The sequence below is a fragment of the Pseudomonas sp. GW821-FHT02B10 genome (assembly GCF_059421865.1).
Genome location: NZ_JBWKVU010000020.1, coordinates 57,672 through 108,832, shown reverse-complemented (window position 1 = coordinate 108,832; position 51,161 = coordinate 57,672). Strand labels below are relative to the sequence as shown.

Here is a 51,161-nt window from a genome sequence, read left to right as displayed (position 1 = left end):
AGGCCGGCCAGGCGCGTTCGGCGGCGGCGATGGCCAGGCGGGTCTGCGCGCCCTGCAGGGCCGGGACCCGGGCCAGGCATTCGCCGTTGGCCGGGTCGAGCACCGCCAGGGTCGCGCCATCGTCGGCGGCCACCCACTGCCCGTCGATGTAGGCCAGTTCCACCAAGAGGCTGGGGTCTTTCAAACGATTCTTGAGCATGGTCGAGTCCTGTTCCGAGACAGCCCCCAGTCTAAGCAGGCACCGCAGCCCAGGATGCTGAAAGCGCCGGGCCGACAGCGTCGGATGCTGAAAAACGCGACGTCACAGCAGGCTCTACCGAGCACCTGAACACCGCCCTGTAGCCGCTGGCGCAGCCGTCGTAAAACCGCTGATCGCGGTGCATCAGACCGATCCGGGATACAGCCTTGGCGGGCTAGCGCCCGATCGCAGCCTTCGGCAGCGGCTACAGGGTTCGGTGTTCAGCAGGAAAACCGGGATCGCTGTAGCCGCTGGCGCAGCCTGCGATCGGCGGCGCAGCCGTCGTAAAACCGCTGACCCCGGTGCATCAGGCCGATCCGGGATACAGCCTTGGCGGGCTGGCGCCCGATCGCAGCCTTCGGCAGCGGCTGCAGGGGCCGGCTCAGCGTTTCAGGGAACCCAGCAAGCCTTCGAGAAAACGCTGGCCGGCGTCCATCTGGCTGACCTCGATGAACTCGTCGGGCTTGTGCGCCTGCTCGATGGAACCCGGGCCGCAGACCACCACCGGGATGTCCAGGCGCTGGTTGAACAGGCCGCCTTCGGTGCCGAAGCCGACCTTAGCGTAGCCGGTGCCGGGCGCGGCGAAGTCGTGGAGGAAACGCACCGCCTCGACACTCGGATGGGTCTCCAGCCCCGGGTAGACATTCAGGGTTTCGATCTCGATGGCCGCCACCTCGGAAAGCTGGCGCGCCTCGCGCACGATCAGCTCGGCGCGTTCGCGCATCTGGTCGAGGAACTGCTCAAGATCGTCCGCCGGCAGGTTGCGCACCTCGAAATCCAGGGTGCACAGGTTCGGCACTATGTTCAGCGCCTTGCCGCCAGCGATCTGCCCGACGTGCACGGTGCTGTAGGGAATGTCGTAGTCGGCGTCCCGCGCGCCCTGCTCGCGCAGGCGCTGCTGGCTGTCGCGCAAACCGGCGATGAAATCGCAGGCCAGGTGAATCGCGTTGGCCGCCAACGGCGCCAGGGAGGAATGCGCTTCCTGGCCACGGCAATGGGCGCGGTACGAGCCCTTGCCCTTGTGCCCGAGCACGAACTGCATATGGGTGGGTTCGCCGATCAGGCACAGGAACGGCCGCACCGGCGCCAGGTGCAGCACGTCCAGCAGCCGGCGCACGCCGACGCAGCCGATTTCCTCGTCATGGGACAGCGCCAGTTGCAGCGGCCGGCTCAAGGTGCAGTCCGCGGCATCGAGCATGGCGTCTATGGCCAGGGCGATAAACCCCTTCATGTCACAGCTGCCGCGCCCGTACAGGCGCCCGCCCTGCTCCGTGACCTGGAACGCCGGCAGGCTCCAGGCCTGGCCGGCGGCGGGCACCACGTCGGTGTGCCCGGACAGCAGAACCCCTGGCAATTCCCGGGGCCCGGTGCTGGCGAACAGGTTGGCCTTGCGCCCGCTTTCGTCCTTGACGATCAGCGACTCGATGCCCTTGCCCAGCAGCAGCTCGCGCACGTATTCGATCAGCGCCAGGTTCGACTCCGAGGACACGGTGTCGAAGGCGATCAGGCGCTTGAAGATCTCCAGTACCCGGGGTTTCATGAGGCCTTGCTCCGTTGTGCGGTGGTGCCGGCGAAGCGGCGAATCGAAAAGGCGTCGATCGAGGTGCCGGTGCTGCCGGTGGCGATCAGCTCGGCCATCACGTCGCCGACGCCCGGGCCGAGCTGGAAGCCATGGCCACAGAAACCGAAGGCGTAGTACAGACCGTCGACCTGGCCGCTCGGGCCCATGATCGGCAGCGAATCGGGCAGATACCCTTCGATGCCGCTCCACACACGGATGATATTGAGGTTGCCGACGCCCGGCAGCAGCCGGCGCATCTGCTGGATCTGGTTGAGGATGCTGCGCGGTTCGACCTGGGCGCGCCTGGTGAGCATGTCCGGTTTGCTGCGGTAGCCGCCGCCGATGATGATGTTGCCGCGGGGAATCTGGCGGAAGTAGATCACCTCCTCGGGGATCTTGGTGTAGACCCCGATCACCGTCGGCAAGGCGTAAGGCACCGGCTCGGTGACCGCCATCTGCGGGCCGTTGGTGTCCAGCGGCACCGGTTCGCCGAACTGCTCGGAGAGCTTCTGGCCCCAGGCGCCGGCGGTGATCAGCAGGCGTTCGGCGCTGAACTGGCGGCCATCGGTGGTGCCGACCAGGAACCCGCCGCCGACCTTCTGCACCTCGCTCACCTCGGTGCGTTCTTCGATCCGCGCCCCGGCGCGCACCGCCGCCCGGGCAAAGGCCGGGGCCGCCAGGCGCGGGTTGGCGTGGCCGTCATGGGGCGCGTAGGAGCCGCCCTTGACGTCCGGCCCGAGAAACGGGAAACGCTCGTGCAGCTCGCGGCCGCGGTAGATCTGCAGGTCCAGCTCACGCGCCTCGGGCGCCGCGGCATAGGCTTCCAGCTCAGCGATCTCGTCCTCGCGGTAGCACACCCGCATATGCCCGCTGGCGATGAACTCCAGGTCGTCGTCGATCAGTTCCGGCAGGCGCTTCCACAGGGCCCAGGAACGGTTGGCCAGCTCCAGCTGGCCGAGATAACGGCCCTGGCGCCGCACATTGCCGAAGTTCACCCCGCTGGCGTACTGGCCGATCTGGTCGCGCTCCAGCAGGGTCACCGACTGGCCGCGCCGGCGCAGGAAAAACGCCGCCGCCGAGCCCATCAGGCCGCCGCCGACAATCAGCACATCGGACTGTTGCACGGTCATGGCGTCACCTCCCCGGTGAGCATCGAAAGGGGCTTGACCGGGGCCTGGCCGCGCTGCCGGCCCACCTCCTGCACCGCGACCCCAGCAGCGGCGGCGATCACCTCGGCCCCGGCCTGGGAACAGTAGCGACCCTGGCAGCGGCCCATGCCGACCCGGCTGAAGGCCTTGGCGCGGTTGACCTCGCAGGCGCCCTTCTCGCGCACGGTGCGGCGCAGTTCGCCGGCGCTGATCATCTCGCACCGGCAGACGATGGCGGTGTCCGGCAGTACCTTGGCCTGGGCGCTCGGCCAGGGAAAGGCCTGGGCCAGGCCCAGGCGGAACTGGTCCATCACTGCCAGGGCCTGGCGCTGTTCGTCCCGTTCCGCGGCGTTGACCGGCAGTTGCAGATCCTCGAGCAGGGCCAGCGCCGAGAGGCGCCCAGCGTGTTCGGCGGCGTCGGCGCCACGGATCTTCGCCCCGTCGCCGGCGGCGTAGACCCCGTTGACGCTGGTGCGCCCGGCCTCGTCGAGTTCCAGCAGCCATTGGCTGGACGCCGGGTCGAAGGCCAGGCGGCAACCGGCGAGGTCGGCCAACTGGGTTTCCGGACGCAGGTGATAGCCCAGGGCCAGGGCATCGCACTCGACATCCAGGCTGTCGCCCTGGGCGGTCTTGACCTGCACCAGGCTGACCCCGCCCTGGGCATCGCCCAATACCCGGATCGGCTGGATGCCCAGGTGCACCGGGACCCGGGCCAGGCACAGCCGCGCCAGCAGCTTCATGCCGGTCCAGAGCAATCCCGGGCGCGCCAGCAGCTTCGGCAAGGCGCCGATGCGCTTGCCCAGCGGCGAGGTGTCGAGCACCGCCGCGACCTGCGCCCCGGCCTTGAGGTACTGGCTGGCCACCAGGTACAGCAGCGGCCCGCTGCCCATGAACACCACGCGGTGGCCGATGGACACCGACTGCGCCTTGAGGGCGATCTGCGCGCCGCCCAGGCTATAAGTGCCCGCCAGTTGCCAGCCTTCGAGCGGCATCAGGCGGTCGGTGGCGCCGGTGCAGAGGATCAGCGCGTCGTAGTCCAGGGTGAACTGCCGGCCCTGGCTGACGCAGCACAGCTGCCCCGGGGTCAGGTTCCACGCCAGGGTGTCCGGGCGATAGTCGATGCGCGAGCGCAGGCGCTCGAAGCTGTCGTGCAGGGCCCGGGCCTTGTGCGCTTCGCTGCCGTACAGGGTGGCGTAGTCGCGGCGAAAACCTTCGGGCTGGCGACGGTAGATCTGCCCGCCGTCGCGGCGGTTTTCGTCGACCAGGGTCGGCACGATGCCGGCCGCCAGCAGGGTTTCGGCGCAGCGGGTGCCGGCCGGGCCGGCGCCGACTATCACCACCCGCGGCGCGCTGCCGGACGGGATGTTCAGCCGTGCAGTGGCCATACCGCCTCCGGTTGTGTGGTGAGAATGTCCAGGCCCTCGCGGACCTCGCTGGAACAGGCGCGCAGGCGCTCGCCGGCGCGGGTCCAGACCCAGCAGTCCTGGCAGGCGCCCATCAGGCAGAAGCCGGCGCGCCGGCCGGAATCGAACTCCGACTGGCGCAGGGCCGTCCCCTGGGTCAGCAACGCCACCATCAGCGTGTCGCCCTGCAATGCCTCGATGGGCTCCCCGTCCACCCGCAGCCGTACCGGCGCCCGTTCGCGCTCGCCCAGCCGTACAAAACGCCCCTTCATGCGTAGGCTCCCTCGGTCATGCCATTGAAGTTCTGTTGGCTCTGCAGCAACTCGCCGCTGTCGCGGTGGCAGAGGATCTCGCTGCCGCCGTCGATGGCGCGGCGGTTCGGCGCGGTGCGGTTGCACAGGCCGTCGATGCGCACCGGGCAGCGATTGAGGAAGGTGCACAGCTCCGGCACATTGGCCCTGGCGCCGATCGGCGGCAGGCTGGCGCAGGTGCTGCCGCAGCTTTCCAGCCAGCCCTGGCGCAGCTCCGGCACCGAGTGGATCAGCAGGTCGGTATAGGGATGGAACGGCGCCTGGCCGAAAGCCGCGCGGCTGCCGGCCTCGACCTTGTGCCCGCTGTACATCACCACAATGTCGTCGCACAGCGCGCGCACCGTGGAAATGTCGTGGCTGATGAACAGGTAGGACACCCCCAGCTCCTGGCGCAGGTCGCGCAGCAGTTCGAGGATCGCCGCGCCGACCACGGTATCCAGGGCCGACGTCACCTCGTCGCAAAGGATCAGGTCGGGCTTGGCCGCCAGCGCGCGGGCCAGGTTGACCCGCTGCTTCTGCCCGCCGGACAGCTCGTTGGGCCGCCGCTGCGCGAGCGTGCGCGGCAGCCGCACCAGGTCCAGCAACTCGTCGATGCGCTGGCGCAGCGCCGCGCCCTTGAGGCCGAAATACATCTTCAGCGGCCGGCTGAGAATGGCGCTGACGCTGTGCATGGGGTTGAGCGCGGTGTCGGCGTTCTGGAACACCATCTGGATCCGCCGGAACTGCTCGTCGGTGCGGCTCGACAGGCTGCCGCCCAGGGGCTGGCCATCGAAGCTCAGGCTGCCCAGGGCCGGGGCCAGCAGGCCAGCCACCACCCGCGCCAGGGTCGACTTGCCCGAGCCGGACTCGCCGATCACGCCGATGGCCTGGCCACGGCGCACGGTCAGGTCGATGTCCTCCAGCACGCGGATCATCGGCATGCCTTGCAGGTTCTTGTTGCCGTAGCCGGCGGTCAGGCCCTTGATGGTCAGCAGCGGCTGGTCCTCGGCGATATCGCTGGGCGGGCGAATGGTCGAGTCCGGGCGCGCGGCCGCCAGCAGGCTGCGGGTGTAATCGTGGGCCGGGCCCTCGAGCAGCGGCGCGGTGGCGCTCTGTTCGAGGATCTGGCCGCCGTTGAGCACCACGATCTGATCGGCCATCTGCGCCACCACCGCCAGGTCGTGGGACACATACACCGCCGTGGCCCCACGTTCGCGCACCACCCGTTTGAAGGCGCGCAGCACGTCGATCTGGGTGGTGACGTCGAGCGCGGTGGTCGGTTCGTCGAGGATCACCAGCAGCGGGTCGCTGATCAGCGCCATGGCCGCCATCACCCGTTGCAACTGGCCGCCCGAGACCTGGTGCGGGTAACGCTGGCCGATGTGTTCCGGGTCCGGCAGGGCCAGGTCGCGGAACAGCTCGATGGCCTTGGCCTCCAGGTTGGCGCGGCTGTCCAGGCCATGGATCAGGGCGCCCTCCAGCACCTGGTCGAGCAGGCGCTTCGCCGGGTTGAAGGCCGCCGCCGCGCTCTGCGCGATGTAGGACACGCGATTGCCGCGCAGGCCCTGCAACTGCTCCTCGCCCAGGGCCAGCATGTCGTGTTCGCCGACCCGCACCACCCCGGACGCCAGGCGACAACCGCGGCGGGCATACCCCAGCAGGGCCAGGGCGATAGTGGTCTTGCCCGAGCCGGACTCGCCGATCAGCGCCAGCACCTCGCCCTGCTCCAGGGCGAAGCTCACACCCTTGACGATCTCCACTTCGCCGCCCTCGCCGCCGGCGACCACCCGCAGGTCTTGCACTCGAATCAACTGGCTCATCTCAATGACCTCCCGGACGGCGGCTGCGGCGCGACGAGATCCTGTCGATGAACAGGTTCACGCCAATGGTCAGGGTGCCGATGGCCAGCGCCGGGATGACGATGGCCGGCGCGCCCTGGTTGAGGCCGCCGATGTTCTCGCGCACCAGCGAACCGAGGTCGGCGTCCGGCGGCTGCACGCCCAGGCCAAGGAAGCTCATGCCGCTGAGCAGCAGGACGATGAAGCCGAAGCGCAGGCCCAGGTCGGTGAGCACCGGGTTGAGCATGTTCGGCAGGATCTCCACGCAGGCGATGTACAGCCGGCGCTCACCGCGGGTGCGGGCCACCTGCACGTACTCCAGGGCCTCGATATTCACCGCCAGGCTGCGGGCGATACGGAACGCCCCGGGGGTGAAGCTCAGCACCGCGGTGCACACTAGCAGCACCACCGAGGAGCCGAAGGCCGAGACCATGATCAGCGCCAGCATCTTGCTGGGGATGGAGATAAAGGCGTCCATCAGGCGGCTGATGACTTCATCCAGCCATTTCGGCGCGACCACCGAGAGCAAGGCGCAGGCCGTGCCCAGGCCGCTGGCCAGGACCGCGGAAATCAGCGCCAGGCCGACGGTGAACCGCGCACCCACCAGCACCCGGCTGAGCATGTCGCGGCCCAGGTAATCGGTGCCGAACGGATAGGCCGCGCCCATGGCGTCGAACACATTGGCGGACACCACTTCGCCCACCGGGTGCGGCGCCAGCCAGGGGCCGAACAGCGCCACCAGCAGCCACAGCACACACATCGCGGCCCCGGTCAGGCCGAGCCAGGACGGCCCGTGGGACACCTTGCCCAGCGCCAGGTCGGGCGTGGCCGGCGTCGACTTCACCATGAGATTGGTCATTGGTTTCTCAGCCTCGGATTGGAAAGAATCGCGCACAGGTCGGCAATCAGCACCAAGCCCAGGTAGGCCGTGCAGAACAGCATGGTGCAGGCCTGCACCAGCGCCATGTCGCGGTTGGTCACCGCATCGACCATCAGGCTGGCGATCCCGGGATAGTTGAAGATGGTCTCGACGATCACCACCCCGCCCAGCAGGTACGACAGGCTCAGCGCCACCGCGTTGGCGATCGGCCCGATGGCGTTGGGCAAGGCGTGGCGCAGCACGATGCGTACCGGGCTGACGCCCTTGAGCCGGGCCATTTCCACGTAGGGGCTGTCGAGCTGGTCGATCACCGCGGCGCGGGTCATGCGCGCCATCTGCGCGACGATGACGAAGCACAGGGTCATCACCGGCAAGGCGTAGGTGCGCAGGAACTGCAGCGGCGAATGGGTTTCGCTGGCGTAGGACAAGGCCGACAGCCAGCCCAGGTTCACCGCGAACACCAGCACCGCCAGGGTCGCCACCAGGAACTCCGGCACCGCCACCAGGGCCAGGGTGATGAAGCTCAGGAAGCTGTCCAGGCGCCCGCCGCGGCCCATGGCCGAGCCGATGCCCAGGGTCAGCGCCAGCGGCACCGAAACCACCGCGGTCACCGCCGCCAGCATCAGGGTGTTGGGCACCCGTCCGGCCATCAGCTCGCTGACCGGCATGGCGTTGGACACCGAGGTGCCCATGTCGCCGGCCAGCAGGCTGAGCAGCCAGTGCAGGTAACGCACCACACCGGGCTGGTCCAGGCCCAGCTTCAGGCGCAGCGCCGCCACCTGTTCCGGCGTGGCGAACTGCCCCAGGGCCTGTTGCGCCGCGTCCCCCGGCAGCACCGCGGTGATGGCGAACACCACCATGGACACGATCAACAAGGTCACGACCGCGGCGCCCATGCGCCGCGCGATCAACCACAGTGTGTTGCTATTCATCGCCCTTCCCTCCTGCCTTGCAGCCCCGACGGAACCTGCTTTCGCCCCTCACGCGTCCAGCCACACCTGCTCGGCGAACATGTAGCCCATGAAGCCGCCCAGGGGGTTGCTGCCATAGCCCTTGATGCGCTGGTCGACCCCGTCGATGTTGCTGATGAACACCGGGATGCCAATGCCACAGTGGTCATGCACCAGGGTCTGCATGTCGGCGTACATCGTGCTGCGCTTGGCGTCGTCGGTTTCGCCGCGGGCCAGCATCAGCAACTGGTCGAACTGCTCGTTCTTCCAGCCCGATTCGTTCCATGGCGCGCTGGACTGGAAGAACTGCGAGAAGATCACGTCGGCGTTCGGCCGCGGGTTGATGTTGCCGAAGCTCAGCGGGTGCTTCATCCAGTGGTTGGACCAGTAGCCGTCGCTGGGCAGGCGGTTGACGTTGAGGGTCAGCCCGGCCTGCTTGGCCGACTGCTGCAAGAGCACGGCGATGTCCACCGAACCGGTGGCGGCCGGCGAGGCCACCAGCGGCATGCTGACCTTCTCCATGCCGGCCTTTTTCAGCAGGAAGCGGGCCTTTTCCGGGTCGTACGGGGTCTGCGGCAGGTCGGCGTTGTAGTAACGCGAACCCGGGGCGATCGGGTGGTCGTTGCCGACCACGGCGTAGCCACGGAACACCGCGGACTTGACCTGTTCGCGGTCCAGCAGGTGCTTCAGCGCCTGGGTGAATTCCGGGCTCTGGCCGGGCAACTGGTCCTGGCGAATGATCAGGTCGGTGTAGTTGCCCGACGGCGCGTCCACCACCCGGTGCCCGGCGCTGGCGGCGATGCGCGCGGTGGAACGCGGGTTGACCTCGTTGATCAGGTTCACGTCCCCGGAGAGCAAGGCGTTGACCCGCGACGGCTCGTCGGCGATGGCGATGAACTCGATCTCGTCCAGGTACGGCAGGCCCGGCTTCCAGTAGTTCGGGTTGCGCGCGGAGACCGAGCGCACGCCCGGCTTGAACTCCTTGACCTTGAACGGCCCGGTGCCGATGCCCTGGCTGAAGTCGGTGGTGCCTTCGGGCACGATCAGCAGGTGCGAGACCGCGAGGATCGACGGCAGCTCGGCGTTCGGCGCCTTGAGGCGGATCTGCACCTCATGGGTGCCGGTGGCCTTGATCTCGGCGAACTGCTCCATCAGCGGCATAACCTTGGAACCGGTGGCCGGGTCCTTGTGCCGCGACAGCGAGAACACTACGTCGGCGGCGGTCAGGCCCTTGCCGTTGTGGAAGGTCACGTCCTTGCGCAGGGTGATGATCCACAACGTGGCGTCGGTATTGTCGATGCACTCGGCCAGTTCCAGCTGCGGCACCAGGTGGCTGTCGAAGCGGGTCAGGCCGTTGTAGAACATGAAGTGCCGCACATAGTCGGTGGACAGCGCGCCCTTGGCCGGGTCGAGGGTGTCGGCGGTGGAACTGGACATCCCGGCGACGCGGATGCGCCCGCCCGGCTTGCCCTTGCCCGGCGCCGCGCTTTCGCTGGCGAGCAAGGTGCCGGCACTGCCGAACAGGCTGCCGGCGCCCGCGGCGGCGACACCAGCCACGCCGAGCATGCGCAAGGCGCTGCGGCGGGACATGCCACGGTTCAGGCCTTCGAAAACCCGCAGGCTTTCTTCGCCGGAAATCAGTTGCGGATCGACTTTGTTGTCAGTCATAGCAGTTCTACCTGTCGAATAATGAGAAGGCTCGAGTGCTCGCGGTTGACCGGAGCGTCCTGGAAACGCAAAACGACGGTGAAGCAAACTCAGTGCAGATAGTCCTGGAAGCGGTAGTAAGCCCCTACCAGCGGCAGGAACCAGGGCTTGCCGAAGTGCCCGGGGATCGCCGGCCATGCCAGGTCTTGCCAGGGGTTGAGGGATGGATTGGCGCCGTCCATGACCTCGGCCATGACCTGGCCCATGTGTACCGACATCTGCACGCCATGGCCGCTGTAGCCCATGGCGTGGTAGATGCCGTTGCGTTCGCCGGCCCGGGGCAGCCGGTCGCTGGTCATGTCCACCAGGCCGCCCCAGCAGTAGTCGATAGCGACCCCGGCCAGTTGCGGGAACATCTGCACCATGGCCGCCTGCAGCACCTTGCCGCTCTTGGCATCGGAACTCGGGCTGGACATGGCGAAGCGCGCCCGGCCGCCGAACAGCAGGCGGTTATCCGGGGTCAGGCGGAAGTAGTTGCCGATGGTGCGGCTGGTGACATAGGAGCGCTGCTGCGGCAGCAGCCGCTCGGCCAGGGCCTGCGGCAACACCTCGGTGGTCACCACGAAGCTGCCCACCGGCACGATGCGCCGCCGGTACCAGCCGAGGTCGCCATGCTGGCAGGCGCCGGTGGCCAGCAGGATCTGCCGCGCCTGCAACGAACCGCGCGCGGTGTCGAGCCGGTAGCCGCCACTGTTGCCCTGCCAGCCTTGGACCGCGCAGTCCTGATAGATCAGCGCGCCATGGCGCGCCGCGGCGTGCGCCAGGCCGATGCCGAAGCGCCCGACGTGCATCTGCACGCCGTTGCGCTGCAACAGGCCGCCGTGAAAACCGGCGGAATCGACTTCGCCGCGTACCTGCTCGGCGGACAGCAGCTCGACATCGGCATCGACCTCGCGGCGGATCAGCTCACAGGTGCGCGCCAGCCCTTCGTAATGCAGGGGCTTGGCCGCCAGCTTGAGCTTGCCGTTGCGCTTGAGGTCGCAACCGATGCCCTCCTGCTCCACCAGCGCCACCACGCTCTGCACCGCCCGCTCATAGGCCTGGTAATAGGCCCGCGCGCGTTCGGCGCCGAGGCTGGCGCTGAGGGCGGCGTAATCCTGGGCCACCCCGGTGTTGCACTGGCCGCCGTTGCGCCCGGAGGCTTCGCCGATCACCCGGCCGGCTTCCAGCACCACCACCCGGGCGCCCTTCATGGCCAGCGCGCGGGCCGCGGACAGCCCGGTGAAACCGCCACCGACGATCGCCACGTCGACACTGTCCGGCAGCGCGCCGCTCTGTGCCCCGGTGAAGGCCGGCGCACTGTCGAGCCAATAGGATTCACTGCCCATGCCTGACTCCCTGACCCTGCCTTGAAGAGCGCCCATGACCGATCAGAGCCCGACCAGCCCAGCCAGGCCGCCGATGTCCGGGATCTGCTGGTAGCCGTAGATGGCGTTGGCCGGCTGTTCGTGGCCACGGGCGACAAAAGCCTTGTGCTTGATCTTCATGTCGTGGGCCGGCATCAGGTCGTAACGGAAACTGGAGGACACATGCAGGATGTCTTGCGGGCCGCAGCCGAGGTTGTCGAGCATGAACTCGAAGGCCGCCAGGCGTGGCTTGTAGGCTTGCGCCTGTTCGGCGGTGAAGACCTTGTGGAACGGCGCGCCGAGCTTGTCGACGTTGGACATGATCTGGCTGTCGCTGGCGTTGGAGAAGATCACCAGGGGGATCTTGTCGGCGATCTTCGACAGGCCGGCCGGCACATCCGGATGGGGGCCCCAGGTCGGCACGGCGTCGTAGTACAGCTGGCCTTCGCCGCGATACTCGACGCCCCAGCGCTTGCAGGTCCGCGCCAGCGCGGTCTTGAGGATCTCGTCGTAGGGTTTCCAGTCGCCCATGACCTGGTCCAGGCGGTAGGCCGAGAAGTCCTTGACGAACTGGTCCATCTGTTCAGGGCCGACGCGGTCGGCGAACAGCTCGCGGGTCATGGTGCCCATGTGGAAGTTGGTCAGCGTACCGTAGCAGTCGAACGTAATGAATTTGGGACGAAGAAAGCTCATTGAGTGCGGTCCTGAAGTTCGTTGAGGTCATGGCGTGACACGCAAGAGCGCGGCTGCCGGAGCCCTGATGCAGCGTTGCAATCACAGCTTCATTACAACACCGTGAAATCAGCAGATGGCGTTAAAAGCGCGGGCTGCTCGATACAAACCACCGTTTTTCGGGGTGCCCTCAGCAGACTTTGCGGGGCGCGCCAGCCTTGGGCAAAGCCCGTATTCATGCGCTTTTATGGACCTTTGCCGGCCGCCGGGGCTCAAGTCCGGGCCCGGTCGCCGCAGAACCTGCGCCGGCCCCAACGAAAACGGGCGCCCCCGTCTGGAAGCGCCCGTTTCGCTGAATCGCAGAGTGTCTGCCGGTCAATCCCCAACCGGTGGCGGCCGGCCTGCGGCCGCGCCGGCAGGTTCAATGCATACTTCGTACCGCCCCACTCACTCGCCCCTGCCGATCACGGTTTTCAGCCGGCGATATCGATCAGCACGCTCTTGAAGCGCAGGTTGGCCTCGAAGGCTTCGCGCCCCAGGTCCTTGCCGATGCCGGAGCGCTTGTAGCCGCCGGTGGGCAGGATGTAGTCGTTGCTGCGCCCATAGCGGTTGACCCACACCGTGCCGGCTTCCAGGCGCCGGACCAGGCGCAGGGCGCGGTTGATGTCGGCGGTGTGTACTCCGGCGGCCAGGCCGTAGGTGGCATGCTCGGCCAGGGCCAGGGCCTCGGCTTCGTCGTCGAAGGCCTGCACCGTCAGCACCGGCCCGAAGATCTCCTCGCAGACCGCCGGGTTGCGGTTGTCCAGGCCGGTCAGCAGGGTCGGCTGGTAATAGGCGCCGCCCAGGCCGTCGAACAGCCCGCCGCCGCAGAGCACCTCGGCGCCGGCCTGGCGCGAACGCTGGACGATGCCGTCGATGCGGTTCGCCTGCTGCCGGGAAATGATCGGCGACAGCGTGCTGGCCGACGACCAGGTCGGCCCCGGGCGCAATTGTTCGAAGTACGCCCGCAGGTGCTCGACGAAGGGCTGCATGATCGAGCGCTCGATCAGCAGCCGCGAGCCGGAGACGCACACCTGCCCGGCGTTGCCGGTGATGGCCATGGCCACGGTGCGCGCGGTCTTGGCGAGGTCCGGCACATCGGCGAACACCAGTTGCGGGCTCTTGCCGCCCAGCTCCAGGGTCACCGGCTTGGGGCCGACCAGGGCGCAGGTGGACATGATGCTCGACCCCGTGGCGGTGGAGCCGGTGAAGGTCACCTTGGCCACCCGCGGATGGCGACACAGGGCATCGCCGGTGACCCGGCCGTCGCCCTGCACCACGTTGAAGATGCCTGCCGGAACCCCGGCTTGCAGCGCCAGTTCGGCGAACCGCAGGCTGGAAAACGGCGTCAGCTCCGACGGTTTGAGCACCACCGCGTTACCGGCGGCCAGGGCCGGCGCGACTTTCCACGAGGCCATACTCAGCGGGAAGTTCCACGGCGCGATGGCGGCGATCACCCCGTAGGGTTCGGCGATCTGCATGCCCAGGCGGTCGGTCTGGGTGGCGGCCAGCGAACCGCCGTGCTTGTCCGCCAGCTCGGCGAAAAAGCGGATGCCTTCGGCGACATAGGGAATGTCCCAGCCGATCACATCCTGATGCGGCCGAGTCGAACCCACCGCCTCCAGCGGCGCCAGGATCGCCGCGTCGGCTTCCACCAGGTCGGCCCAGCGCCGCATCACCCGCGCCCGCTCCCGGGGCGGACGGCTGGCCCAGTCGGAGCGGGCGAATGCCTGCCAGGCGTTGTTCACCGCCTCGTCCACCAGCCCGGCGTCGGCGATCGGCAACTGCCCGTAGGCCTGGCCGTCCGACGGTCGCGAGACCTCCAGCCCGGGCGCGGCGTCGCGGTACTGGCCGGCGATGAAATGAGCGCTGCGCACAGCGACAAGACGAGGATCGAAACTATCCATGGAGCACTCCACTTGAAGGCGGCAATAAGGTCGGCGAAGGCCGGCCCGGCCGGTAAAAACCAGGCCTCCATCCTAGGAAAAAAGCGCAAGCATTTGCTGCCGACCTTGGGCCCCTTTTAAGTAGTTACTGTGGTCTGCCGGCCGGTCTTTTAGGGATTCTGCCGAATCGCCGCGGGGCTCTTGCCAGGCGTGATCGCAGATGGGATACAGGCGCATCGCCGACGATCGCGCTTATCTTTTTCACGGAGTCTTGCCATGTCCGCCACCCCTCGCCCCGCTTATGTGTACCGCCCGATGACAGTCGCCGACTTGCCGGCGGCCCACGCCTTGTCCGTGCAATTGAAGTGGCCCCATCGCCTGGAAGACTGGGCGATGTTGCAGCGGGTCGGCCAGGGCTTCGTGGTGGAGGACGGCGAGCGCCTGATCGGCAGTGCCTTCGCCTGCCTGCAGGGGGACTACGCCACCATCGGCCTGGTGATCGTCAGCGGCGACTACCAGGGCCAGGGCATCGGCCGGGCCCTGATGGAAAAGGCCCTGCACGCCTGCGAGTCGCGCACGCCGATCCTCAACGCCACCCTGGCCGGCGCGCCACTGTATGCCAGCCAGGGCTTCGTCGAGTTCGGCGTGATCCAGCAGCATCAGGGCCAGGTGCGGGTGCCGGAGGTGGGCACCCTGCCCGCCGGTGAAAACTGCCGGCCGCTGCGCAAGGCCGACCGCCTGCGCCAGTTGAGCCTGGCCAACGCCGGCAGCGGCCTGGACCGCCAGCAGGTGCTGGAAGACCTGTTCGCGGTGGTCGAGCACGGCGTCGGCATCGAACGCGACGGCCAGTTGCGCGCCTTTGCCCTGCTGCGGCCGTTCGGCCGTGGCCGCTGCATCGGCCCGGTGGTCGCGGAAACCGCCGAGCAGGCCCGGCAGATGATCGCCAGCCTGCTGAGCAAGGTTCCCGATACCTTCGTGCGCATCGATATTCCGGCCGACTGCGGCCTGGCCGAATGGCTGGAAAGCGCCGGCCTGAAACAGGTCGACCAGGTCGCGCAGATGGCCCGCGGCACCCCGCCCCGGGCGCTCGGCAACGTACGCCAGTTCGCCCTGGTGACCCAGGCCATCGGTTGACCCGCAACGCCGCGAGCCCCTGGGTCGCGGCGCCTTTTTCCAACACTCCAGAGAGTCCTTTACATGTCCACACCCGCCGCTTTGCTGCTGGCAGGCGCCGACGGCCGCTACGACGCCAGCCTGTTCACCCCCGCTGCCCTGGGCAGTGACGACCCCTTCGGCGCCGATCGGCTGGTTGCCTATAACGGCAACGACGGCATTGCCGCCGGTGTCGTGCGCACCAGCGGACGTTTTGCCAGCGAGGATTTCCCCCACATCGAAATGCTCGTGGTACACGCCGGCAAGGTGTTGCTCGACAGCGCCGAGTCGTCTGGGGAACCAGCCCTGGAACTGGCCCCGGGCGCCAGCGTGGTGATCGGCCGCGGCAGCGCCTTCAAGCTCGAAGCCGAGCCCGGCACGCTCTGGGCCTTCTGCGCGGTGAACCGTGCCGCGGCGGGCGCCGAACCGGGCCTGACGTTGCTCGACCCGCGGGCCATGCTCTCGCCCTCGGCGGCTCCCGAACCACAGATCCTGATCGGCCCGGAACCGCAATGCCGCTCGCGCAACGCCTTCGAGGACGACGCCAGCGACCTGCGGATCGGGGTCTGGGATTCCACGCCATACCGCCGCCACGGCCGGCCGCACAAGCTCAATGAATTGATGCACCTGGTGGAAGGCAGCGTGACCCTCGAGGGCGCGGACGGCAGCCGCCTGAGCGCCGGCCCCGGCGCTACGCTGTTCGTTGCCCAGGGCACGCCCTGCGCGTGGCACAGCACGGCCTATGTGCGCAAGTTCTATGCGGTGAAGTAACGCCCGGCACACACGACAACGGCGCCCTCGGGCGCCGTTGTCAGGTCGGGCGAAAAGCGCCCGGCGACTCAATCATCATCGTCGTCATCGTCACGGTCGCGACGATAGCGCCCGTCCTTGTCCCGCCGGTCGTAGTGGCGGTCGTAACGGTCGTCGTCACGATCGCGGTCGCGGTAGTAGTCGCGGTCATAACGGCTGTGGTCGCGCCAACCGTCATGGTCGCGATCGTAGCGTCGGCCGTCGTCCCAATGGGGGTAGCAGCCACCCAGCAGCAGCGTGGAGCAAAGGGTCAGGGTGAGTGTCGCGAGTCGCTTCATGGAAGTGTCCTAGAACCTGGGTCAGAACGATGGGTTGGCAAAGCAGCCCGGCAACGCAACGTGCCCTGTGCGAACCGGCGGCGCCGGCGCCTGCAACCCCCCATGTGACTGTAAAACCAGCGTTTTATTCGATCCTGGCGAGGCACTGGCGGACCGACGGTCATGTCGTGTCCAATGCGAACGGTCACGCCTGCTCAATGGGAATTCCTGTCCCACAGCCAGTTCCACAGCCCCGGCAAGCGCACCGGCTGTTCGCTGTTGGTGACGGTACGGGCCATGACCGCCCGTTGCAGCGCCGCGGTATCGTCGTAGAACGGCTTGGGCGCGGTCGCAAGGCCAGTGGCCTGGGCGCTGTCGAGCAGGATCTGCAGGTATTCCCGGGTGTGACGGGCGGTGTAGCGATTGAGGTCGTGGAAGGTCACCACCACCGGGATCACTCCGTCCACCGTCGGCAACTGGCCCAGGGCAATGCGTTCGCGAACTTCCGACAGCTGGCGCAGCATGTTGGCCCGGCGCCGTGGGCTGGCGTTGAAACCCCAGACCTTGCCGTCGTTGGCGCTGAGGTCGGTGAGCAACACATGCAGGCCATGCCGTTGGTAGGCGGCGAAGGTGCGCTTGTCGTAGTTCCAGAATGGCGGGCGCACCAGGCTCGGCGGCACGCCGGTGATCAGCACGATATCGGCGCTGCCGTCGTTCAGGGACGCCTCCAGTTCCGGTGGGTCGAGCGAGCGATGGTTGGTGTGCCTCGGCGTGGCGGTATGAAAGCCCAGCACATGGCCCTCGGCATGCTCGCGGGCCATTATCCGCCGCCCTATGTCGCTGCCGCCGGCCCGCGAGGCGCGGGTCTGGACGAAGAACACCGCCTTGATCGCCGGTTGCAGTGGATTGTCGAGCAGGTCGTCGAGCACCCGTTCGGTCGGGTTGTAGAAACTGGAAGCGCTGGGGCCATCGTCGAAGGTCAACAGAAAGCGGATCGGCGCCTGGGCGCGCAGGCGTTGCTCGGTCTGCGCGGTCATTTCGATGGGGGCAGCGATGCAACCACCCAGACCAGCGGCGAGCAACACTGCGCAGAGAAGCTTGAAGCCTTGTTTCATGTTTTGCCCTGTGCCGGACCGTTGCGGTCGTCACCTCAATGGCAAAAATCCCTCGCCCATGGATCCCTCGCCCGGCCTGCACGCAGCGCCGGGCACAGCTTGGAGGGGCAACAGCGGTTTTGGTTCCAGAGCGCCCGCTTTCAGGCAGCCCGGGCCTTCATGCCGAACCGCCTTCGCAGGGCCGCTGCCAGGCGCGCTGCAACAGGTCGATCACCTCCTCGTCCGAGGTCTGGGCAAAGTCCGCGTAACCATTGCCGATCGACACGAACCACAGGGGCGTGATCGGGCAGATCAGCTCGTCGACCTCGAAACTCAGGGTGTCGACGGTTTCCTGCGGCCCCAGGGGCACGGCCACCACGATCCGCGCCGGGTGCTGCAGGCGCGCCGCCTGTACCGCGGCGTGCATCGAGGCGCCGGTGGCCAGCCCGTCGTCCACCAGGATCACCACCTGGTCACGCAGGTCGGGCGCGGCCCGGTCGCCACGGTAGACCCGTTCGCGGCGCTGCAACTCCTGGGTTTCCCGTATGGTCACCGCTTGCAGCGCGGCATCACCGAGGTGATGGCTGCTCAGGACGTCCTGATTGAGGATGCGGATACCACCGCTGGCGATGGCGCCCATCGCCAGTTCTTCATGGCCGGGCACGCCAAGCTTGCGCACCAGCATCAGGTCCAGCCGCACCTCCAGGGCCCGGGCGATTTCCCAGGCCACCGGCACCCCGCCCCGGGGCAACGCCAGCACGATCACCTCGGGGCAGCGGCTGTATTTCTGCAACGGCGCGACCAGCCCTTGCCCGGCGGCCTGACGGTTGCGCAGGGTCATCTGCAATGACGGATATTCGCTCATGTCTCACCTCCCAAGGCGCCCGGCTACAGCGCCAGCAGGCTGCAGGGCACCTGATACAGCGCGTGCTCGGTCGTGCTGCCCACCAGTTTCTCCAGGCCCTGGCGATGCACGCGGCCCATGACCAGCACATCGGCCTGGTTCTCGGTGACGAAGTTGGCCAGCACGGTGACCGGTTGTCCGAGGATGAAATGCCGGCGTTCCTCGGGCACGCCATAACGCTCGGCCAGTTCCAGGAAGGCTTTTTCCAGGGTCACCCGCAGTTCCCGGGTCAGGTCCGCCAGCACCAGGCCACCGCCCCCGGCATCGCCCAGGTAGACCGACGACACGTCATAGGCGTGCAGCAGGTGCAGCTCGGCATCGCATTGCAGGGCCAGGCTGTTGGCTTCGTGGATGATCCGGTCGTTGAGCCCATTGTGCTGGTACTCCGGCCGCGACGGGTCGACCGCCGCGACCACCATTTGCGGCAAGGTATGGCCGTGGCGACCCATCAGGTACAGCGGTACCGGGCACTGGCGCAGCAGATGCCAGTCCATCGGCGTGAGAAAGGCGCGTTTGAGCGCCGGTTCGTGCTGCACGTCCTTGATCAGCAGGTCGGGCTGGATTTCCGCGACGTGCTGCAGGATTTCCTCCAGCAGGTCGTCGGCCCAGGCCACCTCGCCGTTGACCTTGACACCATGGCTGCGCAGGCGATGCACCTCCTCCTGCAACCATTCCTGATGCCCCAGGCGGTAACGTTCGCGCGCCTCATTGCGCACGTTGTGCTCGAACAGGGAAAGAATCGACGCCGGTTTCAGCAAGGCCGCGATATGCAGGCTCGCCCCGCTGGCCTTGGCCAGGGCAGCGGCACGCGGGATCGCGGGGGACTGGCGCATTGCCGGGTCGATGACCAGCAACAAGCGTTGATACTGGCTCATGGCGCACCTCCAGATAGGCTGGACGCCCACGCCGGCCACCGGCGCCCGCTTCTCTATACGCCAGTGCGTCAACGCCGGATCGAACGCCAGCATGACTTCAGACTTCCCACTGACAATGCGCCCGTCGCGGCGTTACGGCAAGTGCGTCCAGCGCCGGTGCAGACCACGGGCCAGGCTGTCCAGGGCAAAGCCCAGGGCGCCGATCAGCAGGACCATGGCCATCAGTTCCGAATAGGCCAGGCGGTCGCGGGTATCGAGGATGAAATAGCCCAGGCCGGCGCTGACCCCGAGCATTTCGCAAGGCACCAGGACGATCCACAGTATGCCGATCGCCAGGCGCACGCCGGTCAGCACATGGCCCAGCACCCCGGGCAGGATCACCTTGCGCAGGGTTTCCCAGCGGGTGGCGCTGAGGCTGCGGCTCAGTTGCAGCCAGCGCGGGTCGAGCTGGCGCACCCCGGCCGCGGTGTTGAGCAGGATCGGCCAGACCGCGGCGAAGGCCAGCAGGAAGTAGATCGGCTGGTCCCCTACCCCCATCAGCATCACCACCACCGGCATCCACGACAGCGGCGAGATCATCCGCAGGAACTGGAACGCCGGGGTGGTGGCCGCCTCCAGGTGGCGGTAGCTGCCGATCAGCAGGCCCAGGGGCACGCCCACCAGCAAGGCCAGCGCCAGGCCAACCAGGATGCGCTTGAGGCTGACCAGCACATGCTCGTACAGCTCGGCGCGGCCCAGCAGTTCCAGCAGGCTGGCCAGGGTCGCCGCCGGCGAAAAACGCGCCGCCAGCCCGTCGGCGCTGCCAAACAGGCGCACCCCCAGCCACCACAACAGCAGCAGGCCCAGCAGCCCCGCCACGCCCAGCAGCCCGTGCAGGCTCGATGCGGATCGCTTGGCCATCAGAGGCTGAACTCCTCGCTGCGTTCGAAGCTGTCGGGCAAGCCGAATGCCTTGAGCCCGCCAACCGACGCGATGGCGTTGCGCACGAAGCGCTCGTCCACCAGATCGCGGGCGGTGTGCTGCGGGTCGAGGCTGGCCAAAAAGCCCTTGTCGCCTTCGATCAGGGTGTCCTTGAGGCGCTTGACCAGTTCCTCGGTGTAGCTGGGGAACGGGTACGGCTGGAAATCGATGCGCTGCTCGTCCCACTGGGCGTGCTGGATCGCGCCGTCGGCCAGGTACTGCTGGCGTTCGCTGGCACTCGGCGCCAAGACTCGGCTCAGCACCTGGGGCGCATGCGGGGTGTAGCGGTTGGCGCCGTCGCGGGACAGCAGACTGGCGACCTCGGCGCGGTGGTCGCGGGTCCACAGCTGGGCCTTGACGATGGCGTTGACCACCTTCTGCGACCATTCGGGGCGATTGTTCAGGTCCTGCTCGTGCATGAACACCACGCAGCAGGCGTGGTTGCGCCAGATATCCCCGGTAAAGCGCTGCACCCGGCCGACCTTGAGTTCCTCGGCCAGGGCGTTGAAGGGTTCGGCGACTATGTAGCCGGCGATGCGCTTGCTGGCCAGGGCCGGCGGCATGTCCGACGGCGGCAGCACCAGCAGGTTGACCTCGTTGGCCGCCAGCGGGCTGCTGGCTGGCCGGCTGACCGGGGTCAGGCCGTTGTCGCGCAACAGTTGCTGCACCACCACGTTGTGGATCGAGTACCAGAACGGAATCGCCAGCGCCTGCCCGCCCAGCTGCCGGACCTCGGTGATGCCCGGCGCCACGGTCAGGCCGGAGCCGCCGACGTGGTTCCAGGCCACCACTTTGGCCGGCACCTTACTGCCATAGCGAGCCCAGACGGTCATCGGCGACAGCAGGTGGATCACATTGACCTGCCCGGAAATGAACGCCTCGATCACCTGCGCCCAACTGCGCAGCAGCACCGGGCGCTCGGAGCGGATGCCCTCGGCCTCGAACAGGCCGTTGTTATGGGCCACTAGCAAAGGCGTGGCGTCGGTGATCGGCAGGTAGCCGATGCGCACCGGCGCGTCCGGCTCCGCGGCGGCGCGGGCCTGCAGGCTATCAAGCAACGGCAAGGCGCCGCCGACGGTGAGCAAGGCGCTGAGTTTGAGGAAGTCGCGACGGCTGTGGGTGAAGTCATCCAGGCACATGGTGTATCTCCGATCATTCGGGCAAGGGGTTGAACCCGGCCATTTACCGCCAATTCAGGCTCTTCCATCTCTTCGGGCTCGTCTGTAGGAGCGAAGCTTGCTCGCGAATGACCTCAACGCTGACGGGGTGTCTGGGACCCTGCGCCGCACTGAGGTTTTTATCGCGAGCAAGCTTCGCTCCTACAGAGACAGAGGTGCGGGCTGAGGCAGCAAGGCTTGGGGTTGTGCAGCGCGGCTCGCCCGCCGAAGGGTTTTGAGAATCTCGATACGCAGGGCGCCCAGTTCTTCCACCAGCTCGGCGCGCGGCTGAGGCAGGTCGATGCGCCACTCGCCGAGGGTCCGCGCCGGGCTGTTACCCAGTAGCAGGATTCGGTCGGAAAGCAGCAGGGCTTCGTCGATGTCGTGGGTGATCAACAGCGCCGCGGTGCGGTGCTCGGCAATCACCTTGAGCAGCAGTTGCTGCATGTCGGCGCGGGTCACTTCGTCCAGCGCGCCGAAGGGTTCGTCGAGCAACAGCACCTGCGGCTGGCGCGCCAGGCAACGGGCCAGCGCGGTGCGCTGGGCCATGCCGCCGGACAGCTGCGCCGGGTAATGCCCGCGGGCATGCTGCAGGCCGACCTCGGCGATCGCCTGGTCGATCCGCGCCTGGCGCTGCCGGGCGTCCAGCGCCGGCTGGCGGGCGAAATCGAGGCCGAAGGCGACGTTGTGCTCCAGGTTCAGCCAGGGCAGCAGGCTGGGGTCCTGGAACGCCACGGCCACCCGTGGATGCGGCCCGTCCAGCGCCTGGCCCAGCAGGCTGACGCTACCACTGTGGGGCGCCTGCAAGCCGGCCAGGACCCGCAACAGGCTGGACTTGCCGACGCCGCTGGGACCGAGGATCGACACCACCTCCCCCGGCTGCAAGCGCAAGTCGAAGCCTTCCAGCACCGCTTGCCAGCCTGCTTCACCGGGGTAGCCGAGGCTGATCTGCCGGGCTTCGAGCAAGGCCGCGCTCATGCCGCCGCGTCCCGGGCCTGGCGCTGCAACTCGGCGCGCAACTGCACCAGGCTCGGCGTGACGATCGGCACGAAGGCCGACTCGCGCCAGCGCCGGGCAAAACCGCCGCCATGCTCGCTCAGGTAGGCCTTGCCGCCACTGGCCTGCAACTCCAGCTGCACGGCATTGGCGGCAGCTTCAGCCAGGGCGATGCGTAGCCGGAACAGCGCCGCTGGCTGGGTCAGGAAACGCCCCTCCAACAAGCCGCGCTTGAGTTCGGCGACGCTCTCCTCCAACTGCTGGCGTTGCTCCTGCAACGGCTCGCGAAGAATCGAACGCCCGCTGTGCAGGTGCGTCTGCACTTCATCCAGCGCGCGCCGCGCCAGGCCGATGGCCATGCCGCATTGCAGGCCGAGAAACGCCGGGCGCACCGCCGGCAGAAAGGCCTTGGCGTCCTCATGCAGCAACCAGTCGTGGCCGACCTCGACCTGTTGCAACTCCAGCGCCGCGGTGTTGCTCGACTGCAAGCCCATCAGTTGCAGGTCCTCGGAACGTTGCAAGCCGGCCAGGCCCGCGGGGATCGCCAGGATAAAGGGCGCGCCGCCCTGCTCGTGCTCGATGGCCGCGGCCACCACAAAACCGCTTTTGCGCAGATTGGTCACCCAGTGCAGGCGCCCGTTCAGATTCCAACCACCCGCCCGTGGCTGCGCGCGGACTTGCAGGGCCTCGATGCCGGAGAGGAACTTCATGGCGTTCGACAGCCCGGTGGCCCCCGCCAGTTCGCCGCTGAGCAAGTCCGGCAACAGTCGTTCGCGCAAGGCCGCGTTGGGGCTGTGCAGCAGGTATTCGATAAAGGCCCGCTGGCCCCAGAACACAAAGGCCGCCGCCAGGGAACGGCTGGCCACCGCGGCCACCGCCTCCACGGCGTCGCCCAGGTCGCCGTCGCTACCGCCCTGCCCGGCTGGAATGCCGATGCGCAGCACCTGGGCCTCGGCCAGTCGCGCCAGCACCTGCTGTGGGTCGCACTGGCCCAGATCCAGGGCCTGGGCCTCGGCGTCCAGCCATTGACTGAATGCGGGGTTGAGCATGTGGTTTTCTCCTTTTTACGCGGCACCGGCCAAACGGCCGTGCCTTGAATCCAGCCGCTGCATCATTGCTGCAGCGCTTGCCAGCGGTACTTCGCCAGTTCCGGGTTCAGCGGCGTGCGGGCGAACACGTTGGCGAAATTGCACAGGGTCGCCAGGCTCACCCCGAGTATCACTTCCAGGGCATTGCCCTCGCTGTAGCCGGCGGCCTTGAACGCCGCGAACGTCGGCTCACTGACGTTGCCGCGGGTGGCGATCACCTCGGCGGCGAAGGCAGCCAATGCCTGCAGTTTTTCCTCCGGCACCGGGCTTTGCTCACGCAACGCGCTGATCACTTCGTCCGGCAGTTTGGCCTTGTTCTGCGCCACCGCAGTGTGCCCGGCCACACAGAAATCGCAACCGTGAGTGGTGGCGGCCACCAGTTGCACCACCTCCCGTTCGGCCAGGCTCAGCTCGGCCTTGCCATTGAGCGCCGATACCGTAACGTAGGTCTCCAGCGCCGCCGGGGCATTGGCCAGGATGCCCAGCAGATTGGGGATGAACCCCGAGTTGTTCTGGGCGTTCTGCAAAAACGGCCGGGCCGCTTCGGGAGCGCTTTGCAGGCTGTGTAGAGTGATGCGCGACATGCGGTGGACTCCTGCTGTGTTGGTGTCCGGCCAGTCTGTTGGTTATAAGAATTCCGATCCATATTCTAAAGTAGCGATTACTTGCTCCTGAGTGTTTCCATTAGATGATTTCGTCCAGCCCACTGGTTGATTGGTTATTAGAAAGCCTCGAACTCGACGCCAGCCTGTTCCATGTCGGCCGCTACTGCGGCGGCTGGCACGCCAGCACCCACGGCCTGGCCCGGGCCAGCTTCCACCTGATCGTGCAGGGCCATTGCTGGCTGCATATCGAGGGCCAGGAGCCGGCCCAGCGCCTGAATGCCGGGGATGCGCTGTTCCTGCTGCGCGACCTGGACTATCGCCTGTCCAGCGCCCAAGCGCGTGACGCCGCCCTTGAACTGCCACGCAGGGCCATGCAGGCGCTCGACGCTCACGCACAAGATCAGGCCGAGGATGGCGTGGGCCTGGTCTGCGGCTTCTTTCATTTCAAGTCCGGGCTGTCGTCGCTGATCATCGACGGCCTGCCGGACTGGATCGTGCTGCGCGCCGGCGATCCGTCCCTGAGCGCGGCCCGGGCCCTGTTCGAGCTGATCCTGCAAGAGTGCCGGCGCACGCCCGCGCCCTCCTCGGCGCTGCTGGAGCGCCTGAGCCATCTGCTGTTCCTCTATGTGCTGCGCCAGCAGGTGGCCGATAACCAGGGCCTTGGCGGACTGGTGGCGCTGGCCCGGCACCCGGCCTTCGCCGCGCTGCTGGAACAGTTGATCGAACACCCCGAACAACCCTGGCCCCTGGAAAGCATGGCGGCCTGCACCGGGCTGTCGCGATCGGCCTTCTTCAAGCGCTTCAACGAACTGGCCGGGCAATCCCCGGGCCAGGTCCTGCTGGCGCTGCGCATGCGCCATGCCTGCCAGTTGCTCAAGGCCAACCACACCGTGGAACAGGTCGGTGCGGCAGTGGGTTATCAATCGGTCGCGGCCTTTACCCGCGCCTTCGCCAAGGCCGTGGGCGTACAGCCGGGGGCTTATCGGCGCCAGCACGAAGGGCGTTGAATGCGTCGGGGCCTGGGACCTGGCCCCGGCAAGGCGTCACTGGCTCAGGGCCTGGGTAAAGGAAGTGTCGACAACAGTCGCGGTGGCCAAGGGCGCCGGCAGCGCCTTGACCTTGAACAGGAAGTCCGCGGTGCTTTGCAGGTCGGCGGCGGCCTGCGGGTCCACCGGACCGACGCTCATGTGCGCCTGGCGCAGCCAATGGCGCGAGACGTTCGGGTCGAGGTTGGCCTTTTTCGCCCACAGGTCGGCGTACTGGTCGGTGTGGCTGTCGACCCAGGCGCGGGCCAGCTTCAGGCGGCCGAGGAAGTCGGCGATGGCGGCGCGCTTGCTGTCGATGGCCGGGGTCGAGGCGGCGATGGCGCTGAGGCCGGGCATCAGGTTCTTCGCGGTGAGGATCGGCCGCGCGCCGGAGAACAGGATCTGCTGCGAAATATAGGGTTCCCACACCGGGAAGGCGTCGATGCTGCCCTGGGGCAAGGCCGCGGCGGCGTCGATCGGCATCAGCTTGATGAACTCGACATGGTCCTCCGGCAGGCCGGCATGCTCCAGGGCGCGCAGGGTCAGTTGCTGGCTCCAGGCACCGGGCCAGTAGGCGACTTTCTTGCCCTTGAGGTCGGCGATGGTCTGCACCGGCGAATCCTTGGGCACCAGCAAGGCGATGGTGTCCGGGTTCTGCCGCGAGACGCCGATCAACTTCACCGGCGCCTGTTTCGCGGCGAGGAACAGAAAGCCCGAATCGCCGAGAAAGCCCAGGTCCAGGGCGCCGGTGTTCAGCGCCTCGGCCAGGGGCGCGGCGGCCTGGAAGTGTTTCCAGTCGACCTTGTAGGGCGCGCCTTCGAGCACTCCCGAGGCCTCCACCGAGGCTCGCACGTTGTAGTAGTTCTGGTCGCCGACCTGCAGCACCAGCGGCTCGGCGGACTGGGCCAGGGGCGCCGCGAACAGGGTGCTGAAGAGCAGACGGCGCAAGCGTCGGGAGAGCGTCATGGGACATTCCTGGATGATTGGAAAAGCGGATTTTATAGAATATAACGCTCTTAGAATCCGATTTTGAAATTCTGTTAATGCATAAGCTCATAGCCGCTCTGGCATCCGCAACCGGGGCTGTTGGCGGAGAAACAGCGCGGCAACAGACTGTCGGCCAGGCAACATCGCCAGAGGCTTTTTCCTGTTGGCAACGCCTCGAAACCGCCCTTCCCCGGCTATGGCACAGAGCCTGCAATATTCCTTTCCGACAGGATTTGTTCCTGCCTTCCGCGACTTTTGAAATAAGCAGCGGAAATAACAACATTGCCCTCTCGCCGCCTTGTCCGGAGCCATCCATGAAACCCGTCTTGCGCTTCCCCCTGGCCCGCGCCAGATACCTGCTCAGCGCCTGCGCCCTTGCACTGTTCCTGAGTTCGAGCCTGCAACCCCTGGCCCAGGCCGCGGAAAGCCCGCCGGCCGAAGTGCACTTGGACTACGCCTATTACTCGCCGGTCAGCCTGGTGCTCAAGCACTTCGGCTTTCTCGAAAAGGCCCTGCCCCAGACCAAGGTCAGTTGGGTCCTCAGCCAGGGCAGCAACCGCTCCCTGGAATACCTCAACAGCGGTGGCGTCGACTTCGCCTCGTCCGCCAGCCTGGCGGCGGTGCTGAGCCGGGCCAACGGCAGCCCGATCAAGTCGGTGTATGTCTACAGCCGCGCCGAATGGACCGCCCTGGTGGTGCGCAAGGATTCGCCGTCCCAGACCGTCGCCGACCTCAAGGGCAAGAAGATCGCCGCCACCAAGGGCACCGATCCCTATCTGTTCACCCTGCGCAGCCTGCAACAGGCCGGGCTGAAAAAAGACGATGTGGAACTGGTGCACCTGCAGCACCCGGACGGTCGCACCGCCCTGGAGAAAGGCGACGTCGACGCCTGGGCCGGCCTCGATCCGCACATGGCCGCCAGCGAAGTACAGGCCGGGTCGCGCCTGCTGTACCGCAACACTGCTTTCAACAGCTACGGCGTGCTCAGCGTCACCGAGCAATACGCCAAGGAGCATCCGCAGACCATCGCCAGCGTGCTCGCCGCCTATGAGCAGGCCCGCGAATGGTCGGTCAAGCACCCGGACGAGCTGGCCAGGTTGCTGGCCGACGAATCCGGCCTGCCGCTGGAAGTGGCCCGGCTGCAACTGTCGCGCACCGACCTCGGCAACCCGCGGTTGAGCGCCGAGGATGTGCTGGCCTCCAAGGCCGCTGCGCCGATCCTGGTGTCCGAGGAACTGGTACGCCGCGGGGTGAACGTGGACCAGGTGATCGACCAACTGCTCGACACCGGCGTCAAGCAGGCCGTGGCCCGTCAATAACCCACCACCCAAGCGACGACCGAGCCCGCGCCTGCCGCGGATTCGGCGTTGCCGGAGAATCGCCATGAGCAGCGACAGCAACAACCTCTCGACCCGCCTGGCCCTGTCCGCGCCGGGCAAGCTCCCACGCTTCAACCCCGCCCGCTGGCGCCTGCGCCTCAAGGGCCTGGCCCTGCCGGTAGTGATCATCCTGCTGCTGGAGTTCGTGGTGCGCATCGGCTGGCTGCCGTCGTACCAGATGCCGGCCCCCAGCGAGATCGCCCTGACCCTCGGCGACCTGGCCGAAGGCGCGCTGTGGAAACACATCGGCGCCAGCCTGCTGCGGGTGCTGCTGGGCTTTGCCATCGGCGCCGGCCTGGCGCTGGTCTTCGCCGCCTGGGTCGGCCTGAGCCGGGAGGCCGAAGCCCACCTGGAGCCGACCTTCGCCGGCCTGCGTTCGATCCCCAGCCTGGCCTGGGTGCCGTTGCTCCTGCTGTGGCTGGGCATCGACGAAACCTCCAAGGTGGTGCTGATCGCCATCGGCGCCTTCTTCCCCGTGTACCTCAATGGCGTGGCGGCAATTCGCGATATCGACCGCAAGCTGGTGGAGGTCGGCCACATGTACGGTTTCGGCCGACGCCGGCTGGTGCGGCGGATTCTCCTGCCGGCCGCCCTGCCCGGCCTGTTCACTGGCTTGCGCAGCGGCATGAGCCTGGCCTGGATGTTCCTGGTGGCCGCCGAACTGATCGCCGCCACCAAGGGCCTGGGTTATCTGCTCAGCGACGGCCGGGAAACCTCGCGGCCGGACATCGTGCTGGCGGCGATCATCGTCCTCGCCGTGCTGGGCAAGCTCAGCGACGGCCTCCTCGCCGGCCTGGAAAAACGCTTCCTGGCCTGGCGCGACACCTTCAATGGCCAAGGCGGCAATGACTGAAACACAAAGGATCGAGCCATGACCCAAGCCCTGCTGGACATCCACGTGGAGCGCAAGACCTTCGCCGCCACCACCGTCCTCGACGATATCCACCTGCAATTGCAACCGCGGGAAACCGTGAGCCTGCTGGGCCCCAGCGGCTGCGGCAAAAGCACCCTGCTGCGCATCGTCGCCGGCCTGGAGAAGGACTTTCAGGGGCAACTGCGCAGCCACACCGAGCGCCTGGCCTTTGTCTTCCAGGAACCGCGGCTGATGCCCTGGCTGACGGTGGAACAGAACATCGGCTTTGGCGACGACGAGCATTACGACCGCGCCTGGGTCGCGCAACTGATCGAGGAAGTCGGCCTTGCGGGTTTTGCCCAGGCCCTGCCCAAGGCGCTGTCCGGCGGCATGGCGCAGCGGGTGGCGATCGCCCGCGGCCTGTACGCGCGGCCACAGGTGCTGTTGCTCGACGAGCCCTTCAGCGCGGTGGACGCCTTTACCCGGATGAAACTGCAGGACCTGCTGCTGCAACTGGCCGAGCGTCACGCCATCGCCCTGCTGCTGGTGACCCACGATGTCGACGAGGCGCTGTACCTGAGCGACCGGGTGCTGGTGATGGACAACCGCCCCAGCCGTATTCGCCAGGAACTGGCGGTGCAACTGAGCCACCCGCGGGACCGCCGCGACCCGCTGCTGGCCCGCCTCAAGGCGTTGGCCCTGACCGAATTGCACAAGGCCCATGTGATTTGAGCGGGCTTTGCCACGGCCCGGCACTTAAGAACACAAAGGAATTAATAAATAAATAATCAGTATTTATGGTTATAAAAATAACCACGTACTCTCAGCTCATCCCGCCCATTGGTCACGACAGTGAAGTGCCTTATGAAACCGACTGACAACGTTATCGACTTCGCCCAGTTCCGCAAACGCAAGCAGGCCCAGCAACTGGCCCGGGCCATGTGGGAGATGTACGCGCGCAATGCCGGTTACCAGGCGTTCCAGTGGGTTCAGGCGGCCCGGCCGACCAGGACCTACCACGCGTGAGCGTCCAGGAACCCTCGCGCTTTCTGGCGAGCGCCGACGAACCCGGCCTTGATTTGACCCACCTGGAAACTCAGGAAGAAGACCCCATCAGCGAACGGGTCGCGCAGAACCTGCAACGCCTGCGCAGCAAGCGTCACCTGTCCCTGGATGCCCTGGCCCGCCAGTGCGGGGTCAGCCGGGCGATGCTGGCGCAGATCGAGTCCGGGCGCAGCGTGCCGTCGATCAAGGTGCTGTGCAAGATCGCCAAGGGCCTGAAGGTGTCGGTCGCGGCCTTTCTCGAACACCGCGCCTTCGAAGGCGTGGCGGTGCTGCCGTCGAGCCGGAGCAAACGCCTGGTCAGCGCCAACGGCGCCTTTGTCAGCCGTGCCCTGTTCCCCTTCGACGTGGCGCGCCAGTCGGAATTCTACGAACTGCGCCTGAGCCCGCTCGGCGAAGACCAGTCCGAAGGACACGGACCGGGGGTCCAGGAAAACCTGGTGGTCTCCCAGGGCGTACTGGAAATCAGCGTCAACCAAGAGCGCTACCTGCTCTCCACCGGCGACTCGATCCTGTTCTACGCCGACCAGCCGCACCGCTACCGCAACCCCGCTGACAGCGAAGCGGTGGCCTACCTGGTGGTGACCTACCCGGAACGCCTGGACTGAAGGTGGAGTTGCGCCACGCAAATCTCTACCGCGAAAAACACACCACGGCTCATGAGAAGGCATCCACCCGGGTCAGTTCGGCCGACAGGCGCCAAAGACGTTCGGCCTGTTCCGGATCGACTGCATGGGGCCTTACGCCAACGAACGACGCCGGCTCGCTCTCGTCGAGCCTGGCCACCTCGCAGTCTTCGCAATACAACCCACCCAGGCCATCCAGCTTCGGCGATGTCGCAGCCCAGACCTGGGTAGCGGCGCCTTGCCGAGGGTTCTTGAAGGCCGGGTTCGCCGGATTGCCCTCGGCGTCTATCCACCCCAGGGCGACCATTTCTTCCTTGGGCAGGTAACGCTGCAGAGGTGTGGCGATCATGCCGGGGTGCAGGGAGAACACCCGCACGCCCTGCTCGCGCCCCAACCGGTCCAGGTGCACGGCGAACAGCGCGTTGGCGGTTTTCGACTGGCCGTAGGCAAGCCACTTGTCGTAGCCCCGATCGAACTGCGGGTCGTCCCAGCGAATGGCGGATGAGTGATGGCCCGCGGAGGACACCATCACCACCCTGGCGCCGCCTTGCAACGCCGGCCAGAGCCGGTTGACCAGCGCATGGTGGCCTAGGTGATTGGTCGCGAACTGCGCCTCCCAACCGGGGCCCACTCGGGTTTCAGGGCAAGCCATGATGCCGGCGTTGCCCATCAATATGTCCAGGTGCGTGCCGCTCGCCAGAAACACCTCCGAGAAACGCTTGATGCTCGCCAGGTCGGCCAGGTCCAGCCCATGCACCTCGACATTGGCGAGACCGGCAACCCGGGCCTGGGCCGCCTGGCGATCGCGGGCCGCCACTATGACCCGTGCCCCGGCGCTGGCCAGCGCCCGAGTGGTTTCCAGGCCCAGGCCGGAATGCCCTCCCGTTACCAGAGCCGTGGTTCGGGAAAGATCGAGGCCTTCGAGTACCTCGGATGCCGTCGAAGCTGCGCTGAAACCGGAATGAACAGGCGTCTGTCTATGGGTCATTGCAATGTCCTTTACGAATGGAAACCAAGCTGCCAATTTGAAGCGCTTTCATTCTGCGAGCCCGAAGCTGGAGCGTGAATGCAATGGCGTCCTACTTTCTATCGAGAGCGTCCGGTTTGACACATGGATCCCCTATCAGAAGTCCTCACCCAGCTCAGTAGCCAGCATTCCTTTTTCGGTGGTTTGAAAGCCGGCGGCGACTGGGCCGTGCGCTTCCCGGCGCCGGAAGGCGTCAAGTTCAACGTGCTTGTGCGAGGGGCTTGCTGGCTGGCCGTGGAAGGAGAAGCAGAGCCGATATGGCTGCAAGCAGGCGACTGTTTCCTGCTATCCCGTGGGCGCCCCCTCTTGATTGGCAGCGATCTTTCGCTGCCAGCGATCGCTGCCGAGGCGATCTATCCTCACGCCGTTAACGGCGTGGCGCACTGCGGCAGTGATGAAGATTGCTTTCTGGTCGGCGGGCGTTTCGCCTTTGGCGACGAAGCCGAGCTTCTGTTCGACAGCCTGCCACCGGTCGCGGTGATCAAGAGCGAGTCGGACCAGGCATCCGTATTGCGCTGGGCCTTGCAGCGGCTGGCGCACGAACTCTCCACCCCATCCCCGGGCGGCGCCCTGATGGTCCAGCACTTGGGCCACATCATGCTGGTGCAGGTACTGCGCATTTACCTGGAGCAGGAAGGAGGCAATACACCGGGTTGGCTCTCGGCGCTGTCCGAACCGCGTATCGGTGCCGCCGTCCAGGCCATTCACTCCAGCCCTGCCCAACGCTGGACGGTCGAGGCCCTGGCCCAAGTGGCCGGTGTCTCGCGCTCGACACTGGCGCTGCGTTTCAAACAGGCCGCCGGATTTTCGCCCCTGGAATACGTGTTGCGTTGGCGCATGCAACTGGCGACCCGGTCCTTGCGCAACACCCACCTGACGATTTCCTCGATCGCCCAGGCCCTGGGCTACGAGTCCGACAGCGCGTTCAGCAATGCCTTCAAGCGCATCATCAAATGCTCGCCACGGGAGTACCGGGAACGAGCAAGGGCCGTCGCCCAACCCCAGGGGGAATCCGAAGTTCGAGTGGGTGCCTGAAATAAAAAAAACCCGGCGGGATCGTCCCGGCCGGGCTTTTTCTGTGCCGTTGCGAGGAATCAGCAGGTGCAGCACATCATCGGCATGCCGTTGCAGCTCATCATCATCGGCATGCCGCAGTCGTTCATCATCTTCATCATCAGGGCGCAGCAGCTTTTCATCATGTCCATGTTCATGCCGGCCATTGGCATGATCTTGCACATCATGCAGTCGGCCTCGACTGTGCACTCCATCACGCACTTCATCGACGGCATCGGCATGCCCATCATCGGCATTGGCATCATGGCGCCCATCATCGGCATGGCCATGCTCGCCTGGGACATGCACATCATGCTCATGTTGGCGCAGTGCATCATCATCGGCATGCCGCAGTTCATCATCATCTGCATCATTTGCGCGCTGTTCTTGAACATGGCCATGTCCATGCCCGCGGCCGGCATCATCTTGCACAGCATGCCGTCGTCCATCATTTCGCAGCTCATGGTCGCCATCATCATCGGCATGCCCATCATCGGCATCATCGGCATATTGGCGTTCATCGGCATTTGCATCTGCATGGCATTCATCATGGTGAAACTCCCTAAGCGATTCGATAGTTGGACGAAGCTGATGGGGCGGATTCTAGGGAGTGGCGAACGCCGCACAAGATGCCGATCGAACAGCAATCGCGGCTGCCGGGACAGCTTCAGCGCAGCCGCTCGCGCGGGATTTTCCGCTTCAGCAGCCGGATGGATTTCATGGCGGATGGGAGCAGGACAACAGCGTGTTTTCCGCTGCGATGGATATGCGCGAATAAGCGCATCCCATAACCCAAAGAAATAATCATTCTAAAGAGGCCCGACTTTTCTCGGGAAAAGGCGGCTTGCCAGCCTCGCCGGAGCCCTGTGGCAGGGTTCGGCGAGGATCGCAAGCGTGGTGCGGGGCATGACGCGGGGGTCGGGATCGCGAGTCTCAGAGCTTGGCGATCGACACTTCAGTGGATTTGACGAAGGCGATGACCTCGCTGCCGACCTTCAACTCCAGGTCGCGCACCGAACGCGTGGTGATCACCGAGGTGACGATGCCCGAGGCGGTCTGCACATCGATCTCCGAGACCACCTGGCCTTCATGGATCTCCTTGATGATGCCCTTGAACTGGTTGCGAACATTGATTGCCTTGATGGTCATGATGGGCCTTCCTGTCTGGGGTGGGCACTGGCGCATCGCCGTGCAGGCCTCTAAGGTGCCCTGTGTCTTTTCATATTAAAAGGAATAAATAGTAGTTATTTTATTCCTTAAGTGAATATAAAATTTCTCCCGTCCCCTTCGTTACCTTGACCGAGCACCGCGCCTTTGCTTCTCTGGATCCCTAACCCTTTCAGGAGATTGTCATGCGAACACTCGAGCTGGCGGGCGTGCCCGTCCCGGTGATTGGCCAGGGTACCTGGCGCATGGGCGAGGAGCGCCACCAGCGCAACGCCGAGATTGCCGCGCTGCAGGCCGGTATCGAACGGGGCATGAGCCTGATCGACACCGCCGAGATGTACGCCGAGGGCGGCGCGGAGGAAGTGGTTGGCGCCGCCATCACCGGCCAGCGCGACCGGGTATTCCTGGTCAGCAAGGTGTACCCGCACAACGCCAGCCGCAAAGGCATTCCCCAAGCCTGCGAGCGCAGCCTGCGGCGCCTGGTTACCGACTACATCGACCTGTACCTGCTGCACTGGCGTGGGCAGTACCCGCTCGAGGAAACCGTGGAAGCCTTCGAGCGCCTGCGCGAAGACGGCAAGATCGGCCGCTGGGGCGTTTCCAATTTCGACCTCGATGACCTCGAGGAACTGGCGAGCCCGGCCTGCGCCACCAACCAGGTGCTGTACAACATCGAGGAACGCGGCATCGAATTCGACCTGCTGCCCGCCGCGCGACAACAGCGCTTGCCGCTCATGGCTTACTGCCCTATCGCCCAGGCCGGCAAGCTGCTGCGCCACCCTACGCTGCAGCAGGTCGCCGACCGCCATGGCGTGACCACGGCCCAGGTCTCGCTGGCCTGGGTCCTGCGCCAGGACGGCGTGATCGCCATTCCCAAGGCGGTACACCCCGAGCATGTCCGGCTGAATGCCGAGGCGGCCGGCTTGCGCTTGCACGACGAAGACCTGGCGGCCATCGACCAGGCCTTTCCCGCGCCACTGCACAAGCAGCGACTGGCAGTGGTCTGAGCCGGCTGTCGCGAGGCATGCCCCACTGAAAAAACCTGGTGCCCGTGCCAGGTTTTTTTCGTCGTGGACCAGGCTGGAAGCGGCGAAATACCGCGACTTTAAGGATCGTCCTATCCCGGATTAATGAGGGTTTATTTAGAGTGGGTCAATGAGATTAAAGACCTACCTTCATCAGATCAGTCCCCTATTTTCCAGTCCTGAAGCCGCCAGCAGGTTGCTGCGTCTTTTCGCACTCATTCTTTTGGTCGGCATCCTCGGCGCCGTCTACAACTTCCTCAATTCCACCCTCAGCAACGACATTTCCCGGCGCCGCGGCTACATGAGCAGCGCCATCGCCGAAGCCCAGACCTTCTTCACCAGCCGCGAGGCCTTGCTGGAAAGCCTCAGCCTGTCCGCGGTACGCCGATCCAGGCAGGTCCAGGGGTATCCGCCTTCCAGCGAAGAACTGCACCTGCAACTGGGCGACATCGATGATCCGTGGAGCATCTGGCTGAGCCAGCGCATGCGCGAATACTTCAAGGCCAAGCAGGTCAACCTGCTCTATGTAAGCCCTGGCCCCGAGGCCCGGGTCATGCGCCTCTACAGCAGCAACCCGACCTCCCCCAACCTGCCCAGGACCATCCTCTCGAAGCTTGAGGTCCTGAACCATGGGGAGCATCCGGACACCAACGAGCTGTGGCTGACCGACCCGTCCACGCAGACTTCGCAGCTGTACATTTTCACCCGGCTCGACGAGCGCACCGATGACTCCGGCTGGCTGGGCCTGGAAATGGATGGGCGGGAAGTGCTCAAGGCCCTCAGCGACCAGAGCGCCGGCGAGTTCATGATGTTCAACTCCGAAGGCGCGCTGCTGTTCACCAACACCCCGGCCGGGCGCCTGGGGCAGGCCCTGCAGCAACTGCAAGGCAGCAACTTCTTCGGTTTTGTCGGCAGTGGCTGGTGGCCCGATCACCTGGTGATCCGCAAGCAACTGATGACCTCCGACTGGCAACTGGTCTACTCCTTCAGCCTGCAGTCCCTGCTGATCGCGCTCTGGCCGCAGCTGGCCGGCACCCTGGCGTTCTGCCTGTTCAGCATCAGCCTGATCTGCCTGCTGACCCGCCGCATCGAGCACCGTTTCATCACCCCTGCGCTGAGCCGTATCCAGGCGCTGGTCGAGAGCGAGCTGTTCAGCCGCGACGTGATCCAGACCGCGCCCGTGGCCTTGTGCGTGCTGCGGCGCACCGATGGCCAGGTGGTCCTGGAGAACACCCTGGCGCAGCAGTGGCTGGGCGATGGCGTCGAACGGGAAATACTCTGCGCCGGCTGGATCCAGCAAGCCTTCAAGAGCCACGAACCGAACCGCTTCGACTACTTCGAGACCACCGACGGGCGCCATCTTTACCTGAGCTCCGCGCCCACCCGCTACAAGGGCGAGGACGTGTTGTTCTGCGCCTTCAGCGACATCAGCGCGCGCAAGCAGGTGGAAGCCGCGCTGGAAGAAGCGCGGCAGATGGCCGATGCCGCCAACGAAGCCAAGACCCTGTTCCTCGCCACCATGAGCCATGAAATTCGCACCCCGCTGTATGGCGTGCTGGGCACCCTGGAGCTGCTCGCGCGCACCCAACTGGATACCCAGCAGCGCGATTACCTGCGCGCCATCGAGTGTTCTTCCTCGACCCTGTTGCAGTTGATCTGCGATGTGCTGGACGTGTCCAAGATCGAGGCCGGGCAACTGGCCCTGGAGCTCAATGAGTTCTCGCCACTGGACCTGGTCCACGAGCTGATCCAGGGCTATTCCGCGGCGGCGTCGAACAAGGGCCTGCTGCTGTATTCCTGCGTGGACCCGCAAATCCCCGAGCGACTGATCGGCGACGTCACCCGGATCCGGCAGATCCTCAGCAACCTGCTCAACAACGCGGTGAAGTTCACCGACCTGGGGCGCATCGTGCTGCGGGTCAGCCTGCTGAGCCGCGACGGCGAGCGCTCCAGCATCCTGTGGCAGGTCTCCGACACCGGCAAAGGCATTGCCCAGGATCATCAGCCGTTGATCTTCGAACCCTTCTATCAAACCGGCGGCAACGCCAACGTGGTGGCGGGCACCGGCCTGGGCCTGCCCATCTGTCAGCGCCTCACGCAATTGATGAACGGCAGCCTGCGCATGGTCAGCGAACTGGGGCTGGGCAGCAGCTTCTCCCTCACCCTGCCCCTGGAAGCGGCGATCGATGGGCCGGTCACCCTGCCCGCCACGCAACTGCTGCCGGAAACCATCTATGTGATGTCCAGCGTCCGCGAGCTGGCGGAATCCATCGGCGGCTGGCTGCGCCAATGGGGTGCTCGGGTGCAACTCTGCCATCCCTCGAAGATCGCGCCGACCAGCGATTGCCTGCTGGTCGAGGTTCACCCCGGCGAACTGGAACAACGCCTGCAGCCCGACTGGCCCGGTCCGCTGATCCTCGCCACCGGGGCAGGCAACAACGAACCGCAGGTTCGTGCCGGGTGCTGGCATGTGAACCTGAACCACCTGCGTTCCATTCATCAGGCGGTCAGCCAGGCCCAGGGGCTGTGGGTGGCCAAGGCCGAGAATCACAACGAACACTGGACGTTGAAGCAACTGAACCTGAACGTGCTGGTGGCCGAAGACAACGTCATCAACCAACTGATCCTCAGGGATCAGCTGGAAGAGCTGGGCTGCAGCGTGGAGCTGGCATCAAACGGCGAGGAAGCCCTGTCGATGTGGGACCCCGAGCGGTTCGATCTGGTCCTCACCGACGTCAACATGCCCATGATGAATGGCTATGAACTGGCCAAGGAGTTGCGACGCCGTGGCTGTACGGTCCCGATCATCGGTGCCACGGCCAACGCGATGCGTGGAGAAGAAGAGCAATGTCTGGCGGCCGGAATGAACCATTGCCTGGTCAAACCTTTTGCATTACGCGCCCTGTTCAATTACCTAGCGCCCTATGAAAGAGCGAAGAATGAAGCCCTGTAGCATATTGATCGTTGAAGACCATCCCTTCCAGCACATGTACCTGCAACATCTGTTCGGTGAGTTGGGCCCCTACTACCTGGAAGGCGCCCGGGATGGCGAAGAGGCGCTGGAACGTTTGAAATGGCGCAAGTTCGACCTGGTGCTCACCGACCTGTTGATGCCGGGAATGGATGGCGTGCAGTTCATCCAGGGACTGGCGGCCCTGCACTCCAAGCCGGCGCTGGCGATCATGAGCTCGGCTTCGCGGCGCATGCTGATGAGTGCCAGCCTGGTTGCCAAGAACCTCGGGGTGAAAGTCATCGGCCTGATCTCGAAACCGGTGAACCTTGCCGCCTTGCAGACCCTGACCACTCAATTGAGCATTTCGCAGCCGAGCTCGCCGCGCCCCTTGCCCGCCTCCATGCTCAGTCGGGCGGCGCTGGTCCAGGCCATCGAGCAAGAGCAGTTCGAAGCCTGGTTCCAGCCCAAGAAATCACTGTTCAACGGCCGTATCGTCGCCGCCGAAGCCCTGGTCCGCTGGATGCATCCGACACAGGGCATGCTGCTCCCCGACACCTTCCTGCCCGCCCTCAAGTCCTTCGACCTCGAGGAGGACCTGCTGTGGCTGGTCCTGCGCCAGGCGATCCAGGCCCAGGCACGCTGGCGCCAGCAGGACTACGACATTCCGGTGTCGATCAATCTGCCGACCCATCTGCTCAACAGCCACGACCTGGCGGACCGCCTGTTCGACTTTGTCATGGAACATCAGGGAGTACCGGGGCAGATCTGTTTCGAACTCATGGAGTGTTCGGTGCCCCAGGACATCAGTAACTTCTATGCCGGTGCCTGCCGCTTGCGCATCAAGGGCTTCGGCCTGTCCCAGGACGACTTCGGCAAGGGCTACAGCTCGTACATGAACCTGGTTTCCACCCCGTTCACCGAACTGAAGATCGATCGCGCCCTGGTCCAGGGATGCCACGCCAGCGAAGAACTGACCAAGGCCCTGACCAGCATCATTGCCCTGGGTCGCCAGCTGGGCCTGACCGTGGTGGCCGAAGGCGTGGAAAGCGCCGAGGAGCTGGCGCTGCTGCGCAAGATCGACTGTAGCCAGGTGCAGGGTTTCCTGATCTCTCGCGCAGTCCCCTCCGAACAGTTTCAACAGTTGCTGGTGAACGACGGTCCAGCCGCCAGTTATTGACCCGAGGACATCCGCCCCTTCAGGATTACATGCCCCACATCACTGACAAGTCGTTGTTTAAAGGTAAAATCCTCAAGGCTTCGACTTTTTCATGCTTTTTTGGATACCAGTGATGAACCACCAGGACACGCTCATCGAGAATCTGAAACGATACTCGACTCGCCTGAACAAGGGATTGTTGATTTTCCTCGGCTTGACCCTGTTGTTGATCGCCATCAGTTACTGGTCGTCGCACAAACTGCTCGAAGAACAACACGGCAGGTTCAAAGCGCATTTTGCGCGGATGATGGAAGACATCCGCGAACATGAAGACTTCCTCCGGGGCGTGGCCGTACAAAGTAGCAAGATCCCCCTTCACGCCAACGACTCGGTTTCATACCTGAAAAGCGCCTTGCCCGAAGAGGGGCCGCACAACTACCTGGGCCAGGAGTTTGCCTTTTCCACGCCCTTCAGCCTCTCTGTCAATCACCAGAGCGTCGAGCCTGACACCTTGGCCAGGCTGGCGGACCTGGGAGAGCACCTGACCGACTATTACAGCGCCTTCTGGTCCACTTCCCATTACCAGTCACCGCCGTTTTTCCTGTTCGATGCCGAAGGCAACTTCAATATCGGCATTCCGGCCGCCGGGCATTCACGCGACCCGCTCTGGAAAAACGACACCCCCAACAAGACCCTCGTCCTGCAAACGCTCAAGCATCTGCTGGCGAAAGATTCGGCACGGGCCGATGGCGCGGTCGATTGGGAGCCCCTCGTCCCCCATCAGGCCAACGAGGCCCCCGTCCGGCTGCTGGCCTATGTCAGCACCCATCTCGGGCCGCAATGGTCACGAGTCCAGGACAGCGGCAAGCAGATCGGCGTCGCGTCGCTGTTCAGCATGGATCTGGTCAATGACATCAAGCGACTCATGCCGTGGTCGACCTATGACCATGTCGCCCTGGTCGCCCCCTCCGGAAAGGTGCTCAGCGGTTCGCTGCAACCGGGCGTCGTGCTGCATGACGGGCTGAACATCACCAGCGACGGCATGGTCTTCAAAGTCTCGAGCCATTCCGCCGAGCCCTGGACCGCTCTCTATACCATCGGTTTCAAGAGCTACTTCAACTACACCCTGTGGCCCTTGCCGGTCTTGCTGGCCCTGCTGATCGGCGGCATTGGCTGTGGCTGGCTGGTCAGTCGCCGGTATCAGTCACGTATCGTCAAACCGGTCTACGAGGCTTACCAACGCACCGCCGAGAGCGAGGCCTTCAGCCGGGCTGTGATCGATTGCGCGCCCACCGGCCTGTGCGTGGTGCGTCGCTCGGACTTCAAGGTCCTGCTGGAAAACCGCAAAGCCCAGCAGTGGCAAGGCAGCACAAAACTGCGGATGTCCCTGGAGAGCCGGCAGGACCTGTGCGTCGCCGGTGAAACCCGGCTGGACATCGACGGTACTCACCTGCAGGTAGGGTTCGTACCCACCCGTTACCAGGGCGAGGACGCCTTGCTCTGTGCCTTCCACGACGTGACCAGCCACATCGAGGGCGCGGCCATGCTGGAGCAGGCGCGACGCTCCGCCGATGCGGCGAGCGAAGCCAAGACGCTGTTCCTCGCCACCATGAGCCACGAAATACGCACCCCGCTCTATGGCGTACTGGGCACCCTGGAACTGCTCGGGCTGACGCGCCTGGATGCCCGCCAGCGCGAACACCTGCAAACCATCCAGCGCTCGTCCAGCACCCTGTTCCAATTGATCAGCGATGTCCTGGACATTTCCAAGATCGAATCCGGGCAGATGGCGATCGAGTCCCAGGCGTTCTGCCCGCTGCAGATGATCGAGGACACGCTGCACGCCTACAGCGTCTTCGCCGAAAACAAAGGCCTGCTGCTGTACGCCTGTATCGATGCGGCGTTGCCCGACCAGTTGCTGGGCGACCCGGTACGGATCCGGCAGATCCTCAGCAACCTGCTCAGCAACGCCATCAAGTTCACCGACACCGGGCGCGTGGTATTGCGCGTCAAGCTCCTGCACTGCGTGGATGGCCAGGCCAGCCTGGAGTGGCAGGTCACCGACTCCGGCATCGGCATTTCACCGGCGCAACAGGAACGCCTGTTCGACACCTTCTACCAGGTACGCGACGCCTCCAGCGAGGCCGGAGCCGGACTCGGCCTGGCGATATGCCGCTGGTTGACGGAAATGATGAGCGGCCAGATACGCGTGGTCAGCGAGCCCGGCCTGGGCAGCAGCTTCTCGCTCCGGCTGGGGCTGAAGGTCATGCCCGGCGCGCTGGAAGGTTGCGCGGACATCCTGCCGAGCACCCAGGCGGTGTATGTACGGGCTCCCGCCGTGGAGCTGGCGCAGAGCACCAGTGACTGGCTGAATCGCCTCGGCGTGGTCGCCAAGCCATTGCCAGCCTTTGTCGAAGAGTCGCGCCAGGCCAACCTGCTGGTCGATGTCCTGCCCTCCGACAACCTGCCGGCCTGGACCGGACCACGGGTCCTGTGCGTCGCCGGCGAACACCCGGCACCGCCACCGCGAGGTTGCACCGTGGATGCCCATGATGTGCGGGCCATCACCAGGGCCGTGTCCCTGACCCTGCACGGGAAAACCATCGCGCCCGCCGCTCCCGAATGCGACCTGAGCAACAGGCTCGGCCTGCATATCCTGGTGGCCGAGGACAACGCGATCAATCAGGCGATCATCAAGGAACAGCTCGAAGCCCTGGGCTGCACGGTGACAGCCGCCTCCAATGGCGAAGAAGCCTTGCAGCTCTGGCAGCCGCAGGTGTTCGACCTGGTGCTGACCGATGTGAACATGCCGCTGCTCAACGGCTATGAACTGACCCGCGCCCTGCGTGAGCGTGACCGGGAGACTCCAATCGTCGGGGTCACGGCCAATGCCATGCGCGAAGAAGGCGCCCGCTGCATGGCTGTCGGCATGAATGCCTGGCTGGTCAAACCCTTGAGCTTGCAGACTCTGCACCACTACCTGTCGAATCTCTGCGCGAATGCGCCTGCCCAGGAACCGCAACCGATGATCGATGCAACGCCTTCCCCCGCGACCGGCGACACAATGATCGAGCTGTCCCCGAAAATGCGTGAGCTGTTCATTACCACCATGCGCCAGGATGTCCAGAGCGTGACCGACGCCCTCGACGCCCAGGATCCCAAGCGGCTCGCCGAACGGCTGCACAGCGCCGCCGGGGCGCTGGGTGCCGTGCAGTTGAGCGGGCTGGCGAAAAACTGCGCCGAACTGGAATCCCGGATACTGCAAAGCGCGATCACCTCTTCCGTGACCCTTGAGGTGAAAAGCCTGATACAAAGCTTGACGGATATCCTTAATGCACTTGAATGAGACGCGACAAGATTTGATGAGCGCAATCCTTTACTCTTTCTCCTTACCAACCGGCGTATTACGAGTGGCTAGTCATGGAAAAATTTAAAGTAGTCATCGCCGACGATCATCCGATTGTTCTGCTCGGCGTTCGCGAGTTGATGGAACGGGAAAGCAACTTTGAAATAGTCGGTGAGGCCATCAGCTCACAGGGCTTGATCGAGATCCTCGAACAACAGCCGGTCGATATCGTCATTACCGACTACAACATGCCCGGGGACTCTCCCTACGGCGACGGCCTCAAGCTGGTCGAGTACCTCAAGCGCCACTTCCCGCGCCTGCAGATCCTGATCCTGACCATGATCTCCAACCAGTTGATCCTCACGCGCCTGCATGAGCTGGGGGTGGTCGGAGTGATCCAGAAAAGCCAGCTGCACAATGAAATCCAGGTGGCGCTCAAGACCATTGTCGAAAGAGGTTCCTATCAGAGTATCGAACCTGCGCCGAGCTCGGTCATCGAGTCCAACGCCAGCATCGACGACCGGATCTCCATGCTCTCGCCCAAGGAGTTTGAAATCCTGCGGCTGTTCGTTTCCGGCAAGAGCGTCAGTGACATTGCCCGCAGCCAGAACCGCAGCTCGAAGACCATCAGCGCGCAGAAAATCTCCGCCATGCGCAAGCTGGAAGTCGAGAGCGACCAGGACCTGCTGACGTACTGCATCGGTCGCAACATTTTCAACTGACCCCCTCTTATCCTGCGAAGACAGAAGGCCCGAACGACGATGACCCGCGGCGACCAGTTCGACCTGCAACAGCTTCAAGGTGCCTGGGAACAGGTGGAGTACGAGGACAACGGGGTCAGCAACCCGCCTGACGAACATGGCGCCCCAGGAGCTCTTACCCTGATCCAGGGGCAAGGGTTCCGCGTCGTGACACTCGAAGGCGAGCTGTTGCTCGCGGGCAGTTTCACCCTCGATACCCGGACCACGCCGAAATCCATTACCTGGGTCGACTCCATGGGCGCCGACACCGGCAAGCACTTGCCTGCCAGCTATCGACTGGACGGCGATGACTTCGTCTTCATCGCCGCGGATGAGGGCCGCCCCAGGCCCACCGAGTTCCGCACCGGGCCAGGTGAAACCCTGCGCCGGTTCATCCGCGTCTCACAGGATGGAACAGGCCTCGGCAGCCGCTGAGGTTCGCTCGTTGGCCGGCATGCCGTCAGGCCCTGGCCCGCTGTATTTCCTGCCCCGCCAACTCGCCGATGGCCAGCAACGCTGCGCAATCCGCACCATCCTGGGCCTGTACCGACATGCCTTGAATGATCGCCCCGATATACCGGGCCAGCGCCGCTGCCTGGGTATCGGCGCGCAGTTGCCCGTTGGCGATGCCCTGCTCGATATGCGCTTCAAAGGCCTTGAGGGTGTTGGCCCTCAGGGCACTGACGAACTCCCGCAGCGCATCGTTTTCCACCGCGCAGGTCAGGGTCGCGGTGGAAATCATGCAGCCCCGCGGCCGCCCGGGCAGGCTGTATTCATGGGCCGCCTCGCACAGCAGGCGGAGGAAACCGTCCACCACATCCGCCTCCTCGCGCAGTGCCCGCTCGGCAAAGGCGCCAGTACTGCGCTGGTAATGCGCCAGCGCCTGCTGGTAAAGCTCGGCCTTGGACCTGAACGCGGCATACAGGCTTTGCACGGTGATGCCCATGGCCGCCGACAACTCCGGCATCGAGGCGCCTTCATAGCCCAGGCGCCAGAACACCTCTGCCGCAAGGCCCAGGACCTGGTCGCGATCAAAGGCAATCGGCCGTCCACGACGGCGCACCACGGCAGCAGGATTATTTATCATAGTGATCACTATTGAAATTAGAACGAATGCCGGTTAATCATAGCGGACATTGTGATTATAGAGGCTCTCCCCATGGATCTACCCCATAAAGGCCTGCTCGCCCTGGCAGCCACCCTCGGCGCTTCGCTGGCCAGCGCCGCCACGCCGGACGAGGAACTCGGCAGGCGCATGGACACGGCCATCGAACGCGCCATCGGCGAACAGCGGATCGTCGGCACCGTGGTGGTGGTGATGCGCGACGGCCAGGTGGTGTACCAGCGCGCCGCCGGTTTCGCCGATCGGGAGGCGGCCCGGCCCATGACCGGCGACACCATCCTGCGCCTGGCCTCTATCACCAAGCCCATGGTGTCCGTGGTCGCCATGCGCCTGGTGGAACAGGGCACGCTGTCCCTGGACGATACGGTCAGCCAATGGCTGGCGGATTTCCGCCCAGGGCTGGCCGATGGCACCCACCCGCCGATCACCCTCAAGCAATTGCTCACCCACACCGCCGGCCTGAGCTATGGCTTTCTCGAGGCCGAGCATGGGGCGTATCGCACGGCCGGGGTGTCGGATGGCCTGGCCGAGCCGGGCATGAGCCTGGAAGACAACCTCAAACGCATTGCCAGCGTGCCCTTGAGTTATCCGCCGGGCACACAGTGGCGCTATTCCATGGCCATCGACGTGCTCGGCGCCGTGCTGGAAAAGGCCAGCGGCAAAAGCCTGCCGGCCCTGACCGAGGAACTGGTCACCCAACCTTTGCACATGAACGACACCGCGTTCTCGGTCAAGGACCCTGCCCGCCTCGGCGCGGTGTACCGCGATGACCGTCCGCGGCCGAGCCGGATGCAGGACGAGGCGGCGATCAGGGTCGGCGAAAGCACCACGCTGTTCTCCCTCAAGCGGATCTTCGACCCGCGCGCCTACCCTTCCGGTGGCGCCGGCATGGCCGGTACCGCCATGGACGTGGCGCGTTTTCTCGACACCTTGCGCCAGGGTGGCGGCCCGCTGCTTTCCGCCCGCAGCGTTCAGGCGATGATGACCGACCAGGTCGGCGCCCAGGCGCAGACCCAGGGGCCGGGCTGGGGCTTCGGCTACGGCTGGGCGGTGCTGGACGATCCGGCCCTGGCCGGTACCCCACAATCCCGGGGCACCCTGCAATGGGGCGGCGCCTACGGCCACAGCTGGTTTGTCGACCCGCAGGCCAGGCTGACCGTGGTGGCGCTGACCAACACCGCCTTCGAGGGCATGTCGGGAGCTTTCACCCGGGAGATCCGCGACGCCGCCTACCCGGCGCCCTGAAGCGCCTCGCCGCCCGGAGCGTCAAGCGCCCACCAGCCCGGCAGCAATTGCCGGACCCGGGGCTCGGCAAACCGGTCGTCGATCAGCATCACCACGCCACGGTCCTGCTGGCTGCGAATCACCCGGCCCGCGGCCTGCACCACCTTCTGCAGGCCGGGGTACAGGTAGGTGTAGTCGTAACCGGCGCCGAAAATCGCCGCCATGCGCTGTTTCATCTGCTCATTCACCGGGTTCAGCTGGGCCAGGCCGAGGGTGGCGATAAAGGCGCCGATCAGCCGCGAACCCGGCAGGTCAATGCCCTCGCCGAACGCCCCGCCCAGCACGGCGAAACCCACCCCCTGGCCATCGGCGTCGAAGCGCTCGAGAAACCCCTGGCGTTGCCCTTCATCCATCCCGCGCGACTGTTGCCACAGAGGGATATCCGGGTGCTGTTCGGCCAGCAGGCCGGCCACCTGCTGCAAGTAATCGAAGCTGCTGAAGAACGCCAGGTAGTTGCCGGGGCGCTGGCGGAACTGGCTGGCGATCAGCTCGACGATGGGCGCCAGCGACGCCTGGCGATGGGCGAAACGGGTGGAGATCCGGCTGACGATGTGCACGTCCAGTTGCGCGGCACTGAACGGCGACTCCACGTCCACCCATACAGTGGTCTCCGGCAGCCCCAGCAGGTCGCGGTAGTAATGCCAGGGGTTGAGGGTCGCCGAGAACAGCACCGTACTGCGCGCAGCGCTCAGCCGCGGCGCCAGGAAGCCCGCCGGCACCACGTTGCGCAGGCACAGCTCGGAAAGGCTGCGCCGGGCGTTGAGTTCGCGCTTGCTGATATCGAACAGGAACTGCTCGTCGAACAGTTCGGCCACCCGGGCGAATTGCAGGGCATCGAAATAGAAGCCCTGCAACCGGCTGTCCAGCCCTTGCGGGTGGTCGCCCAGGTAATCGCCGATCGCCGAAATACACAGCGACAGCGCCTTGAGCAACGGGGCCGGCGCCTGGTCATAGGCCTGGTACGGCCGCAGCTGTTCCTTGTGCAGGGCATTCCATTCCCGGTTGAGCCGTTGCAGCGGCTTCTTCAGCGGCTCCGGGGCGGACTGGCGCACACTGTGCAACTGGTACTGGTCGAGGCTGGCGCTGTACATCGAGCGCCCGCGCTCCACCAGGTTATGCGCTTCGTCCACCAGCGCGGCGACCTTCCATTGGTTGGCCTGCGCCAGGCCGAACAGCAAGGCGCTGAAATCGAAGTAGTAGTTGTAGTCCGCCACCAGCAGATCGCTCCAGCGGGCCATTTCCTGGCTCAGGTAATACGGGCACAGCCCATGCGCCAGGGCGATCTCGCGCAGCGCCTGCTGGTCCAGCAAGGACCGCTGGCTCGCCGCCTGCCGCGCCGCCGGCAGACGGTCGTAGAAACCCTTGGCCAGCGGGCAGGACTCGCCATGACAGGCCAGTTCCGGGTGCTCGCAGGCCTTGTCCCGGGCCACCAGTTCCAGCACCCGCAACGGCAGCCCGGGGCTACGCTCGAACAGCACCTCGGCGGCATCCAGCGCCAGTTTGCGTCCCGGGGTCTTGGCGGTGAGGAAGAACAGCTTGTCCAGCTGCTGCCCCGGCATCGCCTTGAGCATGGGAAACACCGTGCCCAGGGTCTTGCCGATCCCGGTCGGCGCCTGGGCCATCAGGCAGCGCCCGGTGCTCACCGCCTTGTACACCGACTCGGCCAGCGCGCGCTGCCCGGGGCGGAAGTCGGGATGGGGGAAACCCAGCGCCGCCATGGCCTGGTCGCGGGCGTGCCTGTGGGCCAGTTCCTGCTCGGCCCACTGCAGGAACAGGCTGCATTGCCGGTTGAAGAACTGCTCCAGGGCCTCGGCCTCGTGCTCTTCCACCAGCGACGTCTCGCGCTCGCTGAGGATGTCGAAATACACCAAGGCCAGACGGATGCTGCTCAACTGCAACTGCTGGCACAGCAGCCAGCCATAGATCTTCGCCTGGGCCCAATGCAGCTGGCGATGGTTGGCCGGCATGCGCTCCAGGTCGCCGCGGTAGGTCTTGACCTCTTCCAGCAGGTTGGCGTCCGGGTCGTAGCCGTCCGCCCTGCCCTTGACCGTCAACGCGCCGAAGCTGCCTTCGAGGGGCACCTCGCTCCGATAGTTCGCGCTGCGCCGCGCCGCCACCGTGCGATGGCCCTGGATGCCTTCCAGCGCGGTGGGCGACGGGGTGAAGCGCAGGTCGAGGTCACCGACCTTGGCGGTGAACTCACACAGCGCCCGTACCGCGATACGGTAATTCACCCGTCCTGCTCCGCCCATTGCACGTAGCAGACCGCCACCGGCATCTGATGCTGTCGGCAGAACTCCAGCCAGCGCAACTGGTTGTCCTGCAGGCGGTCGCCAGGGCCCTTGACCTCGATCATGCGGTAGGTTTTCTGCTGCGGCCAGAACTGGATCAGGTCCGGCATGCCGGCGCGGTTGGCCTTGATGTCCTGCAGCAGGCGCTCGAACCAGTGCTTGAGGTGCTCGGCCGGCAGGCAGGCCAGTGCCTGCTCCAGCAATTCTTCGTCGAGGGCGCCCCAGAACACGAAAGGCGACTGCACGCCCCACTTGTCGAGGTAGCGCTGGCGGATGGTCTGCGCATAACGCCCGTCATCCAGCTCCGCCAGGCAGGCCTGGAACAGCTCGGCGCGACGGCTGTGGAAGTCCTCGCTCAACAGGTCGGCCGGGCCGCGCTGGAACGGGTGGAAGAACGCCCCGGGCAACGGCGCGAAGATCGCCGGCCAGCAGAGCAGCCCGAACAGCGAATTGATCAGGCTGTTCTCCACGTAATGCACCGGCGCCTGCTCCTCGTGGAGATGGGCCTGCACATGGAATTCCACCGACAACGCCGGATCGACCCGCGGCAGGCTGAGGTCCAGGCGCAGTGTCGGCTGGGTGCCGCCGCGCGGCGTGGCCGGGCCGCCCAGCTTGCGCCGCAACCTGGGCAGCAGCCGCAGCAGTTGCTGCTGCTCGGCCGCGTTGTGCGGAGCCAGTGCCGCCGCCTCGGCCAGGGCCAGCGCCTGCGGGTAATCGCCACTGCGCTCGAAGACGCGGATCAGCCGCGCTCTCGCCCCGGGATCGGCGCAGGCCTGGTAGATGGCGGCCGCCAGCGGCCATTCGGCTAGCCGCTCGCAATGCTGCCCCAGCAGGAACAGCAGCTTGGCCCGGCGCCGCTGCAACCAGGGATTGTCGCTGGCGAACGCCTGGATGCTCACCAGCACCTCCTCCAGCGCCGCGCCGTTTTCAAAATGCTGCCGACAGTCCTCCAGGTACAGGAAACCCTCGACGTCGGCGCGGCTGCGCAGCGCCCGGGCGTCGTCGCGAAACTCGACCTTTTCGTAGGTGAAGATACCCAGATCGGCCAGCACGAACTCCGACCAGTCCTGGTGCAGGTTGCCGAAGAACATCAGGCGCAGGCGGTCGCACAGCGCCATGACCGTCAGGCTGCACACCCCGTCCTCCAGATCCGGGCACCACTGGCCCAGGCTCCGCGGCTCGTCGAACAACGGCGCCAAGGCGGCCAGCCAGTCGGATTTGCGGGCCTTCGGCTGTTCGATTTCCGCGCGAAAAACCTGGAGGATCTCCGCCTTCTGCAACAGGTTGAACAGTTCTTCCAGGGTCAGCGGCGCCTGCTCGTCGACCCAGCCCAGGCGCACCAGCGGCGCGACGGCCGCGCGAGTATCGCCGATTTCTTCATAGACCAGCCGGGACGTGCGAAAATGGCAGCCTTTGCGCATGATCATGCGCACCAGCAAGGCCTGGGATGGCTGGGCCAGCGCCGAGAAGTCGTCGATGAAGCTACGCTCTTCGGGTGACAACACATCGGCGTAGCGCAGCTTGAGCCACGCCAGCACCTGCTGAAAGTTGTGCAGGTAATAAAGAGGGTTTTCCAGAGGGTTGGAAGTCACAGGACAAGCGCGCCGCAAAGAGGTGGATACTGGTTATGCATACAGATAACAGCTGCCGACCTGCCCTGGCAAACACTATTGGATAAGTGGCGTTACAGGTTTTTTTACGGAGCCGCAGAACTTTCTTGCGGTTAATCACACCAAGGGCGGATAGCCATATAGTCGCGAGCCGCCAATCATGGTGGACTCACGGGATTCATGAAGAGAGGTTTGTCTATGAACGTCAAATACCTGGGCCTGCCGTTGGCCGTCGCAGCCTTCCTGGCACTGGGCGGCTGTGCCTCGCCAACCGTGGTGACACTGCAGAACGGCACGCAATACCTGACCAAGGACATGCCTAACGCCAAGACCGCCGACGGGTTCTACGAATTCGAAGACATCGCCGGCAAGAAAATCCGCATCAAGGCGGCCGATGTCGCCACCGTCCGCCAAGAAGACTGACCGATCGAACCCGGTCGCCCTCAGGGCGACCAAGGTGCCGAGTTCTGCCCCGGCACGCTGTTATCGCAGGAAATGTAGTGCTGTTCCCCGCGCTTCTGCAGTTCGCCACGCACCCGCTGACACCGCTCGAACTCCCGGGCCGCCGCATTATCGATGCTGATATTGCCGGTGGCTTCAGGCTTTTTACCCTCCCCCAGGGTCACGCTCGCCCAAGGCCGCTCTGCGTCGATATGAAAGCGGCTGCCCGGTTCGGGCTGCACTTCTTTTTCGGTGGCCTGCGCGGCGGCCGGTATCTGGTCCGGGGTCACGCCGTAGCGCTTGAGGATCGACTGCTGAGGCAAGTCCTCGGCCATTGCGCTGCCCGCCATCAGGACCAGCGCCAGACCGATGCCATACCTCTGGTTATCACTCACCTTGTGTTTCTCCTACTGTTCACTGTTGCCATTGAATGAGCCTCGGCAGCGGCTGCCTGCCTTGATAACGCGCAAGCCCCCGCGGACTTTAAGGGCCCGGAGCGCGCACGCGGCATCCACCCGCCTGGCGACAGGCCGATGTTTTATCGAGCGCTGTGTCACAGGGGCAGGTATTGGAGTCACTTCCAGGCTGGCGGGTCACCCTTTGGGCAAATACCCTTGGTTTTGGCGAAAAAAGTGCGGTCGAGGGACACGCAAAGGCAAACCCGTGACCGCGCGAGGCAAAACTCGCCACCCCGCGCGGTCAGGCTTCAGGCGATGGTGATGCTCGCGCCGCTGAGGCTGTCCAGGCTCACACCGACCAGGGTCACCGAGTCGCCGCCAAAGGTCAGCAGGGTATCGTTGCCCACGGTGCTGGCGTGGGCGCGGAAGTCATCGTTGGCAACCACGCCTGCGACGCCAAGGAACACCAGTTTGTCGCTGCTCTGGTAACCCAGCACTCGGTCCTGGCCGAAGTTGCCGCTGAACAGCAAGGTATTGCTGCCCCCGCCCGCCTGCAGCAGGTCGTTGCCCGCGCCGCCGACCAGCACATCGTTGCCCTGGCCACCGATCAGGTGGTCATCGCCGTCCAGGCCGAACAGCCAGTCGCCGCCGGCGTGGGCGGTCAGGGTATTGGCCGCGGCGTCGCCCTTCACCGAAGCGGCGTACTGGGTCAGGTTGCTCCCCGCCAGCAGGCCCTTGTCGGTGACGCTGTGGGTCACATCGTCCTTGAACAGGCCCCAGAGGAACCCCGGCTCCTTGCTGGTGATCGCGCCGATATCGCGGGTGATGCTGATGCCGCCATTGGCATCGCGCACATACAGGGTGCCGGCGCCGTCGTTGGCGAAACTGAAGTTCTTCACCGACTGCTGCAGGTCCAGGGTGTTGTGGCCCTGCCCGCCCAGCAGGATGTTGTAGCCGCCGGCATCGCGAAAGGTATCGTTGCCGGCGCGGCCTTCGAGGTAGTCGTTGCCCTGGCCGCCCTGGATCAGGTCGTTGCTGTCGGTGCCGATGATAAAGGTGCTGCCCTTGTGGGTTTCGGCATTGCGGTTGAGGTCCTGGACCCAGGTGGTGGCCCGTGCCGGGTCCGACAGGTTGGCGACGATGATGGTCGAGTCCTTGCTCGTCAGGTCGTAGAACTTCGACTCGAGGATCCGTGTCATGCCGTCGCCGTAGCCTGTGGGCAGGTGCGACAGCCAGGTCGGGATATTCAGGATGGAGAACGGCAGCAGGTTCCAGGCCGCCGAGGCGTAATGGTCGTTGAAACTGACGATGTTGTTGGTCGCCGACTCCTGCGCCGTGTCATGCACGCCGAGGGACGCCAGGTTGAACGAAGAGCCGTCGAGGGCACGGAACACCGGGTCGTTTTCGTAGCCGATATTCAGCACCTTGTCCCCCGCGCTCTGGGTCGGCGAGGCGTAGGCGACGTAGCTGGCATCCTGGTAGAACCCCGACCAGTGATCGCCGCTCAGGTCCGCCAGGCTATTGACCGCCAGGCCGCCGAGGCTGTGGCCGCTGACCAGGATGTCCTTGCCCGTCAGGCCGTTGGCCTGGGCGAAGGCCGCGACATCGGCGAGCAGCTTGCCGAAGGCTTCGCCGGCGTAGTTTTTCGCGTAGTCCCTGGGCCCGAACGCCGCCAGCAGGTCGTTGATCACATCGCCGATGGAGTCGCCGATCACCGATTCACGGGGCCCGCTGGTGCCGCGAAAGGCAATGCCGATGG

General features: G+C 65.5%; 46 protein-coding genes and 1 pseudogene (1 of these 47 only partly in view). 17 read left to right on the top strand and 30 right to left on the bottom strand.

Features of this window, described 5'->3' with window-relative positions; genetic code table 11:
* The 12 genes and pseudogenes from AC07VU_RS29600 to AC07VU_RS29545 form a co-directional block, all read right to left on the bottom strand.
* A pseudogene (locus AC07VU_RS29600) lies at positions 1 to 199 on the bottom strand (succinate-semialdehyde dehydrogenase (NADP(+))); the annotation flags it as partial.
* A gap of 421 nt (positions 200 to 620) precedes the next feature.
* Positions 621 to 1,778 carry an acetylornithine deacetylase gene (argE, locus tag AC07VU_RS29595; protein WP_495030969.1) on the bottom strand — a complete coding sequence of 386 codons (1,158 nt, stop codon included), beginning with the start codon at positions 1,776 to 1,778 and terminating at the stop codon, positions 621 to 623.
* Positions 1,775 to 2,929, bottom strand: coding sequence for an NAD(P)/FAD-dependent oxidoreductase (locus AC07VU_RS29590; RefSeq protein ID WP_092419887.1), 1,155 nt, complete (start codon positions 2,927 to 2,929; stop codon positions 1,775 to 1,777). The genes argE and AC07VU_RS29590 overlap by 4 nt, the downstream gene beginning before the upstream one ends.
* Positions 2,926 to 4,332, bottom strand: coding sequence for an FAD/NAD(P)-dependent oxidoreductase (locus AC07VU_RS29585; RefSeq protein WP_495030968.1), 1,407 nt, complete (start codon positions 4,330 to 4,332; stop codon positions 2,926 to 2,928). The genes AC07VU_RS29590 and AC07VU_RS29585 overlap by 4 nt, the downstream gene beginning before the upstream one ends.
* On the bottom strand, positions 4,314 to 4,622 hold the full coding sequence (locus AC07VU_RS29580; protein ID WP_053261328.1) for a (2Fe-2S)-binding protein: 309 nt from the start codon (positions 4,620 to 4,622) through the stop codon (positions 4,314 to 4,316). The genes AC07VU_RS29585 and AC07VU_RS29580 overlap by 19 nt, the downstream gene beginning before the upstream one ends.
* Entirely contained in the window at positions 4,619 to 6,460 is a 1,842-nt protein-coding gene (locus tag AC07VU_RS29575) for an ABC transporter ATP-binding protein (RefSeq protein ID WP_495030967.1), read from the bottom strand. Before AC07VU_RS29575 ends, AC07VU_RS29580 begins: the two co-directional genes overlap by 4 nt.
* Position 6,461: 1 nt before the next feature.
* Positions 6,462 to 7,337: an ABC transporter permease gene (locus AC07VU_RS29570; RefSeq protein ID WP_009044026.1), complete on the bottom strand. Its 876-nt coding sequence runs from the start codon at positions 7,335 to 7,337 to the stop codon at positions 6,462 to 6,464.
* Positions 7,334 to 8,290: an ABC transporter permease gene (locus tag AC07VU_RS29565; protein ID WP_495030966.1), complete on the bottom strand. Its 957-nt coding sequence runs from the start codon at positions 8,288 to 8,290 to the stop codon at positions 7,334 to 7,336. The genes AC07VU_RS29570 and AC07VU_RS29565 overlap by 4 nt, the downstream gene beginning before the upstream one ends.
* Positions 8,291 to 8,338: 48 nt before the next feature.
* Positions 8,339 to 9,976, bottom strand: a complete 1,638-nt coding sequence (locus tag AC07VU_RS29560) for an ABC transporter substrate-binding protein (RefSeq protein ID WP_495030965.1) — start codon at positions 9,974 to 9,976, stop codon at positions 8,339 to 8,341.
* A gap of 89 nt (positions 9,977 to 10,065) precedes the next feature.
* Positions 10,066 to 11,343: an NAD(P)/FAD-dependent oxidoreductase gene (locus AC07VU_RS29555; RefSeq protein ID WP_277588746.1), complete on the bottom strand. Its 1,278-nt coding sequence runs from the start codon at positions 11,341 to 11,343 to the stop codon at positions 10,066 to 10,068.
* 42 nt (positions 11,344 to 11,385) lie between these two features.
* Positions 11,386 to 12,054, bottom strand: a complete 669-nt coding sequence (locus AC07VU_RS29550; RefSeq protein ID WP_062825965.1) for a haloacid dehalogenase type II — start codon at positions 12,052 to 12,054, stop codon at positions 11,386 to 11,388.
* A 452-nt stretch (positions 12,055 to 12,506) separates the two neighbouring features.
* Entirely contained in the window at positions 12,507 to 13,979 is a 1,473-nt protein-coding gene (locus tag AC07VU_RS29545; RefSeq protein WP_124351250.1) for an aldehyde dehydrogenase family protein, read from the bottom strand.
* A gap of 255 nt (positions 13,980 to 14,234) precedes the next feature.
* Here AC07VU_RS29545 and AC07VU_RS29540 point away from each other — a divergent pair, with 255 nt between their 5' ends.
* Both AC07VU_RS29540 and AC07VU_RS29535 read left to right on the top strand, forming a co-directional pair.
* Complete coding sequence (locus AC07VU_RS29540; protein WP_274303232.1) at positions 14,235 to 15,092, top strand: GNAT family N-acetyltransferase; 858 nt, start codon at positions 14,235 to 14,237, stop codon at positions 15,090 to 15,092.
* Positions 15,093 to 15,155: 63 nt separating this feature from the next.
* Positions 15,156 to 15,881: a cupin domain-containing protein gene (locus tag AC07VU_RS29535; RefSeq protein ID WP_495030964.1), complete on the top strand. Its 726-nt coding sequence runs from the start codon at positions 15,156 to 15,158 to the stop codon at positions 15,879 to 15,881.
* Positions 15,882 to 15,949: 68 nt separating this feature from the next.
* Here AC07VU_RS29535 and AC07VU_RS29530 read toward each other — a convergent pair whose 3' ends face one another.
* The 9 genes from AC07VU_RS29530 to AC07VU_RS29490 all read right to left on the bottom strand — a co-directional run bounded on the left by AC07VU_RS29530 (position 15,950) and on the right by AC07VU_RS29490 (position 23,835).
* Positions 15,950 to 16,198 carry a hypothetical protein gene (locus tag AC07VU_RS29530; RefSeq protein WP_277588744.1) on the bottom strand — a complete coding sequence of 83 codons (249 nt, stop codon included), beginning with the start codon at positions 16,196 to 16,198 and terminating at the stop codon, positions 15,950 to 15,952.
* A 194-nt stretch (positions 16,199 to 16,392) separates the two neighbouring features.
* The gene (locus AC07VU_RS29525) at positions 16,393 to 17,292 is read right to left on the bottom strand and encodes a polysaccharide deacetylase family protein (protein ID WP_495030963.1); all 900 of its coding nucleotides are present in this window, start codon (positions 17,290 to 17,292) and stop codon (positions 16,393 to 16,395) included.
* A gap of 157 nt (positions 17,293 to 17,449) precedes the next feature.
* Positions 17,450 to 18,136, bottom strand: a complete 687-nt coding sequence (locus AC07VU_RS29520; RefSeq protein WP_495030962.1) for a phosphoribosyltransferase — start codon at positions 18,134 to 18,136, stop codon at positions 17,450 to 17,452.
* Positions 18,137 to 18,159: 23 nt separating this feature from the next.
* The gene (locus tag AC07VU_RS29515) at positions 18,160 to 19,050 is read right to left on the bottom strand and encodes a universal stress protein (RefSeq protein ID WP_277588741.1); all 891 of its coding nucleotides are present in this window, start codon (positions 19,048 to 19,050) and stop codon (positions 18,160 to 18,162) included.
* A gap of 132 nt (positions 19,051 to 19,182) precedes the next feature.
* Complete coding sequence (locus AC07VU_RS29510) at positions 19,183 to 19,950, bottom strand: ABC transporter permease (RefSeq protein WP_274303241.1); 768 nt, start codon at positions 19,948 to 19,950, stop codon at positions 19,183 to 19,185.
* On the bottom strand, positions 19,950 to 21,149 hold the full coding sequence (locus tag AC07VU_RS29505; protein WP_495030961.1) for an ABC transporter substrate-binding protein: 1,200 nt from the start codon (positions 21,147 to 21,149) through the stop codon (positions 19,950 to 19,952). The genes AC07VU_RS29510 and AC07VU_RS29505 overlap by 1 nt, the downstream gene beginning before the upstream one ends.
* A 180-nt stretch (positions 21,150 to 21,329) precedes the next feature.
* Positions 21,330 to 22,145, bottom strand: coding sequence for an ABC transporter ATP-binding protein (locus AC07VU_RS29500; protein WP_053261343.1), 816 nt, complete (start codon positions 22,143 to 22,145; stop codon positions 21,330 to 21,332).
* Complete coding sequence (locus tag AC07VU_RS29495) at positions 22,142 to 23,212, bottom strand: acyl-CoA dehydrogenase family protein (RefSeq protein ID WP_495030960.1); 1,071 nt, start codon at positions 23,210 to 23,212, stop codon at positions 22,142 to 22,144. The genes AC07VU_RS29500 and AC07VU_RS29495 overlap by 4 nt, the downstream gene beginning before the upstream one ends.
* 62 nt (positions 23,213 to 23,274) lie before the next feature.
* Positions 23,275 to 23,835: a carboxymuconolactone decarboxylase family protein gene (locus AC07VU_RS29490; RefSeq protein WP_495030959.1), complete on the bottom strand. Its 561-nt coding sequence runs from the start codon at positions 23,833 to 23,835 to the stop codon at positions 23,275 to 23,277.
* Between the two features lie 104 nt (positions 23,836 to 23,939).
* Between AC07VU_RS29490 and AC07VU_RS29485 the strand changes: the two genes are divergently transcribed.
* Positions 23,940 to 24,863, top strand: a complete 924-nt coding sequence (locus AC07VU_RS29485) for a cupin domain-containing protein (protein WP_495030958.1) — start codon at positions 23,940 to 23,942, stop codon at positions 24,861 to 24,863.
* Positions 24,864 to 24,899: 36 nt separating this feature from the next.
* Here AC07VU_RS29485 and AC07VU_RS29480 read toward each other — a convergent pair whose 3' ends face one another.
* On the bottom strand, positions 24,900 to 25,847 hold the full coding sequence (locus tag AC07VU_RS29480) for an ABC transporter substrate-binding protein (RefSeq protein ID WP_495030957.1): 948 nt from the start codon (positions 25,845 to 25,847) through the stop codon (positions 24,900 to 24,902).
* Between the two features lie 335 nt (positions 25,848 to 26,182).
* Between AC07VU_RS29480 and AC07VU_RS29475 the strand changes: the two genes are divergently transcribed.
* The 5 genes from AC07VU_RS29475 to AC07VU_RS29455 all read left to right on the top strand — a co-directional run bounded on the left by AC07VU_RS29475 (position 26,183) and on the right by AC07VU_RS29455 (position 29,770).
* A complete protein-coding gene (locus AC07VU_RS29475) occupies positions 26,183 to 27,187 on the top strand; it encodes an aliphatic sulfonate ABC transporter substrate-binding protein (protein WP_495030956.1) in 1,005 nt (334 codons plus the stop codon).
* 64 nt (positions 27,188 to 27,251) lie between these two features.
* Complete coding sequence (locus AC07VU_RS29470) at positions 27,252 to 28,100, top strand: ABC transporter permease (protein WP_495030955.1); 849 nt, start codon at positions 27,252 to 27,254, stop codon at positions 28,098 to 28,100.
* An 18-nt stretch (positions 28,101 to 28,118) separates the two neighbouring features.
* A complete protein-coding gene (locus tag AC07VU_RS29465; protein ID WP_457276486.1) occupies positions 28,119 to 28,832 on the top strand; it encodes an ABC transporter ATP-binding protein in 714 nt (237 codons plus the stop codon).
* 132 nt (positions 28,833 to 28,964) lie between these two features.
* Positions 28,965 to 29,126: a hypothetical protein gene (locus tag AC07VU_RS29460; protein ID WP_007929067.1), complete on the top strand. Its 162-nt coding sequence runs from the start codon at positions 28,965 to 28,967 to the stop codon at positions 29,124 to 29,126.
* A 53-nt stretch (positions 29,127 to 29,179) separates the two neighbouring features.
* A complete protein-coding gene (locus AC07VU_RS29455) occupies positions 29,180 to 29,770 on the top strand; it encodes a helix-turn-helix domain-containing protein (protein ID WP_371858255.1) in 591 nt (196 codons plus the stop codon).
* 49 nt (positions 29,771 to 29,819) lie between these two features.
* On the opposite strand, the gene AC07VU_RS29450 is transcribed toward AC07VU_RS29455, so the two are convergent.
* Positions 29,820 to 30,776, bottom strand: a complete 957-nt coding sequence (locus AC07VU_RS29450) for an SDR family NAD(P)-dependent oxidoreductase (RefSeq protein WP_495030954.1) — start codon at positions 30,774 to 30,776, stop codon at positions 29,820 to 29,822.
* 123 nt (positions 30,777 to 30,899) lie between these two features.
* On the opposite strand from AC07VU_RS29450, the gene AC07VU_RS29445 reads away from it, so the two are divergent.
* A complete protein-coding gene (locus AC07VU_RS29445; RefSeq protein WP_495030953.1) occupies positions 30,900 to 31,850 on the top strand; it encodes an AraC family transcriptional regulator in 951 nt (316 codons plus the stop codon).
* A 59-nt stretch (positions 31,851 to 31,909) separates the two neighbouring features.
* On the opposite strand, the gene AC07VU_RS29440 is transcribed toward AC07VU_RS29445, so the two are convergent.
* Both AC07VU_RS29440 and AC07VU_RS29435 read right to left on the bottom strand, forming a co-directional pair.
* Positions 31,910 to 32,419: a hypothetical protein gene (locus tag AC07VU_RS29440; RefSeq protein ID WP_062825983.1), complete on the bottom strand. Its 510-nt coding sequence runs from the start codon at positions 32,417 to 32,419 to the stop codon at positions 31,910 to 31,912.
* Positions 32,420 to 32,801: 382 nt separating this feature from the next.
* Positions 32,802 to 33,017, bottom strand: a complete 216-nt coding sequence (locus AC07VU_RS29435) for a TOBE domain-containing protein (RefSeq protein WP_009044054.1) — start codon at positions 33,015 to 33,017, stop codon at positions 32,802 to 32,804.
* Positions 33,018 to 33,220: 203 nt separating this feature from the next.
* Here AC07VU_RS29435 and AC07VU_RS29430 point away from each other — a divergent pair, with 203 nt between their 5' ends.
* The 6 genes from AC07VU_RS29430 to AC07VU_RS29405 all read left to right on the top strand — a co-directional run bounded on the left by AC07VU_RS29430 (position 33,221) and on the right by AC07VU_RS29405 (position 42,690).
* Complete coding sequence (locus AC07VU_RS29430; protein ID WP_495030952.1) at positions 33,221 to 34,042, top strand: aldo/keto reductase; 822 nt, start codon at positions 33,221 to 33,223, stop codon at positions 34,040 to 34,042.
* 148 nt (positions 34,043 to 34,190) lie between these two features.
* Positions 34,191 to 37,013: a response regulator gene (locus AC07VU_RS29425; RefSeq protein ID WP_274303261.1), complete on the top strand. Its 2,823-nt coding sequence runs from the start codon at positions 34,191 to 34,193 to the stop codon at positions 37,011 to 37,013.
* A complete protein-coding gene (gene pvrR, locus AC07VU_RS29420; RefSeq protein ID WP_495030951.1) occupies positions 36,985 to 38,190 on the top strand; it encodes a response regulator cyclic di-GMP phosphodiesterase PvrR in 1,206 nt (401 codons plus the stop codon). The genes AC07VU_RS29425 and pvrR overlap by 29 nt, the downstream gene beginning before the upstream one ends.
* Before the next feature lie 112 nt (positions 38,191 to 38,302).
* Positions 38,303 to 41,515: a hybrid sensor histidine kinase/response regulator gene (locus tag AC07VU_RS29415; protein ID WP_495030950.1), complete on the top strand. Its 3,213-nt coding sequence runs from the start codon at positions 38,303 to 38,305 to the stop codon at positions 41,513 to 41,515.
* A 74-nt stretch (positions 41,516 to 41,589) separates the two neighbouring features.
* Complete coding sequence (locus AC07VU_RS29410; RefSeq protein ID WP_009044059.1) at positions 41,590 to 42,237, top strand: response regulator; 648 nt, start codon at positions 41,590 to 41,592, stop codon at positions 42,235 to 42,237.
* A gap of 39 nt (positions 42,238 to 42,276) precedes the next feature.
* On the top strand, positions 42,277 to 42,690 hold the full coding sequence (locus AC07VU_RS29405) for a TIGR03067 domain-containing protein (protein ID WP_495030949.1): 414 nt from the start codon (positions 42,277 to 42,279) through the stop codon (positions 42,688 to 42,690).
* Between the two features lie 25 nt (positions 42,691 to 42,715).
* Here AC07VU_RS29405 and AC07VU_RS29400 read toward each other — a convergent pair whose 3' ends face one another.
* A complete protein-coding gene (locus AC07VU_RS29400) occupies positions 42,716 to 43,342 on the bottom strand; it encodes a TetR/AcrR family transcriptional regulator (RefSeq protein WP_493184835.1) in 627 nt (208 codons plus the stop codon).
* Positions 43,343 to 43,414: 72 nt separating this feature from the next.
* Here AC07VU_RS29400 and AC07VU_RS29395 point away from each other — a divergent pair, with 72 nt between their 5' ends.
* A complete protein-coding gene (locus AC07VU_RS29395) occupies positions 43,415 to 44,623 on the top strand; it encodes a serine hydrolase domain-containing protein (protein WP_495030948.1) in 1,209 nt (402 codons plus the stop codon).
* Here AC07VU_RS29395 and AC07VU_RS29390 read toward each other — a convergent pair.
* Together AC07VU_RS29390 and AC07VU_RS29385 are read right to left on the bottom strand one after the other, a co-directional pair.
* Entirely contained in the window at positions 44,608 to 46,896 is a 2,289-nt protein-coding gene (locus tag AC07VU_RS29390) for an ATP-dependent DNA helicase (protein ID WP_495030947.1), read from the bottom strand. The genes AC07VU_RS29395 and AC07VU_RS29390 overlap by 16 nt on opposite strands.
* Positions 46,893 to 48,545, bottom strand: coding sequence for a VRR-NUC domain-containing protein (locus AC07VU_RS29385; RefSeq protein ID WP_495030946.1), 1,653 nt, complete (start codon positions 48,543 to 48,545; stop codon positions 46,893 to 46,895). Before AC07VU_RS29385 ends, AC07VU_RS29390 begins: the two co-directional genes overlap by 4 nt.
* Before the next feature lie 216 nt (positions 48,546 to 48,761).
* Between AC07VU_RS29385 and AC07VU_RS29380 the strand changes: the two genes are divergently transcribed.
* Positions 48,762 to 48,986 carry a YgdI/YgdR family lipoprotein gene (locus AC07VU_RS29380; RefSeq protein ID WP_007922767.1) on the top strand — a complete coding sequence of 75 codons (225 nt, stop codon included), beginning with the start codon at positions 48,762 to 48,764 and terminating at the stop codon, positions 48,984 to 48,986.
* A 20-nt stretch (positions 48,987 to 49,006) separates the two neighbouring features.
* Here the strand turns inward: AC07VU_RS29380 and AC07VU_RS29375 are convergent, their stop codons facing one another.
* Both AC07VU_RS29375 and AC07VU_RS29370 read right to left on the bottom strand, forming a co-directional pair.
* The gene (locus AC07VU_RS29375) at positions 49,007 to 49,399 is read right to left on the bottom strand and encodes a hypothetical protein (protein ID WP_457276494.1); all 393 of its coding nucleotides are present in this window, start codon (positions 49,397 to 49,399) and stop codon (positions 49,007 to 49,009) included.
* Between the two features lie 311 nt (positions 49,400 to 49,710).
* On the bottom strand, positions 49,711 to 51,161 hold the 3' portion of the coding sequence (locus AC07VU_RS29370) for a polyurethane esterase (protein WP_101338118.1). It continues 403 nt past the right edge of the window; only the last 1,451 of its 1,854 coding nucleotides appear in the window; its start codon lies beyond the right edge, outside the window — the gene reads right to left on this strand; the stop codon is at positions 49,711 to 49,713.

Excerpts from the sequence above, each read along its gene's own strand:
- argE (WP_495030969.1), bottom strand. The coding sequence starts at position 1,778 with ATGAAACCCCGGGTACTGGAGATCTTCAAGCGCCTGATCGCCTTCGAC.
- AC07VU_RS29590 (WP_092419887.1), bottom strand. The coding sequence starts at position 2,929 with ATGACCGTGCAACAGTCCGATGTGCTGATTGTCGGCGGCGGCCTGATG.
- AC07VU_RS29585 (WP_495030968.1), bottom strand. The coding sequence starts at position 4,332 with ATGGCCACTGCACGGCTGAACATCCCGTCCGGCAGCGCGCCGCGGGTG.
- AC07VU_RS29580 (WP_053261328.1), bottom strand. The coding sequence starts at position 4,622 with ATGAAGGGGCGTTTTGTACGGCTGGGCGAGCGCGAACGGGCGCCGGTA.
- AC07VU_RS29575 (WP_495030967.1), bottom strand. The coding sequence starts at position 6,460 with ATGAGCCAGTTGATTCGAGTGCAAGACCTGCGGGTGGTCGCCGGCGGC.
- AC07VU_RS29570 (WP_009044026.1), bottom strand. The coding sequence starts at position 7,337 with ATGACCAATCTCATGGTGAAGTCGACGCCGGCCACGCCCGACCTGGCG.
- AC07VU_RS29565 (WP_495030966.1), bottom strand. The coding sequence starts at position 8,290 with ATGAATAGCAACACACTGTGGTTGATCGCGCGGCGCATGGGCGCCGCG.
- AC07VU_RS29560 (WP_495030965.1), bottom strand. The coding sequence starts at position 9,976 with ATGACTGACAACAAAGTCGATCCGCAACTGATTTCCGGCGAAGAAAGC.
- AC07VU_RS29555 (WP_277588746.1), bottom strand. The coding sequence starts at position 11,343 with ATGGGCAGTGAATCCTATTGGCTCGACAGTGCGCCGGCCTTCACCGGG.
- AC07VU_RS29550 (WP_062825965.1), bottom strand. The coding sequence starts at position 12,054 with ATGAGCTTTCTTCGTCCCAAATTCATTACGTTCGACTGCTACGGTACG.
- AC07VU_RS29545 (WP_124351250.1), bottom strand. The coding sequence starts at position 13,979 with ATGGATAGTTTCGATCCTCGTCTTGTCGCTGTGCGCAGCGCTCATTTC.
- AC07VU_RS29540 (WP_274303232.1), top strand. The coding sequence starts at position 14,235 with ATGTCCGCCACCCCTCGCCCCGCTTATGTGTACCGCCCGATGACAGTC.
- AC07VU_RS29535 (WP_495030964.1), top strand. The coding sequence starts at position 15,156 with ATGTCCACACCCGCCGCTTTGCTGCTGGCAGGCGCCGACGGCCGCTAC.
- AC07VU_RS29530 (WP_277588744.1), bottom strand. The coding sequence starts at position 16,198 with ATGAAGCGACTCGCGACACTCACCCTGACCCTTTGCTCCACGCTGCTG.
- AC07VU_RS29525 (WP_495030963.1), bottom strand. The coding sequence starts at position 17,292 with ATGAAACAAGGCTTCAAGCTTCTCTGCGCAGTGTTGCTCGCCGCTGGT.
- AC07VU_RS29520 (WP_495030962.1), bottom strand. The coding sequence starts at position 18,136 with ATGAGCGAATATCCGTCATTGCAGATGACCCTGCGCAACCGTCAGGCC.
- AC07VU_RS29515 (WP_277588741.1), bottom strand. The coding sequence starts at position 19,050 with ATGAGCCAGTATCAACGCTTGTTGCTGGTCATCGACCCGGCAATGCGC.
- AC07VU_RS29510 (WP_274303241.1), bottom strand. The coding sequence starts at position 19,950 with ATGGCCAAGCGATCCGCATCGAGCCTGCACGGGCTGCTGGGCGTGGCG.
- AC07VU_RS29505 (WP_495030961.1), bottom strand. The coding sequence starts at position 21,149 with ATGTGCCTGGATGACTTCACCCACAGCCGTCGCGACTTCCTCAAACTC.
- AC07VU_RS29500 (WP_053261343.1), bottom strand. The coding sequence starts at position 22,145 with ATGAGCGCGGCCTTGCTCGAAGCCCGGCAGATCAGCCTCGGCTACCCC.
- AC07VU_RS29495 (WP_495030960.1), bottom strand. The coding sequence starts at position 23,212 with ATGCTCAACCCCGCATTCAGTCAATGGCTGGACGCCGAGGCCCAGGCC.
- AC07VU_RS29490 (WP_495030959.1), bottom strand. The coding sequence starts at position 23,835 with ATGTCGCGCATCACTCTACACAGCCTGCAAAGCGCTCCCGAAGCGGCC.
- AC07VU_RS29485 (WP_495030958.1), top strand. The coding sequence starts at position 23,940 with ATGATTTCGTCCAGCCCACTGGTTGATTGGTTATTAGAAAGCCTCGAA.
- AC07VU_RS29480 (WP_495030957.1), bottom strand. The coding sequence starts at position 25,847 with ATGACGCTCTCCCGACGCTTGCGCCGTCTGCTCTTCAGCACCCTGTTC.
- AC07VU_RS29475 (WP_495030956.1), top strand. The coding sequence starts at position 26,183 with ATGAAACCCGTCTTGCGCTTCCCCCTGGCCCGCGCCAGATACCTGCTC.
- AC07VU_RS29470 (WP_495030955.1), top strand. The coding sequence starts at position 27,252 with ATGAGCAGCGACAGCAACAACCTCTCGACCCGCCTGGCCCTGTCCGCG.
- AC07VU_RS29465 (WP_457276486.1), top strand. The coding sequence starts at position 28,119 with ATGACCCAAGCCCTGCTGGACATCCACGTGGAGCGCAAGACCTTCGCC.
- AC07VU_RS29460 (WP_007929067.1), top strand. The coding sequence starts at position 28,965 with ATGAAACCGACTGACAACGTTATCGACTTCGCCCAGTTCCGCAAACGC.
- AC07VU_RS29450 (WP_495030954.1), bottom strand. The coding sequence starts at position 30,776 with ATGACCCATAGACAGACGCCTGTTCATTCCGGTTTCAGCGCAGCTTCG.
- AC07VU_RS29445 (WP_495030953.1), top strand. The coding sequence starts at position 30,900 with ATGGATCCCCTATCAGAAGTCCTCACCCAGCTCAGTAGCCAGCATTCC.
- AC07VU_RS29440 (WP_062825983.1), bottom strand. The coding sequence starts at position 32,419 with ATGATGAATGCCATGCAGATGCAAATGCCGATGAACGCCAATATGCCG.
- AC07VU_RS29435 (WP_009044054.1), bottom strand. The coding sequence starts at position 33,017 with ATGACCATCAAGGCAATCAATGTTCGCAACCAGTTCAAGGGCATCATC.
- AC07VU_RS29430 (WP_495030952.1), top strand. The coding sequence starts at position 33,221 with ATGCGAACACTCGAGCTGGCGGGCGTGCCCGTCCCGGTGATTGGCCAG.
- AC07VU_RS29425 (WP_274303261.1), top strand. The coding sequence starts at position 34,191 with ATGAGATTAAAGACCTACCTTCATCAGATCAGTCCCCTATTTTCCAGT.
- pvrR (WP_495030951.1), top strand. The coding sequence starts at position 36,985 with ATGAAAGAGCGAAGAATGAAGCCCTGTAGCATATTGATCGTTGAAGAC.
- AC07VU_RS29415 (WP_495030950.1), top strand. The coding sequence starts at position 38,303 with ATGAACCACCAGGACACGCTCATCGAGAATCTGAAACGATACTCGACT.
- AC07VU_RS29410 (WP_009044059.1), top strand. The coding sequence starts at position 41,590 with ATGGAAAAATTTAAAGTAGTCATCGCCGACGATCATCCGATTGTTCTG.
- AC07VU_RS29405 (WP_495030949.1), top strand. The coding sequence starts at position 42,277 with ATGACCCGCGGCGACCAGTTCGACCTGCAACAGCTTCAAGGTGCCTGG.
- AC07VU_RS29400 (WP_493184835.1), bottom strand. The coding sequence starts at position 43,342 with ATGATAAATAATCCTGCTGCCGTGGTGCGCCGTCGTGGACGGCCGATT.
- AC07VU_RS29395 (WP_495030948.1), top strand. The coding sequence starts at position 43,415 with ATGGATCTACCCCATAAAGGCCTGCTCGCCCTGGCAGCCACCCTCGGC.
- AC07VU_RS29380 (WP_007922767.1), top strand. The coding sequence starts at position 48,762 with ATGAACGTCAAATACCTGGGCCTGCCGTTGGCCGTCGCAGCCTTCCTG.